General features: G+C 71.4%; 49 protein-coding genes (2 of these 49 cut by a window edge). 29 read left to right on the forward strand and 20 right to left on the reverse strand.

Annotated features, from left to right (window positions below; translation table 11 throughout):
- The 8 genes from AB0959_RS16950 to AB0959_RS16985 all read left to right on the forward strand — a co-directional run.
- Window positions 1-1,746: the 3' portion of a molybdopterin oxidoreductase family protein gene (locus AB0959_RS16950; RefSeq protein WP_366827174.1), read on the forward strand. 522 nt of this gene lie to the left of the window's left edge; only the last 1,746 of its 2,268 coding nucleotides appear in the window; its start codon lies beyond the left edge, outside the window; its stop codon occupies window positions 1,744-1,746.
- Between the two features lie 122 nt (window positions 1,747-1,868).
- Window positions 1,869-3,362 carry a CitMHS family transporter gene (locus AB0959_RS16955; protein WP_366827175.1) on the forward strand — a complete coding sequence of 498 codons (1,494 nt, stop codon included), beginning with the start codon at window positions 1,869-1,871 and terminating at the stop codon, window positions 3,360-3,362.
- A gap of 51 nt (window positions 3,363-3,413) precedes the next feature.
- Window positions 3,414-4,658: an MFS transporter gene (locus AB0959_RS16960; RefSeq protein WP_366827247.1), complete on the forward strand. Its 1,245-nt coding sequence runs from the start codon at window positions 3,414-3,416 to the stop codon at window positions 4,656-4,658.
- 102 nt (window positions 4,659-4,760) lie between these two features.
- Window positions 4,761-5,726 (forward strand): hypothetical protein, encoded by a 966-nt coding sequence (locus AB0959_RS16965; RefSeq protein WP_366827250.1) that lies wholly within the window; start codon window positions 4,761-4,763, stop codon window positions 5,724-5,726.
- The gene (locus tag AB0959_RS16970) at window positions 5,713-6,408 is read left to right on the forward strand and encodes a class F sortase (RefSeq protein WP_366827176.1); all 696 of its coding nucleotides are present in this window, start codon (window positions 5,713-5,715) and stop codon (window positions 6,406-6,408) included. Before AB0959_RS16965 ends, AB0959_RS16970 begins: the two co-directional genes overlap by 14 nt.
- 191 nt (window positions 6,409-6,599) lie before the next feature.
- Window positions 6,600-7,988, forward strand: a complete 1,389-nt coding sequence (locus AB0959_RS16975) for an aldehyde dehydrogenase family protein (protein ID WP_366827177.1) — start codon at window positions 6,600-6,602, stop codon at window positions 7,986-7,988.
- A gap of 29 nt (window positions 7,989-8,017) precedes the next feature.
- Window positions 8,018-9,136 (forward strand): Zn-dependent alcohol dehydrogenase, encoded by a 1,119-nt coding sequence (locus AB0959_RS16980; RefSeq protein WP_366827248.1) that lies wholly within the window; start codon window positions 8,018-8,020, stop codon window positions 9,134-9,136.
- Between the two features lie 251 nt (window positions 9,137-9,387).
- Window positions 9,388-10,710, forward strand: coding sequence for an MFS transporter (locus AB0959_RS16985; RefSeq protein ID WP_366827178.1), 1,323 nt, complete (start codon window positions 9,388-9,390; stop codon window positions 10,708-10,710).
- A gap of 43 nt (window positions 10,711-10,753) precedes the next feature.
- Here AB0959_RS16985 and AB0959_RS16990 read toward each other — a convergent pair whose 3' ends face one another.
- The 3 genes from AB0959_RS16990 to AB0959_RS17000 all read right to left on the reverse strand — a co-directional run bounded on the left by AB0959_RS16990 (window position 10,754) and on the right by AB0959_RS17000 (window position 13,623).
- Window positions 10,754-11,734: a DMT family transporter gene (locus AB0959_RS16990; protein WP_366827180.1), complete on the reverse strand. Its 981-nt coding sequence runs from the start codon at window positions 11,732-11,734 to the stop codon at window positions 10,754-10,756.
- 72 nt (window positions 11,735-11,806) lie between these two features.
- The gene (locus AB0959_RS16995; RefSeq protein WP_366827181.1) at window positions 11,807-12,541 is read right to left on the reverse strand and encodes a winged helix-turn-helix domain-containing protein; all 735 of its coding nucleotides are present in this window, start codon (window positions 12,539-12,541) and stop codon (window positions 11,807-11,809) included.
- 440 nt (window positions 12,542-12,981) lie between these two features.
- A complete protein-coding gene (locus AB0959_RS17000; RefSeq protein ID WP_366827182.1) occupies window positions 12,982-13,623 on the reverse strand; it encodes a TetR/AcrR family transcriptional regulator in 642 nt (213 codons plus the stop codon).
- A gap of 84 nt (window positions 13,624-13,707) precedes the next feature.
- Here AB0959_RS17000 and AB0959_RS17005 point away from each other — a divergent pair, with 84 nt between their 5' ends.
- From AB0959_RS17005 to AB0959_RS17015, 3 genes are all read left to right on the forward strand, one after another.
- On the forward strand, window positions 13,708-14,859 hold the full coding sequence (locus AB0959_RS17005) for an acyl-CoA dehydrogenase family protein (protein ID WP_366827249.1): 1,152 nt from the start codon (window positions 13,708-13,710) through the stop codon (window positions 14,857-14,859).
- A gap of 88 nt (window positions 14,860-14,947) precedes the next feature.
- The gene (locus AB0959_RS17010) at window positions 14,948-15,235 is read left to right on the forward strand and encodes a YiaA/YiaB family inner membrane protein (RefSeq protein ID WP_366827183.1); all 288 of its coding nucleotides are present in this window, start codon (window positions 14,948-14,950) and stop codon (window positions 15,233-15,235) included.
- A 94-nt stretch (window positions 15,236-15,329) separates the two neighbouring features.
- Window positions 15,330-15,956, forward strand: coding sequence for a TetR/AcrR family transcriptional regulator (locus AB0959_RS17015; RefSeq protein WP_366827184.1), 627 nt, complete (start codon window positions 15,330-15,332; stop codon window positions 15,954-15,956).
- 80 nt (window positions 15,957-16,036) lie between these two features.
- On the opposite strand, the gene AB0959_RS17020 is transcribed toward AB0959_RS17015, so the two are convergent.
- Window positions 16,037-16,498, reverse strand: coding sequence for a MaoC family dehydratase (locus tag AB0959_RS17020; RefSeq protein ID WP_366827185.1), 462 nt, complete (start codon window positions 16,496-16,498; stop codon window positions 16,037-16,039).
- A gap of 147 nt (window positions 16,499-16,645) precedes the next feature.
- Here AB0959_RS17020 and soxR point away from each other — a divergent pair, with 147 nt between their 5' ends.
- Window positions 16,646-17,170 (forward strand): redox-sensitive transcriptional activator SoxR, encoded by a 525-nt coding sequence (gene soxR / locus AB0959_RS17025; protein WP_366827186.1) that lies wholly within the window; start codon window positions 16,646-16,648, stop codon window positions 17,168-17,170.
- Window positions 17,171-17,218: 48 nt separating this feature from the next.
- Here soxR and AB0959_RS17030 read toward each other — a convergent pair whose 3' ends face one another.
- Window positions 17,219-18,286 carry an RNA ligase (ATP) gene (locus AB0959_RS17030; RefSeq protein ID WP_366827187.1) on the reverse strand — a complete coding sequence of 356 codons (1,068 nt, stop codon included), beginning with the start codon at window positions 18,284-18,286 and terminating at the stop codon, window positions 17,219-17,221.
- Between the two features lie 158 nt (window positions 18,287-18,444).
- Between AB0959_RS17030 and AB0959_RS17035 the strand changes: the two genes are divergently transcribed.
- Window positions 18,445-19,149, forward strand: a complete 705-nt coding sequence (locus AB0959_RS17035; RefSeq protein WP_366827188.1) for a hypothetical protein — start codon at window positions 18,445-18,447, stop codon at window positions 19,147-19,149.
- Here AB0959_RS17035 and AB0959_RS17040 read toward each other — a convergent pair.
- The gene (locus tag AB0959_RS17040; protein ID WP_366827189.1) at window positions 19,119-19,847 is read right to left on the reverse strand and encodes a 3-keto-5-aminohexanoate cleavage protein; all 729 of its coding nucleotides are present in this window, start codon (window positions 19,845-19,847) and stop codon (window positions 19,119-19,121) included. The two genes, AB0959_RS17035 and AB0959_RS17040, sit on opposite strands and share 31 nt — an antisense overlap.
- Before the next feature lie 73 nt (window positions 19,848-19,920).
- Here AB0959_RS17040 and AB0959_RS17045 point away from each other — a divergent pair, with 73 nt between their 5' ends.
- A complete protein-coding gene (locus AB0959_RS17045; protein WP_366827190.1) occupies window positions 19,921-20,442 on the forward strand; it encodes a hypothetical protein in 522 nt (173 codons plus the stop codon).
- Between the two features lie 111 nt (window positions 20,443-20,553).
- Here the strand turns inward: AB0959_RS17045 and AB0959_RS17050 are convergent, their stop codons facing one another.
- Window positions 20,554-21,162, reverse strand: coding sequence for a hypothetical protein (locus AB0959_RS17050; RefSeq protein ID WP_366827191.1), 609 nt, complete (start codon window positions 21,160-21,162; stop codon window positions 20,554-20,556).
- A gap of 287 nt (window positions 21,163-21,449) precedes the next feature.
- Here AB0959_RS17050 and AB0959_RS17055 point away from each other — a divergent pair, with 287 nt between their 5' ends.
- Window positions 21,450-24,248: a penicillin acylase family protein gene (locus AB0959_RS17055; protein ID WP_366827192.1), complete on the forward strand. Its 2,799-nt coding sequence runs from the start codon at window positions 21,450-21,452 to the stop codon at window positions 24,246-24,248.
- 33 nt (window positions 24,249-24,281) lie between these two features.
- Here AB0959_RS17055 and AB0959_RS17060 read toward each other — a convergent pair whose 3' ends face one another.
- Both AB0959_RS17060 and AB0959_RS17065 read right to left on the reverse strand, forming a co-directional pair.
- The gene (locus AB0959_RS17060; RefSeq protein ID WP_366827193.1) at window positions 24,282-25,631 is read right to left on the reverse strand and encodes a serine-threonine protein kinase; all 1,350 of its coding nucleotides are present in this window, start codon (window positions 25,629-25,631) and stop codon (window positions 24,282-24,284) included.
- A gap of 153 nt (window positions 25,632-25,784) precedes the next feature.
- A complete protein-coding gene (locus AB0959_RS17065; protein ID WP_366827194.1) occupies window positions 25,785-27,044 on the reverse strand; it encodes a DUF1343 domain-containing protein in 1,260 nt (419 codons plus the stop codon).
- Window positions 27,045-27,304: 260 nt separating this feature from the next.
- On the opposite strand from AB0959_RS17065, the gene AB0959_RS17070 reads away from it, so the two are divergent.
- A complete protein-coding gene (locus AB0959_RS17070; RefSeq protein WP_366827195.1) occupies window positions 27,305-28,069 on the forward strand; it encodes an SDR family oxidoreductase in 765 nt (254 codons plus the stop codon).
- A gap of 146 nt (window positions 28,070-28,215) precedes the next feature.
- Window positions 28,216-28,809 (forward strand): TetR/AcrR family transcriptional regulator, encoded by a 594-nt coding sequence (locus AB0959_RS17075; protein ID WP_366827196.1) that lies wholly within the window; start codon window positions 28,216-28,218, stop codon window positions 28,807-28,809.
- 215 nt (window positions 28,810-29,024) lie between these two features.
- On the opposite strand, the gene AB0959_RS17080 is transcribed toward AB0959_RS17075, so the two are convergent.
- The 7 genes from AB0959_RS17080 to AB0959_RS17110 all read right to left on the reverse strand — a co-directional run bounded on the left by AB0959_RS17080 (window position 29,025) and on the right by AB0959_RS17110 (window position 35,431).
- A complete protein-coding gene (locus AB0959_RS17080) occupies window positions 29,025-30,239 on the reverse strand; it encodes an acyl-CoA dehydrogenase family protein (RefSeq protein WP_366827197.1) in 1,215 nt (404 codons plus the stop codon).
- Window positions 30,240-30,245: 6 nt separating this feature from the next.
- Window positions 30,246-31,280 carry a phosphotransferase family protein gene (locus AB0959_RS17085; RefSeq protein WP_366827198.1) on the reverse strand — a complete coding sequence of 345 codons (1,035 nt, stop codon included), beginning with the start codon at window positions 31,278-31,280 and terminating at the stop codon, window positions 30,246-30,248.
- Window positions 31,281-31,468: 188 nt separating this feature from the next.
- Window positions 31,469-32,380: an MBL fold metallo-hydrolase gene (locus AB0959_RS17090; RefSeq protein ID WP_366827199.1), complete on the reverse strand. Its 912-nt coding sequence runs from the start codon at window positions 32,378-32,380 to the stop codon at window positions 31,469-31,471.
- A gap of 408 nt (window positions 32,381-32,788) precedes the next feature.
- On the reverse strand, window positions 32,789-33,106 hold the full coding sequence (locus AB0959_RS17095; protein ID WP_366827200.1) for a DUF202 domain-containing protein: 318 nt from the start codon (window positions 33,104-33,106) through the stop codon (window positions 32,789-32,791).
- Window positions 33,103-33,495, reverse strand: coding sequence for a DUF202 domain-containing protein (locus AB0959_RS17100; RefSeq protein ID WP_366827201.1), 393 nt, complete (start codon window positions 33,493-33,495; stop codon window positions 33,103-33,105). The genes AB0959_RS17095 and AB0959_RS17100 overlap by 4 nt, the downstream gene beginning before the upstream one ends.
- Before the next feature lie 51 nt (window positions 33,496-33,546).
- Window positions 33,547-34,062: an NUDIX domain-containing protein gene (locus AB0959_RS17105; protein ID WP_366827202.1), complete on the reverse strand. Its 516-nt coding sequence runs from the start codon at window positions 34,060-34,062 to the stop codon at window positions 33,547-33,549.
- A gap of 463 nt (window positions 34,063-34,525) precedes the next feature.
- A complete protein-coding gene (locus AB0959_RS17110; RefSeq protein WP_366827203.1) occupies window positions 34,526-35,431 on the reverse strand; it encodes a DMT family transporter in 906 nt (301 codons plus the stop codon).
- 353 nt (window positions 35,432-35,784) lie between these two features.
- On the opposite strand from AB0959_RS17110, the gene AB0959_RS17115 reads away from it, so the two are divergent.
- The 3 genes from AB0959_RS17115 (at window position 35,785) to AB0959_RS17125 (ending at window position 38,928) form a co-directional block, all read left to right on the forward strand.
- Entirely contained in the window at window positions 35,785-37,440 is a 1,656-nt protein-coding gene (locus tag AB0959_RS17115; RefSeq protein WP_366827204.1) for an FAD-binding dehydrogenase, read from the forward strand.
- Between the two features lie 134 nt (window positions 37,441-37,574).
- Window positions 37,575-38,315, forward strand: a complete 741-nt coding sequence (locus AB0959_RS17120) for a molybdopterin-dependent oxidoreductase (RefSeq protein WP_366827205.1) — start codon at window positions 37,575-37,577, stop codon at window positions 38,313-38,315.
- Window positions 38,299-38,928, forward strand: coding sequence for a cytochrome b/b6 domain-containing protein (locus tag AB0959_RS17125; protein ID WP_366827206.1), 630 nt, complete (start codon window positions 38,299-38,301; stop codon window positions 38,926-38,928). The genes AB0959_RS17120 and AB0959_RS17125 overlap by 17 nt, the downstream gene beginning before the upstream one ends.
- Before the next feature lie 164 nt (window positions 38,929-39,092).
- Here AB0959_RS17125 and AB0959_RS17130 read toward each other — a convergent pair whose 3' ends face one another.
- From AB0959_RS17130 to AB0959_RS17140, 3 genes are all read right to left on the reverse strand, one after another.
- A complete protein-coding gene (locus AB0959_RS17130; protein WP_366827207.1) occupies window positions 39,093-40,004 on the reverse strand; it encodes a hypothetical protein in 912 nt (303 codons plus the stop codon).
- 170 nt (window positions 40,005-40,174) lie between these two features.
- A complete protein-coding gene (locus AB0959_RS17135) occupies window positions 40,175-41,572 on the reverse strand; it encodes a gluconate:H+ symporter (protein ID WP_366827208.1) in 1,398 nt (465 codons plus the stop codon).
- A 94-nt stretch (window positions 41,573-41,666) separates the two neighbouring features.
- Complete coding sequence (locus tag AB0959_RS17140) at window positions 41,667-42,185, reverse strand: gluconokinase (RefSeq protein WP_366827209.1); 519 nt, start codon at window positions 42,183-42,185, stop codon at window positions 41,667-41,669.
- 182 nt (window positions 42,186-42,367) lie between these two features.
- On the opposite strand from AB0959_RS17140, the gene AB0959_RS17145 reads away from it, so the two are divergent.
- Complete coding sequence (locus tag AB0959_RS17145) at window positions 42,368-43,087, forward strand: FadR/GntR family transcriptional regulator (RefSeq protein WP_366827210.1); 720 nt, start codon at window positions 42,368-42,370, stop codon at window positions 43,085-43,087.
- A 21-nt stretch (window positions 43,088-43,108) separates the two neighbouring features.
- On the opposite strand, the gene AB0959_RS17150 is transcribed toward AB0959_RS17145, so the two are convergent.
- A complete protein-coding gene (locus tag AB0959_RS17150; protein ID WP_366827211.1) occupies window positions 43,109-43,531 on the reverse strand; it encodes a YchJ family metal-binding protein in 423 nt (140 codons plus the stop codon).
- A 369-nt stretch (window positions 43,532-43,900) separates the two neighbouring features.
- Between AB0959_RS17150 and AB0959_RS17155 the strand changes: the two genes are divergently transcribed.
- The 8 genes from AB0959_RS17155 to AB0959_RS17190 form a co-directional block, all read left to right on the forward strand.
- Window positions 43,901-45,763: a phage tail sheath subtilisin-like domain-containing protein gene (locus tag AB0959_RS17155; protein ID WP_366827212.1), complete on the forward strand. Its 1,863-nt coding sequence runs from the start codon at window positions 43,901-43,903 to the stop codon at window positions 45,761-45,763.
- A 118-nt stretch (window positions 45,764-45,881) separates the two neighbouring features.
- Window positions 45,882-46,406: a phage tail protein gene (locus AB0959_RS17160; RefSeq protein WP_004003113.1), complete on the forward strand. Its 525-nt coding sequence runs from the start codon at window positions 45,882-45,884 to the stop codon at window positions 46,404-46,406.
- A gap of 30 nt (window positions 46,407-46,436) precedes the next feature.
- Window positions 46,437-47,165 (forward strand): hypothetical protein, encoded by a 729-nt coding sequence (locus AB0959_RS17165; RefSeq protein WP_366827213.1) that lies wholly within the window; start codon window positions 46,437-46,439, stop codon window positions 47,163-47,165.
- Window positions 47,158-47,919: a hypothetical protein gene (locus AB0959_RS17170; RefSeq protein WP_366827214.1), complete on the forward strand. Its 762-nt coding sequence runs from the start codon at window positions 47,158-47,160 to the stop codon at window positions 47,917-47,919. Before AB0959_RS17165 ends, AB0959_RS17170 begins: the two co-directional genes overlap by 8 nt.
- Before the next feature lie 73 nt (window positions 47,920-47,992).
- On the forward strand, window positions 47,993-48,961 hold the full coding sequence (locus AB0959_RS17175) for a Pvc16 family protein (RefSeq protein ID WP_366827215.1): 969 nt from the start codon (window positions 47,993-47,995) through the stop codon (window positions 48,959-48,961).
- Window positions 48,962-48,994: 33 nt separating this feature from the next.
- Window positions 48,995-51,007 carry an ATP-binding protein gene (locus AB0959_RS17180; RefSeq protein WP_366827216.1) on the forward strand — a complete coding sequence of 671 codons (2,013 nt, stop codon included), beginning with the start codon at window positions 48,995-48,997 and terminating at the stop codon, window positions 51,005-51,007.
- On the forward strand, window positions 51,004-51,303 hold the full coding sequence (locus tag AB0959_RS17185) for a hypothetical protein (protein ID WP_366827217.1): 300 nt from the start codon (window positions 51,004-51,006) through the stop codon (window positions 51,301-51,303). The genes AB0959_RS17180 and AB0959_RS17185 overlap by 4 nt, the downstream gene beginning before the upstream one ends.
- Window positions 51,300-57,335, forward strand: the 5' portion of a protein-coding gene (locus AB0959_RS17190; RefSeq protein ID WP_366827218.1) for a DUF4157 domain-containing protein. Its footprint extends 705 nt past the window's final position; only the first 6,036 of its 6,741 coding nucleotides appear in the window; the start codon lies at window positions 51,300-51,302; its stop codon lies beyond the right edge, outside the window. The genes AB0959_RS17185 and AB0959_RS17190 overlap by 4 nt, the downstream gene beginning before the upstream one ends.

The raw sequence follows: 57,335 nt of genomic DNA on the forward strand, positions 1-57,335 counted from the left end.
CTGCTCCTCGGCGCCAACCCCCTGGAGTCCAACGGCAGTCTGTGCACCGCCGCCGACTTCCCCGGCAAGCTGAAGGCGCTCAAGGCACGCGGGGGCACCCTCACCGTCGTCGACCCCCGCCGCACCCGTACCGCGCAGCTCGCCGACCGGCACGTCGCCGTCCGGCCGGGCACGGACGCGCTGCTGCTCGCGGCCATGGCGCACGTCCTCTTCGAGGAGAAGCTCGCCGACCTCGGGGAGCTCGCCCCGCATGTGCTGGGTGCCGATGAACTCGCCGCAGCGGTACAGGACTTCACGCCCGAGGCAGTCGCCGACGCGTGCGACGTGGACGCGGACACCATCCGCGCCCTCGCCCGCGAGCTGGCCGCCGCGCCAACTGCCGCCGTCTACGGGCGCATCGGCAGCTGCACCGTCCCCCACGGCACCCTCGCCAGCTGGCTCGTCGACGTGCTGAACATCCTCACCGGCAACCTCGACCGGCCCGGCGGAGCCCTCTTCCCGCTGTCCGCCACCGACAGGACGCCCCGGCCCGCCGGACCCGGCCACGGGTTCCAACTCGGGCGCTGGCGCAGCCGGGTGAGCGGACACCCGGAGGCGAAGGGCGAGGTGCCGCTGTCCGCCCTCGCCGAGGAGATCGACACCGCGACCGACGAGGGCACGCCCGTGCGCGCCGTCATCGCCGTCGCCGCCAACCCGGTCCTGTCCGCCCCCGACGGCGACCGCCTCGACAAGGCCCTCGGCTCGCTCGACTTCATGGTCAGCGTCGACCCGTACCTGAACGAGACCTCGCGGCACGCGGACGTGATCCTGCCCCCGCCGCCGCCCTCGCAGGCCCCGCACTTCGACTTCGCGTTCAACACCTTCGCCGTGCGCAACCAGGTCCGCTACAGCCCCGCCGCCGTTCCCCTGGAGGACGGCCGGATGCCCGAGACCGAGATCCTGGCACGGCTGGTCCTCGCCGCGACCGGCATGCACGGCGCCGATCCGTCGGCGGTGGACGCCATGGTCGTCGACCAGACGCTGGGCAAGGCCGTCAAGGAGGCCCACTCGCCCGTGCACGGACGGGACCCGCGCGAGCTCGCCGCCGCGCTCACCGGGGACACCGGACCCGAACGCCGGCTCGACATGATGCTGCGCCTCGGCCCGTACGGCGACGGCTTCGGCGTACGACCCGACGGGCTGAACCTGGCCAGGCTGCTCGCCCACCCGCACGGCATCGACCTCGGACCCCTTCAGCCGCGGTTGCCACAGCCGCTGAAGACCCGCAGCGGCAAGGTCGAGTTGCTGCCACAGCCCATCGCCGACGACCTGCCCCGGCTGCGGCAGGCGCTGCGGGAGCGCCAGGACGGGCTCGTGCTCGTCGGGCGCCGGCATCTGCGCTCCAACAACAGCTGGCTGCACAACGTGCCCGCCCTCACCGGCGGCACGAACCGCTGCACGCTGCACCTCCACCCCGACGACGCCGAACGCCTCGGGATCGCCGACGGGGACGCCGTGCGCGTCAAGGGCGCCGGGGGAGAGGTCACCGCTCCGGTCGAGGTCACCGACGGTATACGGCGCGGTGTCGTCAGCCTCCCGCACGGCTGGGGACACGACCGTCCCGGCACCCGCATGAGCCATGCCGCGCTCGACCCCGGCGTCAACGTGAACCAGCTCCTCGACGGCTCCCAACTCGACCCGTTGTCGGGCAACGCGGTGCTCAATGGCGTGCCCGTGGATATCGCGCCAGCAGGCACAACGCTGTGACCTGGAGTTTTGCGCTTATTGCTCTCATGTCAACGTCTTGTTAAGACTTGTTGACGCGCCCTAACGTCGCTCCAACCGCCGGCCCTGGTGGCTGTTCAAGGGCGAACGTTAGGTACCCACTTATGCTCACGATTCTCGGCTTCGCCATGATCGCGACCTTCCTGGTCCTGATCATGATGAAGAAGATGTCGCCGATCGCGTCACTCGTACTGATCCCCGCGCTCTTCTGCGTCTTCGTCGGAAAGGGGGCGAAGCTCGGCGACTACGTCATCGAGGGGGTGGGCAACCTCGCGCCCACCGCCGCGATGCTGATGTTCGCCATCGTCTACTTCGGCCTCATGATCGACGTCGGCCTCTTCGACCCGATCGTCCGGGGGATCCTGAAGTTCTGCAAGGCCGACCCGCTGCGCATCGTCATCGGTACGGCCGTGCTCGCCGCGATCGTGTCGCTCGACGGTGACGGTTCGACCACCTTCATGATCACGGTCTCGGCGATGTACCCGCTGTACAAGCGCCTGAAGATGAGCCTGGTCGTGATGACCGGTGTCGCCGCCACCGCCAACGGCGTGATGAACACCCTGCCCTGGGGCGGTCCGACGGCCCGTGCGGCCACCGCGCTCAAGCTCGACGCGGGCGACATCTTCGTCCCGATGATCCCCGCCCTCGCCGTCGGCCTGGTCTTCGTGATCGTCCTCTCGTACTTCCTCGGTCTGCGCGAGCGCAAGCGCCTCGGTGTGCTGAGCCTGGACGACGTCCTGGAGCAGGGGAAGATCGTCAAGGACGGCGAGGACGGCAAGGGCGCCGAGGGCGAGAAGCAGGAGACGTCCGAGACGGTGCTCGTCGGCGCGGGTGCCTCCGGCGGCAAGGGCGGCGACAAGGCCCGTACGGCGAAGACGACCGGCGGCGCGGGCTCCGGCACCGACGCGGACGCCGACTCCGACAGTGACTCCGACGACGACCACGAGGACGTCCGGCTCCAGGGCCTGGACCCCAACCGTCCCACCCTGCGCCCGAAGCTGTACTGGTTCAACGCGCTGCTCACGGTGGCCCTGCTCACCGCGATGATCATGGAGTGGCTGCCGATCCCGGTGCTGTTCATCCTCGGTGCCGCGCTCGCGCTGACCGTCAACTTCCCGCGCATTCCGGACCAGAGGGCCCGGCTCGCGGCCCACGCCGACAACGTCCTCAACGTCTCCGGCATGGTCTTCGCCGCCGCCGTCTTCACCGGCGTCCTGCAGGGCACCGGCATGGTCGACTCCATGGCCAAGTGGATCGTCGACAGCATCCCGGCCGGCATGGGTCCGCACATGGCCCTCGTCACCGGCTTCCTCAGCCTGCCGCTCACGTACTTCATGTCCAACGACGGTTTCTACTTCGGTGTCCTGCCGGTGCTCGCCGAGGCCGGTGCCGCGCACGGGGTGTCGCCGCTGGAGATCGCCCGCGCCTCGCTCGTCGGCCAGCCGCTGCACATGTCGAGCCCGCTGGTCCCGGCCGTGTACGTGCTCGTCGGTATGGCCAAGGTCGAGTTCGGCGACCACACGAAGTTCGTGGTCAAGTGGGCCGCGATCACCTCGCTGATCATCCTCGGCGCGGGCATCGTGTTCGGCATCATCTGAGCCCCGCGGGGCAGTTGAGTGAAGTAAGAACCTTCGAGGAGGACCGTGTTCGTGAGGCCCGGTGGGAACCGCGGCTGGCTGCTCCGCCTCGTCATCGCCTTCAGCTTCGCGCAGGGGGCGGTGTCGATGGCCCGGCCCGCCGTGTCCTACCGGGCCCTCGCGCTGGGCGCCGACGAGCGCGCGGTCGGTGTGATCGCGGGGGTCTACGCCCTGCTCCCGCTGTTCGCCGCCGTACCGCTGGGCCGCCGCACCGACCACGGGCGGTGTGCGCCGCTGCTGCCCGTCGGCGTCGTCCTCATCTCCGGGGGCTGTGTGTTCAGCGGTCTCGCCGACTCGCTGCTCGCGATGGCCGCCTGGAGCGGGGTGATGGGGCTCGGGCACCTGTCGTTCGTCATCGGCGCCCAGTCGATCGTCGCCCGCCAGTCCGCGCCGCACGAACAGGACCGCAACTTCGGCCACTTCACGATCGGCGCCTCCCTCGGCCAGCTGGTCGGGCCGATCGCCGCGGGCGCCCTGATCGGCGGCCCGGACAGGGCGGGCACGAGCGCGCTCGCCCTGCTCGTGGCGGGGGCGGGCGCCGCGGTGGCGTTCACCTCGCTGTGGCGCATCGAGCACCGTACGGCCCCCAAGTCCCGTACGGCACAAGGTGACCGGGTTCCCGTCCACCGCATACTGCGCACCCGGGGCGTACCCGCGGGCATCTTCATCAGCCTCTCCGTGCTGTCCGCGACCGACGTCCTCACCGCCTACCTGCCGGTGGTCGGCGAGGAACGCGGTATCGCGCCGTCCGTGATCGGCCTGCTGCTCAGCCTGCGCGCGGCGGCCACCATCGCCTGCCGGCTCGTCATGACGCCGATGCTGCGGCTGCTCGGCAGGACCGCGCTGCTCACCGTGACCTGCCTCGTGGGGGCCGTGCTGTGCGCGGGGATCGCGCTGCCGGTGCCGGTGTGGGTGCTCGCCGCGGTGCTCGCCGCCCTCGGGTTCTGTCTCGGGGTCGGCCAGCCGCTGTCCATGACGACGGTCGTGCAGGCCGCGCCGGACGGCGCGCGCTCCACCGCCCTCGCACTGCGGCTGACGGGCAACCGGCTCGGTCAGGTCGCCGCGCCCGGCGCCGCGGGTCTGGTCGCCGGTGTCGCCGGGGTCGCCGCGCCGTTCGTCATGCTGGGTGCGCTGTTGCTGCTGTCCTCGGGGATAGCCTTGCGCTCGCCCGCCAGGCCCGAGCGAGGGCGGGACGGGGACGGGTCCGGCGGGGCCAGGGGAACCGGGGCGTCCTTGGGCCGGAAGAGCGAAATCTGACGGGCAGTGAAGCGCGGCGCCGACATCGGCCGTCGTGGATGTGACAAAGAGTCAGTCGAAAGCCGATTTGTGTGACTATCACCTGACTCTCGGAGGTCTCGCATGCCCACCTCGTCGTCCCTCACACGCCGCGCGGGCGCGCGCCCGGGTGTCGCGGCCCTCGCGGCGCTGACCGTGGCGGGAACCGCGTTCTTCGTCGCACCGACCGCCGTCGCGGCTCCCGGCGACCGCGGCGACATCAAGATCCGCATGACGGACACGGACGCCGTCCCCCAGGCCGGCCGGCCGAAGGTCTGCGAGTTCTACCTGGAGGCCGTCAACTTCGAGTCGGCCCAGGGCATCTCGTGGGCCATCGAACGGCAGCCGGCGAAGCCCGGTTCCGCCCAGCTCTCGGGGCGCGTCCTGCTCACCGACGGAGCGGGGCGCACGGACGACAACCTGGCGCTTCCCGAGGCGCAGTACAAGATCACCTGGCGGGTGGACGGCGGCACGGGCGCCGGGAAGCAGAAGCCCTTCAAGATCGACTGCACCCGCGAGGCGCCGGCCAGCGCACACGCGCCGGGCGGTGCGCCGGAAACAGTTCCCAACGACGGACCCAACGGCGATCGGAACGCCGCGCCGGGCGGTGTACCGAACGCCGTGACCGACGACGGGGCGGCCGCCGAGCCCCACAGCGGCCCGAACGCCGCGCCCCGCGGCGATGCGAACGCCGAGCCGCGCAGCGGAGCGAACGCGGAGCCCGGGACGGGCGCCGAGCCGGGGAAGGACGCCCAGCCGGGGAAGGGCGCCGAGCTCAACAGTGGCGTGAATGCCGAGTCCAACGCCGAGGTCAACGCCGAGCCCGAGCGCAACAGCGAGCCCAACGCCGAAGCCGCCGACGAGTCGAACGGCGAACGCAAGAGCGAGGCGAACACCGAGCCGAACGGTGGGCCCCCGGCCGGCGGCGGCGGTCTCGCGCAGGAGCAGGACTTCGCACCGGTCGCGGGCGCGGCGGCAGTGGGCCTCGCCGCGGTCGCCGGAGCCGCGTACTTCGGGCTGCGCCGCCGTCGCTCCGATGGCGCCGCGTAGGGGCACTCCGAGGCCCTGGTACCGGACGCGCGCCTACCGCCTGACGCGGACGATCGTGGTGACCGTCTCTCTGGTGGTGGGCGGCGTCTGGTGGGCTCAGGACGAGCCCGCAGACCCCGCCGGGGCCCGGACCGACGCGCGCGGTGTCGGGGCATCGCGCGCGCCGGCGCCCCGGCGGTCGCCCTCCGGCGCGTCGCCCCAACTGCTGCCGCGGGCCCGCGCGACGCTCCTCACCGTCCCCTACCTCGGCATCCAGGCCCCCCTCGTCGGGCTCCGCCTCGACGGCCGGGGCCGGTTGACGGCACCACCGGTGAACGATCCCAAGGCGGCCGGCTGGTACGAGGACGGCCCCGCGCCCGGTGGGTCCGGCACGGTGGTCGTCGTCGGCCACCGCGACACCAAGACGGGTCCCGCCGTCTTCGCCGCACTGCACGAGCTCCAGACCGGCCGCATCGTGGGTGTCCGGCGCGTGGACGGCCTCACCGCCGTCTACACCGTGTACGCCGTGCGGACGTACGAGAAGGCGCACTTCCCCAACCAGGAGGTCTACGGCCCCCGGAACCGCCCGGAGCTGCGTCTGATCACCTGTGGCGGCCGCTACGACCGGAAGACCGGCTACGCGAGCAACATCGTGGTCTTCGCCAACCTGACCGCCACGAAGGGGCCGTCGGACTCCGCGTGAGCGACAGGGCGGGGCGACCGAAGCGGACCCTGCCTGTGTCTCCTCGTTCCCCGCCGGGATCACCGTCGACGACAGGAAGCGGGTCGACTTCTGATCCTTGCGGGTGTGGGATCGTCCGGGGCCCCTGGTGGCAGAAAACTAACGCCGCTAGTTTAGGGTCCGGACGAGGAGCACCGCCCGGGAGGAACGCGATGAAGGCACACGACGGCATGTACATCGACGGCGCCTGGCGGCCCGCCGTCGGTACGGACACGATCGCGGTCGTGAACCCGGCCGACGAGCGGGAGATCGGCCGGGTCCCCGCGGGCACCGCCGAGGACGTCGACGCCGCCGTACGGGCCGCGCGCGCCGCTCTCCCGAGCTGGGCCGCCACCCCGCCCGCCGAGCGGGGCGCCCTCATCGGCGCCCTCCGGGACGTCCTCGCCGCCCGCCAGGACGAGATCGCCGAGACCGTCACGGCCGAGCTGGGCTCCCCGCCGCCGTTCGCGCAGAAGGTGCAGGCGGGACTGCCGGTGCTGGTGGCCGGGTCGTACGCCGAACTCGCCGCCACGTACGCCTTCGAGGAGAAGGTCGGGAACTCGGTCGTCCACCACGAGCCCGTCGGCGTCGTCGGCGCCATCACCCCCTGGAACTACCCGCTCCACCAGATCGTCGCCAAGGTCGCCCCGGCCCTGGCGGCGGGCTGCACGATCGTGCTGAAACCGGCCGAGGACACCCCGCTGACCGCCCAGCTCTTCGCCGAGGCGGTGGACGAGGCGGGCATCCCGGCCGGCGTCTTCAACCTCGTCACCGGCCTCGGCCCGGTCGCCGGCCAGGCGCTCGCCGAGCACGAGGGCGTCGACCTGGTCTCCTTCACCGGCTCCACGGCGGTCGGCCGCCGGATCGCCGCGACGGCCGGAGCGGCCATCAAGAAGGTGGCCCTGGAACTCGGCGGCAAGTCCGCCAACGTCATCCTGCCGAGCGCCGACCTCGACCGCGCCGTGGCCGTCGGCGTCGCCAACGTCATGTCCAACTCCGGCCAGACGTGCAGCGCCTGGACCCGCATGCTCGTCCACACCTCGCAGTACGAGCGGGCGGTCGAACTGGCCGCCGAGGCCGCCGGGAAGTACGGCGACCGCATCGGCCCCGTGGTCAGCGCCAAGCAGCGGGAACGCGTACGCGGGTACATCGAGAAGGGGGTCGCGGAAGGCGCGCGACTGGTCGCGGGCGGCGCCGAACCCCCGAGCGAGCAGGGCTACTTCGTCAGCCCGACCGTCTTCGCGGACGTGACGCCGGAGATGACCATCGCCCAGGAGGAGATCTTCGGGCCGGTGCTCTCGATCCTGCGCTACGAGGACGAGGACGACGCCGTGACGATCGCCAACGGCACGGTGTACGGGCTCGCGGGCGCCGTATGGGCGGGCGAGGAGGCGGAGGCGGCGGCCTTCGCACGCCGGCTCGACACGGGCCAGGTGGACATCAACGGCGGACGTTTCAACCCCCGCGCGCCCTTCGGCGGATACAAGCAGTCGGGCGTGGGCCGAGAGCTCGGCACGCACGGGCTGGCCGAGTACCTCCAGACCAAGTCCCTGCAGTTCTGAGCGGCGGGGGAGTGGTCCACGTGAACACCATGAACGCGATGAGCGCCACGAACGACGAGGGCGCCGTGGTCCGTGCCGCCGTGCTGCCCGCCGTCGGGGCCCCGCTGGAGATCACCGAGATCGAACTGCCGCCGCCCGGACCCGGACAGGTACGGGTCCGGCTGGCCGCCGCCGGGGTCTGCCACTCGGACCTGTCCCTCGCCGACGGCACCATGCGGGTGCCGGTGCCCGCCGTGCTCGGCCACGAGGGCGCGGGCACGGTCGTGGCCGTCGGGCCCGAGGTCACCCATGTCGCGGTCGGCGACGGCGTCGTCCTCAACTGGGCGCCCTCCTGCGGTCGTTGCCACGCCTGCGGACTGGGGGAGGTGTGGCTGTGCGCCAACGCCCTGACCGGTGCCGGGGACGTGTACGCGAAACGGGTTTCCGACGGGGCCGACCTCCACCCCGGCCTGAACGTGGCCGCGTTCGCGGAGGAGACCGTGGTCTCCGCCGACTGCGTGCTCCCCGTACCGGACGGAGTCCCGCTCACCGACGCGGCGTTGCTCGGCTGCGCCGTCCTCACCGGGTACGGGGCCGTCCACCACTCGGCGAAGGTGAGGCCGGGTGAGACCGTCGCCGTGTTCGGCGTCGGGGGCGTCGGGCTGGCCACGCTCCAGTCGGCGCGGATCGCGGGCGCCGAGCGGCTGATCGCCGTGGACGTCTCTCCGGCCAAGGAGGAACTGGCCCGGTCGGCGGGCGCGACGGACTTCGTCGTCGCGTCGGAGAACACGGCTCGCGAGATCCGTGGGCTCACCGGCAAACAGGGTGTGGACGTGGCCGTGGAGTGTGTCGGCCGTGCCGTCACCATCCGTGCGGCCTGGGACTCCACGCGGCGCGGTGGCCGCACCACGGTCGTCGGTATCGGCGGCAAGGACCAGCAGGTCACCTTCAACGCCCTGGAGATCTTCCACTGGGGCCGCACCCTCTCCGGCTGTGTGTACGGCAACTCCAACCCCGCGCGGGACCTGCCGGTCCTGGCCGGTCTCGTGCGCGCGGGTGAGCTGGACCTGGGCGCCCTGGTCACGGAACGGATCGCGTTGGAGGGGGTCGCGGGGGCGTTCGAGAACATGGTGGCGGGGAAGGGCGGGCGGGCGTTGGTGGTGTTCTAGCGCGCGCCGATCGACCGGGGTTTTCCTCGCCCCCGCCGCCCCTACCCGTCCCATCACCAGGGGCTCCGCCCCTTCGACCCCTGCAAGGGGGCTGCGCCCCCTTGCCCCCCGAGTCCGAGTCCGAGTCCGGACCCCGCTCCTCAATCGCCGGAGGGGCTGAATCTTCCCCGTGTGTGCGCGACCGTTGACCTCCATACCGTCCGGTCAGTACGTTCCCTGGAACGTCCCCGCACCCACCGGAGTGTGCACGTATGGACACCGCTCATTCCCCACGTCCCCAACAGTCCACCACCCCCGCCACCCGCCACCGCCGCAAGGTCGCCACAGCCGCAGCCCTCGCCTCGGCCGTCGAGTGGTACGACTACTTCGTCTTCGGCATAGCCGCGGCCCTCGTCCTCGGCGACCTCTACTTCCCCGCGGGCAGCCCCTCCGCGGGAGTCCTCGCCGCGTTCGCCACCTTCGCCGTCGGCTTCCTCGCCCGCCCCGTCGGCGGCGTCATCGCGGGCCACCTCGGCGACAAACGCGGCCGCAAGCCCATGCTGGTCGTCGCCCTCACCCTGATGGGCCTCGCCACGACCGGCATCGGCCTCCTCCCCACCTACGAGACGATCGGGATCGCCGCTCCGGTCCTGCTCGTCCTCCTCCGCGTCGCCCAGGGAGTCGCCGTCGGCGCCCAGTGGGGCGGTGCGATGCTGCTCGCCACCGAGTACGCCCCGGAGGGCAAGCGCGGGGTGTACGGCAGTGTCGTCCAACTCGGCGTGCCCATCGGCGTGGTGAGCGCCAACACGGTCTTCCTCGTCGCGGGCGCGGCCACCAGCGAGACCGCGTTCACCGCCTGGGGCTGGCGCGTGCCGTTCCTGATCGGCCTGTTCGTGCTCGGCCTCGCCTGGTACATCCACCGCCGTGTCGAGGAGACCCCCGAATTCCGGGCGGCGGAGCAGGCGCTGGTGGAGAAGGAGAGAGAGGAGAAGAGCTCACCGCTGCGCACGATCCTCCGCGACCACCTCGGCACGGTCCTCCTCGCGGGCGGCTCCTTCGCCGTGAACACCGCGACGTTCTACATCCTCATCACCGGCGTCCTCGACTACACGACCCGCGAACTCGGCATGAGGCGCGGGCCGGTTCTCGCGGTGTCGCTCTGTGTGAGCCTCACCCAGCTCGTGCTCATCCCGGCCGCCGCGGCCCTCTCCGACCGCGTCGGGCGCATCCGCGTCTACGCGCTCGGCGCCGCCGGGATCGCCCTGTGGGCCGTACCGCTGTTCCTCCTCATCGACACCGGTTCGTTGCTGTGGCTGGCGGTCGGCACGTTCGTCGCCAGTTGCTTCCTCAGCATCATGTACGGCCCTCAAGCCGCCCTGTTCGCCGAGCTGTTCACTCCCGAGATGCGGTACACGGGCGCCTCCCTCGGCTACCAGATCGCGGCGGTGTTCGGAGGCGGGCTCGCCCCCTTCGTCATGGTGCTGCTGCTGGAGGCGACAGGGACGTCCATGGCGGTGTCGGCGTACATCGTCGGGCTGGCCGTGGTCGCGCTGGTGTCGATCAAGGTGTTGGCGGGGCGGTCGCCGGTGCGATGACACGAGTCAGCGCGGGATGGGCATGGGGCAACTCTGGCAGAACTCACGCCTGTTCCCGCTCGGGCTGTGGCTCCGGAACGGTTTCCGGAGCCACAGCCGCGCGCGTCGTACGCGCCCGGGACCGCGACACGGCCACCCCGGCCAGACACAGCACACCACCCGCCAGCGTGAACAACCCCGGCACCTCGTCCAGCGCCAGCCACGACATCAGCACCACCAGCGCGGGCACCGCGTACGTGGTCGCGCCCATGCGGCTCGCGGTCGTACGGGCCAGCGCGTACGCCCACGTCGTGAAGGCCAGCGCGGTCGGGAACACACCCAGGTAGATCATGTTGAGGGTCGCGGAGAGCGGTGCTTCGCCCGCCTCCGTCACCAACTGCCCCGCGAACGGCAGGCACACCACCGCACCGACGAGACACCCGAACGTCGTCACCTGCAGCGCGCTCGCCCGCCCGAGCGCCGGCTTCTGCGCGACGGCGCCACCCGCGTACCCCACGGCTGCGAGCAGGCACAGGACGACGCCCAGGACCGACGACCCGCCCCCGCCGGACATGGACAGCCCCACGGTGACCGCGCCCGCGAACGACACCGCCATGCCCGCGAGCAGCCGGGGCGGCATCGGGTCGCCCAGCAGACGTGAGCCGAGCAGGGCGATGAGGATCGGGCCGATGTTGACGATCAGGGCCGCCGTGCCGGCGTCGACCTGCTGCTCGCCCCAGTTGAGGGCGACCATGTAGAAGCCGAACCACAGCAGCCCGGATATCAGGATGCCCGGCCACGCGGCCCGCGGCGGCCACCCCTCCCTGCGCACCACGCAGATGACGCCGAGCGCCACCGCCCCCGCCAGCAGCCGCCCGAGTGCCAGTGCGCCCGGCGAGTACGCGGCGCCCGCACTCCGGATCGACACGAACGCGGACGCCCACAGCACGACGGTGACCGTGGCGGCGGCCGCGGCGAGCAGTTCGGGACGGCGGGTGGACAAGGTGGACGGGGCGGCCCGATCGGCGGACGCGGTGGTCATCATGCTCCTGAGGCTAGGTGGGGCGAGGGGGTTGGGGCTCGCGGATTTCGGACCGGGAAGCGTTGCTGGGCCTGTTCAGCGCAACGACTGGGGCTCGATGCCCAGCAGCTCCGCGAAGGCCCGCTCGCCCGCCTGTGTGACCTTCACCGCCCGTTCGGAGCCGATGCGTACGCACCAGCCGGTGGTCAGCGAGTGCCGGCACAGGGCCGCGCCCGCGACGCCCGCGAGGTGGGGGCGGCGTTCGGTCCAGTCGAGGCAGGCGCGGGCGAGAGGGCGGCGTCCGGTGCGTTCCAGGTCGATGCCGGCGTCGGCGAACCATGCCAGGCCGGTGTCCGTGAGGGCGAAGCCGGTGTCCTGGCGGAGGAGACCGTGGTGGGTCAGGGCGTCGGTGACGGTGATGCCGAGGCGGCCGGCGAGGTGGTCGTAACAGGTGCGGCCGCGGGCCATCGCGGAGCGGGTGGTGGCGGCGCGCAGGGTGTGGGGGCGCTCGGCGGAGGAGTCGGTTCGGGTGTGGGCGGCGAGATCCTCCACGAGTTGGGCGATGCGGGGGTCGGCCAGCCGGACGTAGCGGTGGCGGCCCTGGCGCTCTTCGGTGAGCAGCCCGCCGGCCACGAGTTTGCCGAGGTGTTCGCTGGTGGTGGAGGGGGCGACGCCGGCGTGCCGGGCGAGTTCGCCGGCGGTCCAGGCGCGGCCGTCCAGCAGGGCGAGGAGGCACGCGGCGCGCGTCTCGTCGGCGATCAGCGCTGCGAACGCGGCGAGTTCGGCGGCGCCGGCGTGGGGGTGTGGCCGGTCCGGGTTCCTGCGGGTCATGCCCACCAGGATGCGGCACGGACGTTTCGGCGCCGGCCGAAGCGTTGGGGGGATGCCGGTCTCGTCTGCCGGGTTCCTGGTGGTGGGCGGCTGCAGGGTCCGTTGTGGCTGGTCGCGCAGTTCCCCGCGCCCCTGGTGGGGCGCGTCCCCTGGTGGGGCGCGTCCCCTGGTGGTTGTTGGGTGGGTGCGGCGCCGTGGTGGTGGGGGCGCCTGCGGTTTGTCGTGGGGCGGGGGTGCGCGTCTGCGGGCCGGTGGGGGCGGGTGTCGCCCGCTTGGTCTTCGGTGCGCGGAGTGGGCGGCGCGTCGTGACGCCGGGCGCGGGGCCGTGCTTTTAAGGGGCGCGGGGCTGTATCAATATGCGGCTCCGCCGCGCGGGCGCGACAAGCCACGACGAACCCGCAGCCGCCAACGAACAGAACCCGGCGGACGAGAGGAACCCGCTAAACCCCCGGAGGGAGCCGCTCGAACTGGACCGTGAGGCCGTCCAGCAGTGCCGTCAGGCCCGTCTCGAAGGCTCGGTCGTCGATCTTGTCCTGCTGGTCGGCGAGCAGGTGCGCCTGGCCGAGGTGGGGATAGGCGGCGGGGTCGTACGCCGCCTCGTCGTCGACGAAACCGCCGGCGAAGGACCCGAGGGCGGAGCCCATGATGAAGTAGCGCATGAGGGCGCCGATGGACGTGGCCTGGGCCGGAGGCCAGCCCGCTCTCACCATCGCGCCGAAGACCGCGTCGGCCAGCCGGAGGCCCGCCGGGCGCCGGCCGGGGCCACGGGCGAGGACGGGGACGATGTTCGGGTGGTCCCGCAGAGCGGCCCGGTAGGAGACGGCCCAGTCGTGCAGGGCCGTGCGCCAGTCACGTCCGTCCTCGAACATCGACAGGTCGACCTGCGCGCTCACCGAGTCCGCCACGGCCTCCAGGATCTGGTCCTTGGTGCGGAAGTGGTTGTAGAGCGACGGGCCGCTCACGCCCAGCTCGGCGGCGAGCCGTCGGGTGGACACCGCCGAGAGGCCCTCCGTGTCCACGAGTGCCCGTGCCGTGGTGACGATCCGGTCGGTGCTCAGGAGGGGCTTGCGCGGTCGGGCCATGGCGCACATAGTAGGGCTGGACCATTAAACTAGCAGTGGTAATTTAACGGCTGACCAGTCGGTCTTCCTGAGGGGTGACGTGTGGTGAACCTGGAGCTCGGTGAGGAGCACGTCGCCGTCCGGCAGCTCGCCAGGGACTTCGTGGCGGGGGAGATCGCCCCGTACGTCACCGAGTGGGACCGGGCCGAGGCCGTCGACCGCGGGATCGTGAAGCGGCTCGGCGACGTCGGCTTCCTCGGGCTCACCGTCGAGGAGGAGTACGGCGGCTCCGGCGGTGACCACCTCGCGTACTGCCTGGTCACCGAGGAGCTGGGCCGCGGGGACTCCTCCGTGCGTGGGATCGTCTCCGTCTCGCTGGGGCTCGTCGCCAAGTCCGTGGCGCACTGGGGGAGCGAGGAGCAGAAGCGGCGGTGGCTCCCGGGCCTCACGTCGGGGGAGTACCTGGGGTGCTTCGGACTCACGGAGCCCGGTACGGGGTCGGACGCGGGGGACCTGGCGACCCGGGCCGTGCGGGACGGCGACGACTACGTCATCAGCGGGTCCAAGATGTTCATCACCAACGGGACCTGGGCCGACGTGGTGCTGCTCTTCGCGCGCTCCACCGACGCCCCGGGGCACCGGGGCGTCTCCGCCTTCCTCGTGCCCACGGACTCGCCCGGACTGACCCGCCGCACCGTTCACGGCAAGCTCGGTCTGCGCGGACAGGCCACCGCCGAGCTGGTGCTCGACGGGGTGCGCGTGCCCGCGAGCGCCATGCTGGGACCCGAGGGCAAGGGGTTCGCCGTGGCGATGTCCGCGCTGGCCAAGGGGCGGATGTCGGTGGCCGCCGGGTGCGTCGGGATCGCCCAGGCCGCGCTGGACGCCGCCGTGGCGTACGCGACCGAGCGCGAGCAGTTCGGGAAGACCATCGCCCACCACCAACTGGTGCAGGAGCTGATCAGCGACATCGCCGTGGACGTCGACGCGGCACGGCTGCTCACCTGGCGCGTCGCCGACCTCATCGACCGCGACCTGCCCTTCGCCACCGAGTCCAGCAAGGCCAAACTCTTCGCCTCCGAGGCCGCCGTACGCGCCGCCAACAACGCCCTGCAGGTCTTCGGCGGGTACGGCTACATCGACGAGTACCCGGTCGGCAAGCTGCTGCGGGACGCCCGGGTGATGACCCTGTACGAGGGCACCAGCCAGATACAGAAGCTGGTCATCGGGCGTGCGCTGACCGGGGTTTCGGCCTTCTGAGCGCAGCCTCCGGGCGGGTGTCCTCTGAGTACGCGGGTGAGTATTCCGACGGATGTGGTGCCGGTCACGGCCGCCGATCCTTGTCCGCATGAGTGAGACACCCGTCAAGCAGCAGTCCACGGCCGCCTACTTCGGTCAGGCCGTCGCCTCGTTCGCCATCGCCATGGTGGCCACCGCGATCGGTATCTTCCAGCTGGAGGCCGACGCCTGGGTGCGCGCCTTCCTGGGCATCGCCGTCCTGTACCTGGTGACCTCGGCCTTCACCCTGGCCAAGGTGGTCCGGGACAAGCAGGAGGCCGGACAGATCGTCAGCCGCGTCGACCAGGCCAGACTGGAGAAGCTGCTCGCCGAGCACGACCCCCTCGCCAAGCTCTGACCGCGTTTCGTACCGCCCTGAACGGGCACTCTAAGCGAGCGCTCACCTTCGGAGGTATGGTGTTGACCCTGCCACGGGAAGGGGCGAACGAGCGATGAGTACGGCGGAGGAGACGGCCGGCGGCGAGACGCAGCCGTGGGGCGAGGTCACCCCGGACGCGGCCCGGCGGCTGCTCGTCGCCGCGGTGGAGGCCTTCGCCGAGCGCGGGTACCACGCGACGACGACCCGTGACATCGCGGGCCGCGCGGGTATGAGCCCGGCCGCGCTCTACATCCACTACAAGACCAAGGAAGAGCTGCTCCACCGGATCAGCCGCATCGGCCACGAGAAGGCGCTCGACGTGTTGCGGACGGCCGCCGAGAGCGAGGGCGGCCCCTCCGAGCGGCTCGCCGAGGCCGTACGGTCCTTCGTGCGGTGGCACGCCGCGCAGCACACCGTCGCCAGGGTCGTGCAGTACGAGCTGGACGCCCTCGGCCCCGACGCGCGCGCCGAGATCGTGGCCCTGCGGCGGCAGAACGACGCGGCCGTGCGCGGCATCATCGAGGACGGCGTCGCGGCGGGCGACTTCGACGTCCCCGACGTCAAGGGCACCACCCTCGCGGTGCTCTCCCTGTGCATCGACGTCGCCCGCTGGTTCAACGTGAACGGCCCCAGGACCCCCGACGAGGTCGGCGCACTGTACGCCGACCTCGTGCTGAGGATGGTGGGGGCGAAGGGCTAGGTGTGCTGTCCCTCCCGCAGTCCCGGTCATCGCGGAAAGAGTGCCGGGACTGCCGATCGGAAGTAGTACCGCGACACCGATCAGAAGTAGTACCGCGACACCGACTCCGCCACGCACACCGGCTTGTCGCCGCCCTCGCGCTCCACGGACACCGCGGCCGTGACCTGGATGCCGCCCCCCGCCTCGGTGACCTCCTTCAGGGCCGCCGTGGCGCGCAGCCGCGAACCCACCGGCACGGGGGCCGGGAACCGCACCTTGTTCGTGCCGTAGTTGACGCCCATCTTGACGTTGTCGACCTTCAGTACCTGCGGCACCAGCAGCGGCAGCAGTGAGAGGGTCAGGTACCCGTGCGCGATGGTGGTCCCGAAGGGGCCCGCCGCGGCCTTCTCCGGGTCCACATGGATCCACTGGTGGTCGCCCGTGGCGTCCGCGAACAGGTCGATCCGCTTCTGGTCGATCTCCAGCCAGTCGCTGTACCCCAACTGCTCGCCCACCGCCGCCTTGAGTTCGTCGGCGGACGTGAACGTCCTCGGCTCTGCCATGCTCCGGCCTCCCGCATCCCGCGTGTCTGCGCCGCTCGCTGCGCCACTCGTGTCGAACACCAACTCTAAGCAACTGCTTAGCATGGTCGGATGCCGGGGCACCTGTCAACGGCCCGGTCGGGTGACGGGGTCGGTAGGCTCTGAGGGGTGCCTCAGATCCCGGAGAAGATCCACGAGTTGACCGTCGGCCAGCTGTCCGCCCGCAGCGGTGCCGCCGTATCCGCCCTGCACTTCTACGAGTCAAAGGGGCTGATCGCCAGCCGCCGCACCTCCGGCAACCAACGCCGCTACAGCCGTGACGCCCTGCGCCGGGTGGCCTTCGTCCGGGCCGCGCAGCGCGTCGGCATCCCGCTCGCCACCATCCGCGAGGCCCTCGCCGAACTGCCCGAGGAGCGCACACCCAACCGCGAGGACTGGGCGCGTCTGTCCGAGGCGTGGCGGTCCGAGCTGGACGAACGCATCAAGCAGCTCAACCGGCTCCGCGACCACCTCACCGACTGCATCGGCTGCGGCTGTCTGTCCCTGGAGGGCTGTGTGCTGTCCAACCCGGACGACGTCTTCGGCGAGCGGCAGAGCGGTTCCCGGCTCATGGTCGAGGGCCGTGCCGCCGGCGGGCGGCAGCGGTTGGGGCGGGTTCCGGAGCCGGAGGGGGAGCCCGGGAACCGCTGCTGAGCGGTCCCGGGCTCCCCCGGCCCCACGAGTCCCCCGATCCCGTGGGAGTCACTCGTACTCCGTGCCGCCCTTCCTCGTCAGATACGCCGGGCTGACCGCCTTCGCGATGGCCCGCCCGCCGGTCACCGGGCTGTACCGCTCGGTGGCCGGCCGGATCACCACGCCCTCGCGCAGGTGCAGTTCGCGCCCCGAGACGGTCTCGCGGCCGGTGGCGGCCTCCAGGGCGCGGTCGATGTCGTACGGGCCCTCGTACAGCCTGGGTACGAGCGGCAGTTCGCCGTCGAGCAGGTCGGTCGCGTCCAGCCAGCGGATCTGGCCGCCGATCTCCGCGGACACGTCGAAGACGGCGTACCCGAGCGTGTCGCGGCGGCCGTCGGCGCCGTACGTCAGGTCCTGCACCCCGGCCCCGTACACCTCGCCGAAGATGCCGACCCGGCGCGCGCCGAGCCGATCGGCGAGCCGCGCCGCGGCTCCGGCGACGCCGTGGCCGTGGACCGCGCGCCAGTACAGGTTGCGCGGATCCTCCTTCAGGGCGAGGGATTTCGCGCCGAAGCCCTTCGAGGAGACCTGGACGCGGCCGTCCTCGGCGAAGTAGGTCAGCAGGCATGCCGAGCCGTGCAGCTTCTCGGTCAGGACGACCGGTTCGCCGGGCGTGAAGATGTCCGGGTAGCGCTGGATGTTCTCGATGTCGACCCAGGGGAGGAGGTCCGGCGCGGACTCGGCGTCACCGTTCATCGTGGGTGGGATGGGCGGCACCCACTTGGTGATGCCCAGCTGTTCGGCGAAGTCCGTGCCGTCGGCGGCCGCCCGCGTCAGGTCCACGTCCGCGAGCGCCTTCGGGCGGCACACGATGCCCTGGGAGAGCTCGCCGCGCAGCCGGACCGCCTTGACCCGGTCCGCGTTGCCGCCCGCCAGGCGTCCGGTCAGGCCCAGCTCCTCGATCAGCCCGGCCGGGAGCACGGACTGCTCGGGGATGTAGACGGCCGTCTCGCCGGTGCGGTAGGCGCCCTTGGCGACGACGGCCCGGTACAGGCCCACCTGGGCCAGTTCGAGCGCGTCGGCGTTCGGATGCTCGTGGACGGTCAGCACTTCGGCGGTGACGCGCAGCGTCGACATCGGGGGCTCCTCGGTACGGCGGGGGCTCAGATCGGTTTCATCGACCCCAACTGTCGTCACGGGAAAGGGGTGGAGCGAGCGGATTTGCGGCTGGTAGGGTCGCGATCTTCGGCCGGCCGTGACCCGCCCGGCACGGAGTCCTGACGGGACCGACTCCCATGCGCTCTCCCGCCCTCGAAGCCGCCCTCGCGACGGTCGACACCGTCTTCAACGGCTTCGCCAGTCCGCACGAGACGGGATGCGGGCGCTGCCATCTGCCCGAGGAGACGGCGTACCTGCGCACGCCCTTCACGCGGGTGCCGCCCGACGTGCTGGAGATGTACGTCTTCGAGGTCTCCGACCACTTCGACGACCACGCCGCGGCGATGCGCCGTCTGCTGCCGCAGGGAGCGCGGGCGATGGCCGACGGCACGCTGGAAGGGGTCGGTTGGCGGGAGCACGGGCTGGGCGTGGTGGACTGGAGGTCGTGGCCCGCCGAACAGGCCGCGGCCATCGAGGCGTTCTTTCATGCCTGGTGGGAGGACGTCCTGGCGACGCCCGAGCCGCCGAATGCGGTCGAGGACGTCTTCGAGACCTGCGCCGCCGTTCTCGGCTCCTTCACCCCGCTGCTCGACCGCTGGAAGACCGCTCCCGTGGCCGACGCGCATCTCCTGCGCTGCGTGGACCAGTGGCTGGACGACCTGCTCGCCGAAAGCTCGCCGTTCGCCTGGTGCAGCCGTGCCACGGACTCCGACATACGGGAGCTCCAGTCCTGGCTCGCCCAGGAGGCCCCCGCACGCCTCGAATCCCGGGACTACGGCCTCGCCACCCGCGCGGGCGCGCTCGCGCTGCCCTACCCGGAGCGCTGGGACCGCCTGTACTGAGCCAGCCCTTCCGCCACCAGCTGAGCATTCGACTCCGCCCGTGCCCCGTCCGGCAGGACGAGCGTGTCCTCCAGACCAATGCGCGTCGCGAGACCGAGCCGCCCGGCCAGCCGCAGCACCGGCCAGGCGCCGCCCTCCTCGCCGTGCAGCAGGACGGGCCGGCCGTGGGCGGGGCCCAGTTCCGCGAGCAGTGCGTGGGCCGACTGCTCCGCCGTGTCCGCCGAGGGGTCCGTCACCTCGGCGAGCACGCGCAGGACGCGCGGACCCAGGGCTGACGCGGCGAACCGCGCGGCGCCGTCCGTGCCGGACCAGATGCCGGCCTCCACGCCTATGCCGCGCTCCATGAGCGCCGCCGCGACCTCCTCCGCGCCCGGTTCGTGCCAGTTGACGGAGGCGTGGTCCGGCAGGACGGTCCAGGAGAGGACGCGCTCCACGCGGGCGGCCGGGTCGGGCTCCGCCCACGCGCCGGTGGTCACCCCGACGGGCACACGCACTCTCGACCGAATCTCCATGACGGTCGCCGCAACCACTTTGGCTGACAATCTGTCCTGTCCACAGGGGGACTTGGGATGAACATGCACGTCAGACGCCCCGGCCGCCACGGCCTGGGCAGCAGATTCGGCCAACGCTCCCGGAGACAGAGGCACCACCGCACCATCGCCCGCACCGCGGGCGCCATTGAGGCAGACCTGCACCATCCGTCGATGGTGCCATGCGCCACTGACAACGAGCCGGGGTCCGAGGAGACCCCGGACGAGAAGAGGAGTTCCGATGAGCGTTGTCGTCAGCTCGTTGAAGTGGGACGCCGATCAGGCGGGGGCGCAGAAGGTCGTGTACGACAAGGACGGCTACCACCTCGTGCGCTTCCCCTACGAGAAGAACGGCGAGTCGTACGACCCCTGGAAGATGCACGACTCGGCGAACGGCGGCACGAAGGCGTCCGCGTACCCGGATGAGCGCTCCGGGCTGATCTGGCCCAGCCACGACGGCTGGGGCGTGGTGTCCGCGATGGTCTTCTGGGAGGCGGACCCCAGAGCCCTGGAGTACCGGGCGCGGTTCGTCCGCGACCCGCTGAACTCGACAAAGGACGGGTACGACTCGACGGCCACCAGCGACAGCACGATCACCCGGGGCGGGCAGTTCCGCACCTACCTGTGGCAGATGTTCGTGCACAAGGGGACGCCCCTCGGCCTGAAGGTGTCGGCGCGCGGCCTGAGCGACGCGAGGATAAAGACGGCGATCACGCTCGCCGAGTTCAAGCTCGCGATCCACACGGACGTCGCGACGCCGTGACCGCCCGGGTGGTCCGGGCCGTGCGCTCATCGCACGGGGGTGCGGCATCCCCATCGCACCCCCGCCGCGCACGGTTTCATCGGATCGCCCGGGGGCGACCGAGTCCTCCGGCTAGGCCGATACGAGCAGCCGTGCCCGTGCGCGCCTGGCGTCCGCCAGGGCCTCACGTGTCAGCACGGGCCGCGGCACCACGATGCCGCATTCCGCGCAGACCGGGCCCGACGAGGGTTCATGGGCCAGGTCGTACTTCCAGGTGAGGTGCCGGCCCTCGCACACCGGACAGACCGAGTCCGGTTCGCGCTCGAGTCCGGCGATCAGCCGGCGCAGCACCTCTGCCAGTGGTTCATGGGGGTGGACGCGTGGGTCGTCGCACCATGCCACGCCGAATCCACCCCAGGTCAGCCGGTGCCAGTCGTCCACACTGCCCGGCCTGCGCAGCCCGTCGTGCTTCTCCTTCTTGCGGCGCTGCGCGAACTCCCCCTCATAGGCGAGCCAGACGGAGCGGGCCTCCTCCAGCTCGTCCAGTGCGGCCACGAGCCGCGCTGGATCCGGGGAACGGTCCTCGGGACCGAACCCGGCCCGGGAGCACAAATGGTCCCAGGTCGCCCGATGTCCGTACGGGGCGAACCTCTCAAGGCACTTGCGCAGCGAATAACGCCGCAGTGCCAGGTCGCACCTCGGATCGCGCACCTGTCTCGCCAGACTCCTGAAGCCGGCCATCGCCCTGCACCTCCGTCACACCTGCACCTGTACTTCGGTCAACTTCGGCGTCGTCCGTTCGGACGTCGCCGAATAGACGTATCGACACGCGATTCGGCTCCATCCAATTTCGGATGGCCCCCCATAAGCCATCCGTCGAGCGGTTCAGGTCCGCTTCTCCCGTGCCGTCGGCCCGTGTCGGGCGGCCGGCGGCCGTGGTGATGAGAAAAAGTTGACGCTTGCTCATCTTCAAACTCGGGGATACCGGCGGTAACCTCTGGCCCCACCCCCCGTCAGGAGGAGTTGCCATGCCCTGGCGCATCCCACGCACCACACTCGACGAAGTGAGAACTCCCCGCCGATTCACGGAGTTCCTCAAGGGCGCATCCATATGCATCCTCATTGCCGGTCTTTTGTCGCCGCTTTCCCAGGCGGCGGCCGCGGAAACAGCGTCCGTCGACGCGGCGGCAACGGCCAACGACTACTGCGGCGGCCAGTGCTCCGACATCCTTCCGCCCGGTCAGAACGGCAATGCCACCCTTGCCCAGGTCCTCCTCAACCAGGCCTTCGGCACCCAGCCCGACAACGCCGACAACCAGCTCGGGCCGTACGCCAACCTGGCCACCGGCTACTCCTCGCTAACAAACGACAAGATCAACACCTTCTTCAACGACGCGTCCTTCGGCGTCCCCTCCGACCAGGTCGCCTCCACCCTCAAGCCCGCCGGCCGCACGGACGTCACGATCGTCCGCGACAAGAAGACGGGTGTGCCGCACATCACCGGTACCACTCGATACGGCACCGAGTTCGGAGCGGGCTACGCGGCCGCCCAGGACCGGCTGTGGCTGATGGACGTCTTCCGTCACGTGGGCCGCGGCCAGCTCACCCCGTTCGCCGGCGGCGACCCCTCCAACCAGGGTCTGGAGCAGGAGTTCTGGCGCCACGCGCCGTACACCGAGGCCGATCTGCAGGCCCAGATCGACAACGCGGTCGCCACGAACGGCGAGCGCGGCAAGTTGGCCCTCGCGGACGCCAACGCCTACCTCGCCGGAGTCAACTCCTACATAGACGCCTCCGACAGTGGCCGTTACTTCCCAGGGGAGTACGTCCTGACCGGCCACAAGGACTCAATCACCAACGCCGGAACCATCGAGCACTTCAAGATCACCGACCTGGTCGCGCTGGGCTCCGTCATCGGCGCCCTCTTCGGCTCCGGAGGCGGCGGCGAGGTCAACAACGCGCTCTCCCTCCTCGCCGCGCAGGAGAAGTACGGCGTCACCGAGGGCACCAAGGTCTGGGAGTCCTTCCGCGAACGCAACGACCCCGAGGCCGCCCTCACCGTCCAGAACGGCAGCTTCCCCTACGCGACCAAGCCCGACGACCCGCAGGGCACCGCCCTGCCCGACGCCGGCTCGGTCACCGAGGAGCCGCTGGTCTACGACCGCACCGGCAGCGCGTCCGGCTCCACCGCCACCAGCACCTCGGCCAAGGCCGCCGCGAACGCCCTCACCTCCGCCAGACGCGGCATGTCCAACGCCCTCGTGGTGAGCGGCAAGCACACCGCCAGCGGCCACCCCGTCGCCGTCTTCGGCCCCCAGACCGGCTACTTCGCCCCCCAGCTCCTCTTGCTGCAGGAGATCCAGGGCCCGGGCATCAGCGCACGCGGCGCCTCCTTCGCCGGCCTGAGCATGTACGTCGAACTCGGCCGTGGCCAGGACTACTCCTGGAGCGCCACGACCTCCGGCCAGGACATCATCGACACCTACGCCGTCGAGCTGTGCCAGGACGACCACCACTACCTCTACCGCGGCACCTGCACTGCCATGGACAAGGTCGAGCAGACCAACTCCTGGAAGCCCACCACGGCTGACGACACCCCGGCGGGCTCCTACCGCATGCAGGTCTGGCGCACCAAGTACGGCCCGGTCACGCACCGTGCGACGGTCGGCGGCAAGAAGGTCGCCTACACCACCCTGCGCTCCTCCTACATGCACGAGGCCGACTCGATCATCGGCTTCCAGATGCTGAACGACCCCGACTACGTCAAGGGCCCGCAGGACTTCCAGAAGGCGGCGCAGCACATCAACTACACCTTCAACTGGTTCTACGCCGACTCCCAGCACACCGCGTACTACAACAGCGGTGACAACCCGGTGCGCGCGAACGGGGTCGACGCGGAGTTCCCGGTGTGGGCGCGGCAGGCGTACGAGTGGCAGGGCTGGAACCCGTCGACCAACACCGCCGACTACACGCCGCCCTCGGCCCACCCGAACTCCATCGACCAGGACTACTACATCTCCTGGAACAACAAGCAGGCCAAGGACTACACCACCGCCGCCTGGGGCAACGGCTCCGTCCACCGCGGCAACCTGCTCGACGACCGCGTGAAGAAGCTCGTGGCGGCGGGCGGCGTCACCAGGGCCCAGCTCGTGAAGGCGATGGCGGACGCGGCTCTCGCCGACCTGCGCGCCGAGGACGTGCTGCCGAAGCTGCTGAAGGTGATCAACAGCTCGACGGTCACGGACTCCACGGCCAAGGCCGCGGTCGACAAGCTGCAGGCGTGGGTGTCCGCGGGCGCCAAGCGCACCGAGACCTCGGCGGGTTCCAAGACGTACGCCAACGCCGAGGCGATCCGCATCCTGGACGCCTGGTGGCCCCTGCTGGTGAAGGCCGAGTTCGAACCGGGCCTCGGCAGCGGCCTGTACACCGCCATGAACGCCAACCTGCCCATCGACGAGTCCCCGTCGGCCGCCCACGGGCCCACCGGATCGCACGCGGGCAGCTCCTTCCAGTACGGCTGGTGGTCCTACGTCGACAAGGACGTCCGGGCCGTGCTCGGTGAGTCGGTACAGGGCGGCCTCCCCCAGAAGTACTGCGGCGGCGGCACCCTCAGCGGCTGCCGGAACGTCCTGATCAGCAGCCTGAAGGAGGCGGCGGGCAAGACCGCGGCCCAGGTCTACCCGGGCGACGACAACTGCTCGGCCGGCGACCAGTGGTGCGCCGACTCGGTCATCCAGCGACCGCTCGGCGGCATCAAGCACAACAAGATCAGCTGGCAGAACCGGCCGACCTTCCAGCAGGTGGTCGAGTTCACCTCGCACAGGTAGTCCCGGTTCGCACCGGCGGTGCGCGGCGGCGGGTCAGGCGATACGGCCCGCCGCCAGCACCACCCGCGCCAGCTCCTTGTGGCAGATGTCGCTGTGGGCGCCCGACGGCGGGCCGCCGCGCCTGACCACGGCCCCCGCGTCGATGTTCACGCACCCGGACGTGGGCAGCTGCGCCGTGAGCGCGTCGGCCAGCTTGAACGAGCGCGTGCCCTTCACGGCCCGCACTCCGTCGTAGCCCAGCGCGCCCCACTTGGTGCCGAGGACGCTGCCGATGCCGAAGCCCGCGACCGAGCGCGAGTCGCCCGCCATGCGGGAGGCCAGCGGGTAGATCGTGCCCAGCGCCGAGTCGTGACGGGAGTGGCAGCACACCAGGGGGCCGTCGACGCGTTTCTGCTGGCCGTGCAGAACCCCGCTCGCCCGCGTGTCGTGCGGCAGCCGGGCCGCGAAGGCGTAGTGCGAGAAGGCCCCCTGGAGCAGCGTCACCGACTTCACCGTGCGCACGCCCTCGGGCAGCCCGCGCAGCGCGAACGACACCAGCCGCGCCCCGAAGCTGTGCCCCACGAGGTGCACCCGCACCTCCGGCGCCGCCTCCGCGAGCTGCCCGACGACCCGCCCGAGCCCGCGCTCACCGACCGTGCCCGCACGCCGCTTCATCGCGAAGTAAGTGGCCTGGCGCAGCAGTTCCTTGCCGCCGTCCCACAACCGCGGCGCCACGGCGACGGCTTCGGCTCCGACGGCCCCGTTGCCCTCCACCTGCGCCAGCGCCGCCGCGAACTCCCCGCACACCGCCACCGTGTCCCCGAACAGCATCTCGGGGTCGCTCTCCGGCACCCCCTCGGCCAGGGTGTCCGCCGCGAACGAGGCCTGCGGACCCTGCGGCCGCACCTCCACCAGCAGCCGTACGAGCCGCCCGAACTCCTCCAGCGAGGCGCTCTCGTCCGGCTGCTGGTCCAGCAGCCGCGCCAACTGCTCCACGACCGTCGCCCGCCCCGGGAACATCTCCAGAAGCGCGTGCCGGGTGCCCTTGTCGAGTACGGGACGCGCGGTCGCCGGGACCTCGGCGGCCACCTCGGCGTCGGCGGCCACCGATCGCGGCAGGTCGGGGATGGGTTCGTCCGAGAACCGCATCGAGGGCCACAGCACGCCCACGTAGCCGAGGCGCGCCTTGGGCGCCAGCGCGGGGAACGGCTCGAAGAAGCGGCTGTAGAGCCGTGTCGCGCCCGAGCGGTCGTTGTTCCAGCCGTGCGCGAAGACGACCAGGTCGCGCACCCCGCGCTGCCCGGCCTCCGCCAGGAGCCGGTCCCGCTGCCGTCCGTCGACGTCACCGTCCGCGTCGAAGGTCAGCTCCCAGTAGGGAGTCACGCCGATGTCCGGATCCGCCATGCCGAGCCCCCTTCGGCCCCCGTCGGTCATGCGCTGTGCGCGCATCGTCCCGCTGGTGGCGGCGGTTGGCCATACGTCACGCAGGGCTCGGACGTACCCGAATCCATGTGCGGGTGACGGGCCGCCGCGTCGGCGGCCGGATCAGCCGCCGGATCAGCGGTACAGGAGGTACTCCCGGCGCACCCTCCGGAACGCCTCCAGCTCGTCCCGCCAGCCCGCCACGACCTCGTCCGTGTCCGCCCCCGCGTCGATCATCGTGCGCACCCGCGCGGAGCCGGTCAGCTTGTCGATCCAGTTGTCGGCCCGCCAGGCGAAGCCGCTCCAGACCCTCTTGGCGGTCACGAGGAGGGCGATGCCGGTGCGCACCGGGTCGTACGCGGCCCGGTCGTGGACGTGGATCTGCACGCCCCCGACGGTCTTACCCTGGAACTTGGAGAACGTGGGCGCGAAGTACGCCTCCCTGAAGTGGACGCCGGGCAGGCCGAGTTCCTCCGCTGCCTCGGCCCAGCGGCGGTCGATCCCCTCCGCGCCGAGCAGTTCGAACGGCCGGGTGGTCCCGCGTCCCTCCGACAGGTTCGTCCCCTCGAAGAGACACGTCCCCGAGTACACGAGAGCGGTGTCGGGCGTCGGCATGTTCGGGCTCGGCGGCACCCAGGGGAGCGCGGAGGCGTCGTAGAACTCCGACCGCCTCCACCCGGACATCAGGACGGTGTCCAGCGGCACCGGCGAGGTCAGGAACTCCTTGTTGAACAGCCGCGCCAGCTCCGCCACCGTCATCCCGTGCGCCTGAGAGATCGGCTGCCGGCCCACGAACGTCGCGAACTCCTTGTGCAGCACGGGCCCTTGGGCCGAGCGCCCGGTCACCGGGTTCGGCCGGTCGAGGACCACGAACCGCTTGCCCGCGAGCTGGGCCGCCTCCATGCAGTCGTACAGCGTCCAGATGTACGTGTAGAAGCGCGCCCCGATGTCCTGGATGTCGAACACGACGGTGTCGACGCCGGACGCGGTGAAGACGTCGGCGAGCGGCCGGCCGCTCTTCTGGTACGTGTCGTAGACGGGCAGCCCGGTCGCCGGGTCGTCGTAACGGCCCTCCGAGCCACCCGCCTGGGCCGTGCCGCGGAAGCCGTGCTCGGGGCCGAAGACGGCGACGAGGTCCACGCGGTCGTCGGCGTGCATCACGTCGACGATGTGCCGGACGTCGCGGGTGACGCCCGTCGGGTTGGTGACGACCCCGACGCGTTCGCCGTCGAGCAGCGTGTAGCCGTCGGCGGCCAGCCGCTCGAATCCGGTGCGGAGCCTGTGGCCGCCGGTGGCTCCGGTGGCTCCGGTGGCTCCGGTGGCTCCGGCAGGGCTCACTGTCAGTGCGGCGGTGGCCGTGGTGGCGGCGAGCAGTCGTCGTCTGGACACCCGCATGGTTGTGACCTCCGTGATCGACGGAACTGTCGGAGGCCACGGTATTGCTCCGCCGGGTGAGCCGGAATGGATGCGGTGGTGTGTTGGCTGCGGGCCGGCTGTGGCCGGTCGCGCCCACGCGGCGGAGCCGCATATCGACACAGCCCCGCGCCCCTTGAGGGGCGCGCAGTCACCCTTCCGTTGCAACATACCGACCAGTTAGTCTGACCGCTCGGAAATGAACTCGGAGACGGAGCCGTTCCGTCGCGTCGAAGGAGCCGATGGTGGGAGCCGTGCAGGGTGCTGGAGTGGTGGTCACCGGAGCCGGGGGCGGTATCGGGGCGGCGCTGGCCCGCCGTTTCGCGGCCGAGGGGGCGCGGGTGGTGGTGAACGACCTCGACGCCGGCAAGGCGCAGGCCGTGGCCGACGAGATCGGCGGCATCGCGGTGCCGGGAGACGCGTCCGCGATCGTCACCGAGGCCCGGGACGCGCTCGGCGGCACGGTCGACGTCTACTGCGCCAACGCGGGCCTCGGCTCCGGCGGCACGGAGGCGGCCGACGAGAAGGTCTGGGAGCTCGCCTGGGACGTCAACGTGATGGCGCACGTCCGCGCGGCGCACGAGCTCCTGCCCGCGTGGCTGGAGCGCGGCAGCGGCCGGTTCGTCTCCACGGTCTCGGCCGCCGGGCTGCTCACCATGATCGGCGCCGCGCCCTACAGCGTGACCAAGCACGGCGCGTACGCCTTCGCCGAGTGGCTGTCGCTGACCTACCGGCACCGTGGGCTGAAGGTCCACGCGATCTGCCCGCAGGGCGTGCGCACCGACATGCTGACCGCGGCCGGCAGTGCGGGCGAGCTCGTGCTCGCGCCGACCGCGATCGACCCCGAGGACGTGGCGGACGCGCTGCTCAAGGGCATCGAGGAGGATCGGTTCCTGATCCTGCCGCACCCCGAGGTCGCCGAGTACTACCAGGCCCGGGCCGCCGACCCGGACCGCTGGCTGGCGGGCATGAACCGCGTCCAGCAGAAGTGGGAGACCCGTCCCTGACGGCCCTGCCCGACGTGCCGGGCCCGGAGGGTGGAAAGATCCTCCGTCGAAGACGGCGTGTCCCGGCGGATCGGCGACGATAGGACGAGTGGGCGTCCGGCGGACGACGACGAACAGGCAGAACCTCGAAAGGCAGGTGGCGGCAAGTGCCCAGGACGACGGACGGAGACGGCACGCCCGTCCCGCAGCGGCTGCTGGCCGCCGCCACCCGGCTCTTCGCCGAGCAGGGCTACGACCGTACGTCGGTGCAGGAGATCGTGGAGGCGGCGGGCGTCACCAAGGGCGCGCTGTACCACTACTTCGGCTCCAAGGACGATCTGCTGCACGAGGTGTACGCGCGTGTGCTGCGCGTTCAGCAGGAGCGTCTCGACGCCTTCGCGGGCGCGGACGAGCCGATCGAGAGACGTCTGCGGGCGGCGGCGGCCGATGTCGTCGTCACGACGATCGAGAACCTCGACGACGCGATGATCTTCTTCCGGTCGATGCATCATCTCAGTCCCGAGAAGAACAAGCAGGTGCGGGCGGAGCGGCGTCGTTACCACGAGCGCTTCCGTGCGCTGGTGGAGGAGGGGCAGGAGTCGGGCGTCTTCTCCACGGCTACTCCCGCGGACCTGGTGGTGGACTACCACTTCGGCTCCGTGCACCACCTGTCGACGTGGTACAGCCCGGACGGCCCGATGAGCCCCCAGGAGGTGGCGGACCACTTGGCGGACCTGCTGCTGAGGGCGCTGCGGCCGTAGGTCGAACGGGGATTGTCTCCGGGGCTGAACAGCGCGGGGAACTGCACGGCTTTCAGGGGCGCGGGGAGCTGAGCGACCAGCCCCCGCCCACCCGCACCCAACCGACCCACCCACCCGCCCCCCGGGGGGGGCATGGGGGCGGAGCCCCCGAGGATGGGACGGGTAGACGGGTAGGGGCGGCGGGGGCGAAGGAAACCCCCGGCCGCCCCGGCGGGTCACGCGTACCGCTTCAGCTCCCGCCGCGCCAGCGACCGCTGATGCACCTCATCGGGCCCGTCGGCGATCATCAGGGTCCGCGCGCCCGCGTACAGCTCGGCGAGCGGGAAGTCCTGGCTGACACCTCCCGCACCGTGCAACTGGATCGCCCGGTCGATGATGTCGACGACCGCCCGGGGCGTCGCGATCTTGATGGACTGGATCTCCGTGTGCGCGCCCCTGTTGCCGACCGTGTCCATCAGCCAGGCCGTCTTCAGCACCAGCAGCCGCAACGACTCGACCGTCACCCGCGCGTCCGCGATCCAGTTGTGCACCACACCCTGCTGGGCCAGTGCCTTGCCGAAGGCGGTGCGGGACACCGCCCGCCGGCACATCAGCTCGATCGCCCGCTCGGCCATGCCGATCAGCCGCATGCAGTGGTGGATACGGCCGGGACCGAGCCGCGCCTGGGCGATGGCGAAGCCGCCGCCCTCCTCGCCGATCAGGTTCGACACCGGAACGCGCGCGCCGTCGAAGACCACCTCCGCGTGCCCGCCGTGGTAGTGGTCCTCGTAGCCGAACACCTGCATGGCGCGCTTCACGGTGACGCCCGGGGTGTCGCGCGGGACCAGGACCATGGACTGCTGGCGGCGGATGTCGGCCCCGTCCGGGTCCGTCTTGCCCATCACGATGAAGATCCGGCAGTCCGGGTTCATCGCCCCGGAGATGTACCACTTGCGCCCGGTGATGACGTACTCGTCGCCATCCCGCTCGATGAGCGTGGTGATGTTCGTGGCGTCCGACGAGGCCACGTCCGGTTCCGTCATCGCGAACGCCGAGCGGATCTCGCCCGCGAGCAGCGGCTCCAGCCACTGCTTGCGCTGCTGCTCGTCGCCGAACTGGGCGAGCACCTCCATGTTGCCGGTGTCGGGCGCCGCGCAGTTCAGCGCCGTCGGAGCCAGCTGCGGGGAGCGGCCCGTGATCTCGGCGAGCGGGGCGTACTGCAGGTTCGTCAGGCCCGCTCCGTACTCCGAATCCGGCAGGAAGAGGTTCCACAGGCCCTGCCTGCGGGCCTCGGCCTTCAGCTCCTCGACCACGGCCGGGGTGTCCCACGGCGAGGCGAGCCCCGCGCGCTGCTCGTGCGCGATCGTCTCGGCCGGGTAGACGTACTCGTCCATGAAGGCGAGGAGCTTGCCCCGCAGCTCCTCCGTACGGGCGTCGTATGCGAAGTCCATGGTGGATCAGCCCTTCCCGGAGCCTTGTCGGAGAGTCGTCAGGCCGTGCTCGATGAAGACGGGGACCAGTTCGCCGATGCGGTCGAAGCCGCGGCCCACCGTCTGGCCCAGCGTGTACCGGTAGTGGATGCCCTCAAGGATCACGGCGAGCTTGAACCACGCGAACGCCGTGTACCAGGAGACCTCGGAGACGTCGCGCCCCGAGCGCGCGGCGTACCGCTCGACGATCTCCGCCGGATCCGGGTGGCCGGGAGCCGCGGCCGTCGTGGAGACCGGGGAGTCCGGCAGCCCGAGCGGCACGCTGTACATGACCAGCAGGCCCAGGTCCGTCAGCGGGTCGCCGAGCGTGGACATCTCCCAGTCGAGGATCGCCCTGATCCGGTCGTCCTCGCCCAGCAGGACGTTGTCGAGCCGGTAGTCGCCGTGCACGACCGCGGGCGCGGGGGAGTGCGGGAGCGCGCGGCCCAGGGTGGCGTGCAGCTCGTCGATCCCGGCCAGGTCGCGGTTGCGGGAGGCGTCGAGCTGCTTGCCCCAACGCCGCAGCTGGCGGTCCAGGAAGCCCTCCGGGCGCCCGAAGTCCTCGAGCCCCACCTCGGCGGGGTCCACCGCGTGCAGCTCGACGAGCGTGTCGACCAGGCTCAGCACGGCCTCCCGGGTGCGCTCCGGGCCGAGCGGGGCGAGCTGCTCGGCGGTGCGGTACGGGGTGCCCTCCACGAAGTCCATGACGTAGAACGGGGAGCCGAGCACCTCCTCGTCCTCGCACAGCAGCACGGGACGCGGCACGGGTACGTTCGTCGGGTACAGCGCGCTGATGACCCGGTGCTCGCGCTTCATGTCGTGCGCGGTCGCCAGCACATGGCCCAGCGGAGGGCGCCGCACGACCCACTTCGACGTGCCGTCCGTGACCTCGTACGTGAGGTTCGACCGCCCGCCCTCGATGAGCCGGCCGGTCAGGGGGCCGCTCACCAGGCCGGGCCGCTCGGCATCGAGCAGGCCGCGCAGCCGGTCCGGATCGAGACCGGGTGGGTGGTCAGGACTCATCGTCGCTCCTACGTGCGGGTGAACGGGGACGGGGATTCCACTCGGATCCACATGCGCTGGAATTTCACTGGGACTCATGATGCCGACCGGTCGGTATGCCGTCCAGTGGGCGGGGCGAAAGTGATCGGTCTCTCCACTCGTTCCGGCGCCGGCGCCCGTGTGCGAGACCCGGGCGCCGGTACCCGGGCTCACGCGTGGCAGGTCATCATCTCGCCGCCGTTGATCGCCGCCATGTCCGTGAAACCGGCGAACGGGTCGACTCCCTCGCCCTCGGGATGTCCGTCCAGCTCGGCGTAGGCGCGGCGCAGGTTCGCCACGAGCCGCTCGCTCTCCGGCAGCTCGGCGTACTCCCCGAGGTCGGTCTGCCGGGCCGCCTCCAGCGGGGTGAGCCCCGCCGCGTGCGACTTCTCGGCCACGTCGGCCACGAAGCGGATGTACCGCTCGGCCCGGTCGAACGCCGACGGGTCGGTGACCGGCCCGTGCCCCGGTACGACGGTCTCGGCGCCCAGTGCGCGCAGCATCTCCAGCGCACGCAGCGAACCGCTCAGCGACCCCATCAGGAAGAAGGGCGTCCCGCCCTCGAAGACCAGGTCCCCGGTGAACACGACGCGGCGGTGCGGCAGCCAGACGAAGGAGTCGCCCACGGTGTGCGAGACGCCCGGGTGGATCACCTCGGCCTCGATGTCGCCCACGTGGAGTGTCGTGCGGTCCGTGAACGTCAGGTCCGCGCCCTTGATCGGGACGTGCCCGAAGTCGGTCTGCGGCCAGAGCAGGTGCAGGTGCTGTCCGCTGGCCAGGGCCTCGCGGCGGCAGGCGGCGTGCGAGACGAGTGTGGCCGTGGGCATGAAGTGGCCGTTGCCGTAGGTGTGGTCGCCGTGGTGGTGGGTGTTGACCAGGAGCCGGGGGGCCGGGACGCCCTTGTCCTCGATCGCGGCGGACAGGGCCAGGGTGCGGCGTTCGGTGGCCGCGGTGTCCACGAGCAGGGTGGTCGTGCCGTCGCTCACGAAACCGGAGTTGTTCAGGCACCATCCGCCGTCCGGTTGCACGTACGCGTGCACGTCCTCGGCCAACTCGACCGTGTACGGCTCGCCTGCGGTCATGGGGACCCCCTGGGATCGTCACCAACTGGTGCACAGAGCCTGCCAGTCGGTTCCGAGCTGCCGGAATCCGGGGTGCCCGGTGGTTTCGCCCCCGCCGCGTGGGTGGGCGTCTGGGGTGGGTTTGTCGGGTGCGGGTGAGTGGGGGCTGGTCGCGCAGTTCCCCGCGCCCCTAAAGACCGTGCGGTTCCCCGCGGCGTTGAAACCAGCCCTGGCCGGGAAGATTCAGCGCAGCCCCGCACCCTCCAGCGCCGCCCGCACCCTCCAGCCCCTCCGGCGTTTGAGGAGCGGGGGTCCGGGGGCTGGCCCCCGAACGGGGTCGAAGGGGCGGAGCCCCTGGGGGATGGGACGAGGATGGGACGGGTAGGGGCGGCGGGGGCGAGGAAACCCACCAGCAGCAGACCCGCCGCGTCACACCACCAACGCCGCCGCACACACCGCGAGGGCCACCGTGCACAGGGCCGCCGCCGTGGCGTGCCGGCCGGCGATCACCGGGGGACGCGGCGAGGCCAGGACCCGGATGCGGAGGTGGGCGAGCCACAGGAAGCCCAGCCACAGGACCCCGCACACCGCACCGACCAGCGCCCCCACCACGGACGGCCCCTCGTGCAGCGCCGTCTTCGCGGCAAGCACGGCCGCCACGGTGCTCGCCAGCGTCGTACGCCGCCACGCCAGCCGCGTACGCTCCGGCTGGAGCCCGGGATCCCGCTCGTCACCGGCGCCGCTCATCCCTCCCACCCCAGGAGCACCACGGCGACCATGGCGATCGCGACGACGGCCACCGCGACGCTGAGCAGCGCCGGGAAACGCGACACGGGCAGGTCCTCGCCGCGCCGCATCGCCCGCTCGCACCGCACCCAGTGGTTCACCGCCCGCAGCGAACACAGCACACCGGCCGCGAGCAGCGCGAGCGCGAGGCCCACCCGCCAGCCCCACCGCAGGTCCGGCAGGAACTGGTCCACCGCGAAGCCCCCGCCGATCAGCGCGAGCGCGGTGCGCAGCCAGGCCAGGAAGGTCCGCTCGTTCGCCAGCGAGAACCGGTAGTCGGGAGTGCCGCCCTCCTCCCGGACCTCCTGTGGCGCGAACCACAACCGGACGTTCCGCAAGAATTCGATCACATTCACGACCCTATCGGGCGCTGTTCCGACTCCCTGGAGCGAGGGGAGGGGTCAGCCCATGGAGCGGTACGCCTTGAAGCGTTCGTACGCGGCCAGGCCGTCGGGAACCCACTCCCACTCGGTCAGCCGCCGCTCCAGCTCGTCCTCCGGCAGGAACCCGTGCCAGGCCACCTCCTCGACCTGCGGGTTCACCGGGAGGTCGCAGCGGACCTCGTACACGGCGGACCACCAGGTCTGGCCGGCGCCGTCGTCGTACAGGAACTTGAAGAGGTGGGCGGGCCGGGGGAGGCCGGAGACCCCGAGTTCCTCCTCGGCCTCGCGCAGTGCCGCGTCGTCGTAGGACTCGCCCGCGCCCACGACCCCGCCGACCCACATGTCGTACAGGGAGGGGAAGACCAGCTTCGTCGGGGTGCGGCGGTGGACGAAGATCCGGCCCTCGGCGTCGCGTACGTGGATGAAGGCGCAGCGGTGGCGCAGTCCTCGCGCGTACGCCTCGCCCCGGGGTGATTGCCCGATGACCCGGTCGTTCTCGTCCACGATGTCGAGGATCTCGTCGGCGGCGCTCATGGCCCCATCCAAGCAGGCCGGTACGGATCCCAGTAGGCCGCCCGACCCGGGGCCTCGCCCCAGGGTCTCGACCACAGGTCCCGACCCGGGGCCTCGACTCCGGCCTCGACTCCGGGTCCGGCCCCGGGCCCCAACCCCGGGCTTCGACCACAGGTCCCGACCCCAGGTCCCGACCCCAGGCCTCGACCACAGGTCCTGACCCCGGGCTTCGACCACAGGTCCCGACCACAGGCCTCGACCACAGGTCCTGACCCCGGGCCTCGACCACAGGTCCTGACCCCGGGCTTCGACCGCAGGTCCCGACCCCAGGTCCCGCCCCCAGGCCTCGACCACAGGTCCTGACCCCGGGCTTCGACCACAGGTCCCGACCCCAGGCCTCGGTCCTGGGCCTCGACCCCGGGCCTCGACCTCAGGTCCCGACCCCAGGCCTCGACCCCGTGCCCCGACCCCGGGCAAAGGACCCTCAGCCCGACCGCAGGGCGGCCCGTTCCCGTGGATTCCGCGGCGCCGGGACGCAGCCGCGCGGCATCGCCGGGTGCATCCCCAGCAGCACGATGCCGCCGACGATCGCCGCGAGGCCGGCGGCCTCCCAGGCCAGCGCGCCGGTGTCGGTGCGCAGGCGGTCGCCGAGGAAGCCCACCCCGCACGCGATCCCGGCGAGCGGCTGGGCGGCCGTCAGCGCGGGCAGCGACATCCGCAGCGGCGCCGTCTCGAAGGCGCTCTGCACCAGGATCAGGCCCGTGACGCCGAGCAGGACCACGCCGTACAGCTGCCAGCCGGTCACCAGCTCCGTCCAGCCGCCCTCGGAGAACCGCTGCCCGCTGACCCGGGTGAGCGCGTCCTGGACGCCGTAGAGCAGTCCCGCGGCGAGGGCCAGCAGGACCGGCCCTGCGCTGAGCCGGGACCGCTTCGCGTACGTCGTCAGCAGCAGGGCCAGGCCCACCATGGCCCCGATGATCAGCCAGTGCCGGAACGGGTCGGAGACCGCCTCGCCGCCCTCCGGCCGACCGGCCACGATGAACGCGGTCACCCCACCCGCGAGCAGCACCAGCCCCGCCCAGCCCTGGCGGCCCAGCGGCTGCTTCGTCTGCCTGCGGGAGAGAGCCAGCGCGAACAGGAGGTTCGTCGCGAGGAGCGGTTCCACCAGGGACACCTCGCCCTGCCCCAGTGCGACCGCGCCGAGTGCCATGCCGCACACCATGAGTCCGATCCCGCCCAGCCACCGCGGCACCCGCACCAGGTCGAGGAGCAGCCGGGGCGAGAGGAAGTCACTGAGCGGGGCGTGCGCGGCGGCCTGCTGCTGGAGCACGAAACCGAACCCCAGACAGCACGCGGCACTCACGGACAGGAACAGAAGCAGGAACGACACGCTGGGTAACCTCGGGTCGTCGGACACGGCACCGCCGCGGCCGCCGGGGCGCCGCAGACACTGGTCGGAAGCCGGTGTCACGCGGAGGGCCGGACGGGGCGCGACGCGTATCCCGACGACTGTAGCGAGCCGGGCGGGAGCTGTCCGCAGGAGCGGACACATCCCGGCAGTTGACTCGCTCACTCTTGTGCCGAAGGATCTGATGCCAAGCTGCCGACCGGTCGGTAACAACGGCCCGGCCCGGCTCCTGACCTGCCTTGACATGCTTTGACAGTTCTTTGGCGCGTGGTTTTACGCGTTCTTTGACATGCACTTCGACACGTACTTTGACACGTTCTTGAGAGGACGGCTCCATGGCGTACGACGCAGATGTGATCGTGATCGGGGCGGGCCTCGCCGGCCTCGCGGCGACCGCGGAGCTCGTCGACGCCGGCCGCACGGTGATCCTCCTCGACCAGGAGCCCGAGCAGTCGATGGGCGGACAGGCCTTCTGGTCCTTCGGCGGTCTCTTCTTCGTGAACTCGCCCGAGCAGCGCCGGCTGCGCATCAAGGACAGCCACGCCCTCGCCCTCCAGGACTGGATGGGCACGGCCGCCTTCGACCGACCCGAGGACAACTGGCCGCGCAAGTGGGCGGAGGCGTACGTCGACTTCGCCTCCGGAGAGAAGCGCGCCTGGCTGTACCAGCAGGGCGTGCGGTTCTTCCCGGTGGTCGGCTGGGCCGAGCGCGGCGGCTACGACGCCAACGGGCACGGCAACTCCGTACCCCGTTTCCACATCACGTGGGGGACCGGGCCGGGGCTCGTCGAACCGTTCGAGCGGCGGGTGCGGGCCGGGGCGGCCCGCGGGCTGGTCCAGCTGAAGTTCCGGCACCGCGTCACCGGGCTGTCCCGCAGCGGGGGCGCCCTCGATACCGTCACGGGCGAGATCCTGGAGCCGTCCGGCATCCAGCGCGGCCAGGCCAGCAGCCGTACCGTCACCGGCGCCTTCGAGTTCCGGGCGCAGGCGGTGATCGTCACCTCCGGCGGCATCGGCGGCAACCACGACCTCGTCCGCGCCAACTGGCCCGAGCGCCTCGGCACCCCGCCCGAGCGGATGGTCTCCGGGGTGCCCGCGCACGTCGACGGCAAGATGCTCACCATCGCCGAGGAGGCGGGCGCGCACCTGATCAACCGCGACCGCATGTGGCACTACACCGAGGGCATCCAGAACTGGAACCCCATCTGGGACAACCACGGCATCCGCGTCCTGCCGGGCCCGTCCTCCCTCTGGCTGGACGCCCGCGGCAAGCGGCTCCCGGTCCCGCTCTTCCCGGGCTTCGACACGCTCGGCACGCTGGAACACATCATGAAGACCGGGTACGACTACACGTGGTTCGTGCTCGACCAGAAGATCATCGGCAAGGAGTTCGCGCTCTCCGGCTCGGAGCAGAACCCCGACCTGACCGGCAAGTCCATCAAGGACGTCATCAACCGGGCCCGCGCGGCCGTGCCCGGCCCCGTGAAGGCCTTCATGGACAACGGCGCCGACTTCGTCGTCGAGAAGGACCTGGGCTCCCTCGTCCGCGGCATGAACGCGCTCACCAAGGAGCCGCTCATCGACGAGGCCGCGCTGCGCCGCGAGATCGTCGCCCGCGACCGCGAGATCGTGAACCCGTTCACCAAGGACCTCCAGGTCATGTCGATCCGCGGCGCCCGCAACTACCTCGGCGACAAGCTGATCCGCACCGCCGCCCCGCACCGCATCCTCGACCCCAAGGCGGGCCCGCTCATCGCCGTCCGCCTCAACATCCTCACCCGCAAGACCCTCGGCGGCCTGGAGACCGACCTGTCCTCCCGCGTCCTGACCGAGGGCGGGGACCCACTGGAGGGCGTGTACGCGGCGGGCGAGGCCGCGGGCTTCGGCGGGGGCGGCGTCCACGGCTACCGGTCGCTGGAGGGGACGTTCCTGGGCGGGTGCCTGTTCTCGGGGCGCACGGCGGGGCGGGCGGCGGCGAAGGCTTTGGGCTAGGACCGGGGGGCGACCCCGCGTGAGCACCGCCGAGCGATGTCGCGTGTCGGCGAGTGATTACGGAACCCTGACGGATTGATACGGACACCTGCCGCCGCTGGCCTCATCGGGGTGGCAGGTGTTCGAATCAGTACGTGAGCACTGAACAGCCCCCAGAGGAACAGCCCCAGGAGCGGGGCGCGCCGGTGGGCCGCCGTGTCGTGCTGGGCACGATCGGGCTCGGAGCGTTCGGACTGGTCGCCGCACCCGTGCTCCAGCGGGGTCTGGAGTCCTTCCTGGGCGAGGCCGCCGACAAGGACCCCACGGGCCTCACCGGTCTGCTCCCCAACGGTGGCGGTTTCCGCTACTACTCGGTGACGTCGTCCGTCCCGAACAAGAACGAGTCGACCTACCGCCTCACGATCGACGGACTGGTCGACCGCCCGACGTCGTACACCCTCGACGAACTCCGTGCCCTGCCCCAGACGCGGATGGTGCGCGACGTCCAGTGCGTCACCGGCTGGCGGGTGCCCCACACCCCCTTCGAAGGCGTACGCCTGTCCCGGTTGCTGGACCTGGCGGGAGTGCGATCGTCGGCCGGGGCGATCCGCTTCACCTGCTTCGACGGGTCCTACACGGAGAGCCTGACCCTCGACCAGGCCCGCCGCGCGGACGTCCTGGTCGCCCTGCGCATGCAGGACAAGGACCTGAGCCACAACCACGGCGGCCCGGTCCGGCTCTACGTCGCCCCCATGTACTTCTACAAGTCGGCGAAGTGGCTCTCCGGTATCACGGTCACCGAGAAGGTGAAGCCGGGATACTGGGAGGAGCGGGGCTACGACGTCGACGCGTGGGTCGGCAAGTCGAACGGGCGGGACGATGAACCCACGAGTTGACACCCCGGCGGTCGAGTCGGCCCCCTCCGCCCGTGTACGCCGCTTCAGTCGCGCCGAGCGCTGGGTGCACCGGACCGCGGCCGCGCTGATGGGCGTGTGCGTGGTGACCGCGGCCTGCCTGTACGTCCCGCTGCTCGCCGAACTCGTGGGCCGCCGCGCCCTCGTGGTCACCGTCCACGAGTGGTCGGGCCTGCTGCTCCCGCTCCCCGTGCTGGCGGGACTCGCCTCCCGCGCCTTCCGGGCGGACCTGACCCACCTCAACCGCTGGGGCCCGCACGACCGCGTCTGGCTCCGCAAGGCCCTGCGCCGCCTTCCCGGTCCCCGCCCCGCGGCCAAGTTCAACGGGGGCCAGAAGCTCTACGCGGCCTGGATCACCGGAGCCACCCTCGTCATGCTCGGCACGGGCCTGATGATGTGGTTCACCCATCTGACCCCGCTGATGTGGCGCACCAGCGCGACCTTCGTCCACGACTGGCTGGCCCTGACGATCGGTATCGTCCTGGCCGGCCACGTCGGCATGGCCCTGGGAGACCCGGAGGCGCGGGCGGGGCTGAGGACAGGGGCGGTGAGCCGGGAGTGGGCCGAGCGGGAGCATTCGCTGTGGCGGCCGTGAGGCGGGCCGCCGCGGAAAACCACCCACGCAGGCCACCCACGCAGGCCACCCACGCAGGCCACCCACGCATGCCGCCACCCACGAAGGCCACTCATGCCCGGACCCCGCTCCTCGGAAGGAACGGGGCCCGGGCCGGCCGACGTGGCGCGCCTCGCCGATGAGGGTCAGCCGCGGCGCAGGCGGACCGCCACCGTCTCGTTGACGGTCACCGGCTGGGCGTAGTCGGGGTCCGTCGCCGTGGCGTGGCCCTCGACCTCGACGAGACCACGCTGGAACGGGACGGTGCCCGTGGGTACGGCGGTCCCGGTCCATGCCACCGGTGCGCCCGGGACGCAGGCAACCGACGTGGTGAAGGAGCCCCGGATGATGGTCTGGTTCTTCACCTGGGTGACGTCACCCGACACGGTGGTCTGCACCGGCTTGTTGCAGCTCACCGTCCCGTTGAAGGTGGCCTTGCCGTTCAGGGTGCTCGCGGTGCCCTCCACCGCGACGGCGAGGCCGAGGTCGAGCTCGGCCGGCGGGGCCGGGTTGTCGATGTGGACCTCGCCGCGGGCGGCGGGGGTGCTTCCCTCGCAGTGCTGCTCGAAGGAGGCGTCGAGCTTCTTCACGTATCCCTGCGGGCCGAACTCCACCGCGTCAATGGTGAAGGTGCCGGTGAGCGTGTTGCATCCGCGCCCGTTGCCGCTGAGGTCGAGACCGGGCTCGTTGTGCCCGTTGAACGGGTAGCGGGTGGCTCCGGTGTAGGTCCCCGGCGCCAGGGTCTTGCCGGACGGCGCCGCGAGGTCCAGGGACCACCAGTCGCCGTTCCCTCCGTCGACCGAGAGGGAGACCGCGCTGTTGGCGCTGTTCGTGGAGATGTTCAGGCGGTCGCTGGACGCGGTCGAGTAGGCGTAGGACTGTCCGCCGCTGATGTAGTCGCCCTCGTCGCCGCTGAAGGCGAAGGACCCCTCGGTGACCGGCAGCGCGTGTGCCGCGGGGCCCGACAGCAAGCCGGTCGAGCCGGTGGCCATGCCCAGGGCCAGGACGAGGACGGCCGTGGCACGGGCTAAGACGCGTCTGGGCGTGCTGAGTTTCATGGTTGTTCCCCCTTGAGAGACGGTGTGCCCCGCCGACGTGGTGTGATCGTCGGCGGGGCGAGTCTGCCAACCAGGGGGATGTGCGACAACTACGTTTCAGGAGGCATGAGTTGTGGTTTTGGCCAACATCTCTCCCGGAGGTCGTACCTCCTGGATGACGGTCGTACCTCCTAGATGACGAGGGACAACAGCAGCACCACACCTCCGGCGACCACCGAGATGATCGTCTCCATGACGGACCACGTCTTGACGGTCTGGCCGACGTCCAGGCCGAAGTACTCCTTGACCAGCCAGAAACCGGCGTCGTTGACGTGGCTGAAGAACAGCGAGCCCGCGCCGATGGCGAGGACGAGGAGAGCCGCGTGCGTGGTCGACATGTCGGCCGCGAGGGGCGCGACGAGACCGGCCGCCGAGACCGTGGCCACGGTCGCCGAGCCGGTCGCCAGCCGGATCGCCACCGCGATCAGCCAGGCCAGCAGGAGCGCGGGGATCGACCAGTCCTCGGAGATCTCCAGGATCATCTGGCCGACACCGCAGTCGATCAGCGTCTGCTTGAAGCCGCCGCCCGCGCCGACGATGAGGAGGATGCCCGCGATCGGGGCCAGCGACTTCTCGACGACCTCCGTGAGGCGGCCCTTGGTGAACCCGGCCGGTCGGCCCAGCGTGAAGATGCCCACGAGCACGGCCGCGAGCATCGCGATCAGCGGAGAGCCGATCACGTCGAAGACACGCTGGACGCTGTTCTCGGGGTCGTCGATGACGATGTCCACGAGGGCCTTGGCCAGCATCAGCACGACGGGCAGCAGCAGGGTGATGACGGTCGCACCGAAGCCCGGACGCCGCTCCAGGTCCTCCGAGGCACGGGGCGGCAGCATCCGCTCGGGGACCGGCACGTCCGCCCAGCGGGCCGCGTACCGCGAGAACAGCGGACCGGCTATGACCACCGTGGGTATCGCCACCAGCACACCGAGGGCGAGGGTCACGCCGAGGTCGGCCTTGACCGCGTCGATCGCGACCAACGGGCCCGGGTGGGGCGGCACCAGACCGTGCATCACGGACAGGCCCGCGAGCGCGGGGATGCCGATCCGCATCAGTGAGTAGTTGCCGCGCTTGGCGACCATCAGCACGACGGGGATCAGCAGCACGATGCCGACCTCGAAGAACAGCGGCAGACCGATCACCGAGGCGATCAGCACCATCGCCCAGGGCATCGAGCGGCCGCCGGCCTTCGCCAGGATCGTGTCCACGACCTGGTCGGCGCCGCCCGAGTCGGCGAGCAGTTTGCCGAGGATCGCGCCGAGGGCGATGAGGACGCCCACGCCCGCGACCGTGGAGCCGAGGCCGGCGCTGAAGCTGGTGATGACCTTGTCCAGCGGTGCCCCGGCGAAGGCGCCGAGCGCCAGCGAGCCGATGGTCAGCGACAGGAAGGCGTGCAGCTTGAACTTGGTGATGAGCAAGACGATGACGGCTATGCCCGCCAGTACGGCTATGCCCAGTTGCGCGTGGCCCGCCGAGGTGATCGGTTCGGGGGCGTCCGCCGCCAGCATCTCGACGCTGAGTCTGGTCACGGTGAATCCTTGTGTGGACGGGGAGTTGGGGGAGAAACGAGCGTAGGGGCCCACTAGGGAGAACAGGTGGGCCCGCTACGGAGAACAGGTGGGCTTACGCGGAGGGCCCGTCGAGCTCCCCGAGCGCGGCCACGGCCCGCCCGGTGATCTCCTCAGGGGTGCCCGAGACGTCGACCGCGACACCCGGCTCGTCCGCCCCGAGAGGCTGGAGCGTGGCGAACTGCGAGTCCAGCAACGCCGTGGGCATGAAGTGCCCCTGACGGTGCGTCATCCGGTCCCCGATGAGGTCGCGGTCACCGGTGAGGTGCACGAAGACCAGCCCGGGCGCGGCCGCCCGCAACCGGTCACGGTAACTCCGCTTCAGCGCCGAGCAGCTGACCACCCCACCGAGCCCGGCCCGTCCGTGCGCCCACGCGCCGATGGCGTCCAGCCACGGCCGGCGGTCGGCGTCGTCGAGCGGGACCCCGGCCGACATCTTGGCGATGTTGGCCTCGGGGTGGAAGTCGTCGCCCTCGGCGTACGGAACGCCGAGCCGGGCCGCGAGCAGGGGACCGATCGTGGTCTTGCCGGTCCCTGCCACACCCATGACCACGACGACGTGGGGGGAACGCATCTCTACCTCGCTGTCCTCATCGACATCCGACGGCGCGCGAGGCCCTGGGACGGTCGCGCCACGTCGTCCGACGCCACCTGACGTCGACCACACTGAAACCTATTAGGTACGACGAATTCAAGAGTCTGTGACATATAAGTCTGACTTTTTCTCGTGGCGGATCTCCTCGTACCCTGATGCCCATGAGCACACCGGGCCGGGGGCTGCACGGCCGAGTACTGGAGAGCCTCGGCCCGGCGATCACCGCGGGCGAGTACCCGCCCGGCAGCGTGCTGCGTACGGACGAGCTGGCGCAGCGCTTCGAGGTGTCACGCTCGGTGATGCGCGAGGCGGTCCGCGTCCTGGAGTCCATGCATCTGGTCGAGTCGCGCCGCCGGGTCGGCGTGACGGTCCGTTCGCCCGCCGAGTGGAACGTCTACGACCCCCAGGTCATCCGCTGGCGGCTGGCCGGCGCCGACCGTCCGCGCCAGTTGCGCTCACTCACCGTGCTGCGCTCCGCGATCGAACCGGTCGCCGCGGGGCTCGCCGCGAAGAACGCAACCGCCGAACAGTGCGCCGAACTCACCGAGTGCGCCCTGGGGATGGTGGCCAACTCGCGCGGTCACCGGCTGGAGGGGTACCTCGTCCACGACATGGCCTTCCACCGGGTGATCCTCAACGCCTCCGGCAACGAGATGTTCGCCCGCCTCGGCGACGTGGTCGCGGAGGTCCTGGCGGGCCGCACCCACCACGAAGTCATGTTCGAGGACCCCGACCCCGAGGCCGTCACCCTGCACGTCCAGCTCGCCGAGGCCGTCCGCGAGGGCGACGCGGGCCGCGCCGAGCAGCTCACCCGCGAGATCACGGTCGGCGCCCTGGAGGAGCTGGACATCCTGGCGCCGGGCGGCCCGTCCGCGCCCTGACCGACGCTCATGGAGCAAGGGTTACCCGGGGAACTCCCCGTCGACGTACACCCACGCCCCGTCGACCCGCTCGAACCGGCTCCGCTCGTGCAGAGCGCCGCCCCGGTAGGAGGCGCGGAAGGTCACGGTTCCCGTCGAGTGGAACGCCGAGCCGTCGGTCGTCTCCAGTACCTCCAGGCCGGTCCACCTGAGCCCCGGCTCGAAGTCGACCCGCGCGGGCCGCGTTCGCGGATGCCACGTGCGCAGCAGGTACCCCTCGTCCCGCTTCACGAACGCGCTGTAGCGGGACCGCATCAGCGCCTCGGCGGTCGGCGCCGCCACCCCACCCTCATGAAATCGGCCACAGCACTTCTCGTACGTCTCCGCAAGACCGCAAGGACAGGAGGGATTGTGCGCGGCGTCCGAGGGGCGCTTGCGCCGGGACTGCGGGGTGCGTCGGGGCATGGGGCCTATTCTGCTGCAACACCGCCTGTGCGAGATCCGTGAAGCATCCGTCGCGACACGCGCACATCGTGTGCGAGTCATGTTCGGCGCCCTCCATCGAACCTCCCCCACGACTGGCGTGAACCAACCTTGCTGCTGCAACTCCCCATTCACCAAGGTGGATCGAGCACTTGAGCATCAGGAGTCACAAGCGCGCTGCTTGCCCCGGACGGCCGTCCGCCCGGGGAACTACGGGGGAAAACTGATGCGGAGCCCGCGGACCGGACGCGTTGTCGCGCCCCGGGACCACCCGCGCGCGCCGGACGACACGACTCCCTCTGCCGCCTCTTGGTGCCTTTCACCGGTGCCCGAGAAGGGATAGGAGGGGGAATGCCGACGAACGCAGCGACCGCCAGGCCGACGTATCCCGGCGTCTACGTCGAAGAGCTTCCCAGCAGCACCCGCACGATTTCCGCCGTGACCACATCGGTGACCGCCTTCGTCGGTCACACCCGGCGGGGCCCGCTCAACGAGCCGGTGCGCGTCACCGGGTTCACCGAGTTCGAGCGCCGCTTCGGCGGTCTCGGCTCGCAGAGCGCCGTCGCCTACGCGGTGCAGCAGTTCTTCGCGAACGGCGGCTCCGTCGCCGTGATCGTCCGCGTCGCCAAGGCGGGCAGCGGCAAGGCCGCGTGCGTCGTCCTGGAGTCCACCGAGGGCCACAGCGAGAGCAGGGTCCTCGAAGTGCACGCCAAGGAACCCGGTGTGTGGGGCAACGGCCTGCGCGTCGCCGTCGACTACGACACACCGCACCCCGACGAGACCTTCAACCTGCGGGTGTACGACGCCAAGGGCGACGCCCGCGAGAGCTTCACCGGGCTGTCCATGGACGCCGGGAACGGCCGCTACGCACCGACCGTGATCAACGCCGGCTCCCGGCTGATCCGCGTCGAGGCCGTCGGCGAGGGCCGCCCCGACCCGTCGGGCACCGTCTCCAAGCCGTTCGGGCACGAGCTGCCCGACCTGGCCGTCGACCTCACCGTCAAGATCGGCGAGGTGGAGCGCGAGTTCACGCTCTACGACCCCGACTGCGACGGCGAGGCCCCGACCACCGTCGCCGAGCTGGCGCTGCTCCTGGAGCGCAAGCTGCGGGCGCTGCCCGACGCGCCCGGCAAGCACGCCTTCGCCGGCGCCGAGGTCACCGCCTTCGGGCGCCGCCTCCAGGTCGTCGCGGGCTCCACCGACCCCGAGGACGTCGTCCGCTTCGTCGGCGAGTGCGCCAACGACCTGGGCCTGGAGGCCTCCGTCAACCCGCCGGTCTTCCCACTGGAGGGCGGCGAGGACGGCGAGGCGCCCGGCCCGCGTGACCTCATCGGCAGCGAGAGCGACAAGACCGGCATCCAGGCCCTGCGCGGCGTCGCCGACGTCAACCTGCTGGCCCTGCCCGAGCTCGCGGCGTACGAGAACACCGAGGACATGCTCACGGTCGTCTCGGCGGCCCAGCGGCTGTGCCAGGAGCGGCGGATCTTCCTGCTGGTGGACGCGCCGAGCACCTGGGTCAGCGTCGACACGGCCCGGGCGGGCCTGTCCGCCTTCGACGCCGTGCGCGGCAACCACGCCGGTCTGTACTTCCCGCACATCCAGCTCACCGACCCGCTCACCGGGCGGCTGCGCTCCTTCCCGCCGTCCGGCGCGGTCGCGGGCGTCATCGCGCGCACCGACTCCGAGCGCGGCGTGTGGAAGGCCCCCGCGGGCACCGAGGCACAGCTGGCAGGCGTGCACTCGCTGACCGTGGACCTCACCGACCGCGAGACCGGGCTGCTCAACCCGCTCGGCGTCAACTGCCTGCGCACCTTCCCGCTGACCGGCCCCCTCGTGTGGGGCGCCCGAACGCTGGAGGGCTCCGACGCGCTCGACAGCGAGTGGAAGTACGTGCCCGTACGGCGGCTCGCCCTGCACGTGGAGGAGAGCCTGCAACGCGGCCTGCAATGGGTCGTGTTCGAGCCCAACGACGAGAGCCTGTGGCAGCAGATCCGCCTCAGCGCCTCCTCGTACCTGCACACCCTTTTCCGCCAGGGTGCCTTCAAGGGCAGCACGCCGCGCGAGGCCTACTTCGTCAAGTGCGACCACGAGACGACCACCGCCGAGGACATCGAGAACGGCATCGTCAACGTCCTGGTCGGCATCGCCCCGGTCCGCCCTGCCGAATTCGTGATCGTCAGGATCCAGCAGACGTCGGGACAGTTCACGCTCTGAGCGGTCCCGCTGATCGCGGTGGGCAACTGCGCGACAAGCCACAGTCGGCCCGAAGTAGCCCACCGCGATCAGCGGAGCGCTCACGCAATCTTGGAGAGCTTGGAGAGCAAGGAACCCAATGGCTGAGTTCACGGTCAACGCGCATCGCTTCGACCCGTACAAGAACTTCAAGTTCCTGGTGCTGTGGGACGGTCGTACGGTCGCCGGCATCAGCAAGATCAGTCCGCTGAAGCGGACCACGGAGGTCGTCAAGCACCGCCACGGCGGCGACCCCTCCTCCCCGCGCAAGTCGCCGGGCCGCTCGGAGTTCGAGGGCATCACCCTGGAGCGCGGGGTCACCCACGACCCCGAGTTCGACCGCTGGGCCAACAAGGTCTGGCAGGTCGGGGCGGGGCTCGGCTCCGAGGTGTCCCTCGCCGACTTCCGCAAGGACATCGTCATCCAGGTCCTCAACGAGGCGGGCCAGGTCGCCGTCTCGCACAAGCTCTACCGGACCTGGCCGAGCGAGTACCAGGTCCTCGGCGAGCTGGACGCCAACGCCAACGCGGTGGCCATCCAGTCGCTGAAGCTCGAGTGCGAGGGCTGGGAGCGGGACTACGAGGTGCCCGAGCCCGAGGAGCCGTCGTTCCTCAACCCCGCCTGACGGACCGGTTGAGGGAAGCGGGGGGACGACATGGCGATCACCGGGGCGGCCGAACTGCTGGCCACCTGGGAGGCGGGACTCGCCGAGGCGCCGACCGGGCGCGCGCTGCTGCTGCACCGCACCGCGCGCCCGGACCTCGACGCCCGGGCGCTGCCGGTGCTGCCCGTCGGCGAGCGCGAGGCCGACCTGTTCACGCTGCGCCGGGCGCTGTTCGGCGAGCGGATGCAGGTGCGCCTGGCGTGCGGGGCGTGCGGGGAGGACATGGAGTTCGACCTGGACGCGGGGGAGTTCGCGCGCTCGCTGGACCGGCGGGGCGAGTCCGTCGTCCAGGTACGCCAGGACGGCTGGGAGGTCGAGTTCAGGGTCCCCGGCGTCGCCGACCTGGCGGCGGCCGCCCGGGCCGCCGACCCGCGTGCGGCCCTCCTCGCCCGGTGCCTCGTCTCGGCGGTGCGCGCCGGTGCAGCCGTGGCCGCGGGCGAACTGCCCGTGCCCGTGCAGCGCCGGATCGCCGAGGCCGTCGAGGCCGCCGACCCGGGCGGCGACGTGACGCTCAACATCGCCTGCCCAGAGTGCGGGCAGGCCACCCGGGCCGAACTCGACATCGCCTCCTACCTCTGGACCGAGCTGGACGCCTGGGCACGGGACGTGCTGCTCGACGTCCACCTGCTCGCCACCGCCTACGGCTGGAGCGAGCCGGAGATCCTGGCGCTCAGCCCGCTGCGGCGCCGCTACTACCTGGAGCTGTGCGCTGATGTCTGACTCCCTTTCGGGAAGCGGGCCGGCGGGCTCGGCCGAGCCCGACTTCCTCGACCGGCTGATCGCCCGGCACACCGCTCCGTCCGCCACCCCGCGGCCGGGCGTGGTGCGGGTACGGCCCCGGCTGCCCGGACCGTTCGAGCGGGTCGAGGCCGTACGGGCCGGCATACAGGACCCTGACGGGCCCGAACTGTTGTGGCCCTCGGCCACGCCGTCGACCGTTGCGCAGCCGGAGGCACCACGCCCGGCGGCCACCGACGCCCTGCTGCGCACGGAACGGGAGCGGACCGTCGTACGGACGGAACGGGCGCCCGCCGGCCCGGAGACGCCACCGGCCCGGCCGACCGTGCCCGAGACCCCACTGCTGCGTCCGGCCACGCCGGTCGCCCCGGGGCCCCGGCCGGTCACCGACCCCACGCGCCGCACTGCGGGACGGGGCCACTCCGCCCCGGCCCCCGCCCAGGGCGCGGCGACCGTGCCCAACCCCCCGGGCGCGGACGTCGCTTCCCCAGCCGCCGTGTCCGCCGCACCGCGTCCCAGCGCGGCGGACGCGGCGGCAGCACGCGACGCCGTACGACAGGCCGCGGCCCGGCGGCCCGGACGGGCACCCGAGCAGGTGGTGCAGGTGCAGATCGGGCGGCTGGAGGTGACGGCGGCGTCGCCCACGGGCGGCGGCGGGGCGCGGCGTACGGACCCGGCACGGCGCCCGGAGGCGACCGTGAGCCTCGCCGAGTACCTGGCACGGGGGCGCACATGAGCACCGGGACGACCGGCAGGACCGGGACGACCGGCAGGACCAACTGGAGCAGAGGGACTGAGGAACCGACGTCATGAGCAACGCACTCGCCATCGCCCATGTCACCCAGGCCCTCGCCGTGCTGATCGAGTCCAACCTCGCGGGCCCGGAACTCGACCTGGCCGTCAAGATGGAGCTGGGCAAGCCACCGGCCGAGCCGCCGTCCGAGCCCACCATCTCGGTGTTCTGCTACCAGGTCACGCCCAACGTCTCGCAGCGGGGCAACGACCTGCCCACCCGAGCCGCCGACGGCACCCTGCGCAAGCGGCCCGCCGCGGCGCTCGACCTGCACTACCTGATCAGTGCGTACGGCGAGGAGTCGGAACTGGTCGGCGAGAGGCTGATCGGCTCCGTGGTGCGCACCCTGCACGAGATACCGATCCTGCCGAAGGACGTCATCGAACGGGCCGGTGAGAAGCCCTACTTGGCGGGCAGTGACCTCGTGGAGGCGGCGCAGCGCGTGCGGTTCACACCGACGGTGATGGACATCGACGAGACGTCGAAGCTGTGGGGGATGCTCTACCAGACGCCGTACGCCCTCTCGGTGGTCTACCAGGCCGCCCTCGTCTTCATCGAGGGCCGTGAGACGCCTGTGGCCGCCAGGCCGGTGGAGCGGACCGGCGTGACGGTGCTGCCGTTCGGGGCGCCGGGAGCGCCGGTGCCGCCGGGTTCGGCCGGGGCGGGTGCGGCCGGGGCGGGTGCGGCCGCGGACGAGGCCTCGGGCTCCGCCGATCCCGCAGAGGCAGTCACCACGGTCGAGGCCGCCAAGACGCCCTCCAAGGCCGTGGCGAAACCGGCGGTGAGGACCCCGGCCAAGAGTGCCGCCAGGACCGCGACGAAGCCACCCGCCGCCACCCGGAAGGCGGCCCAGCCCACCAGGTCGGCGAAGACGGCCAAGTCCGCGAAGAAGACGGTGAAGCCCGCCGAACCGACGGCGGAACCCATGGCCGAGCCGATGGCGGACGGCAAGAGCGACAACGCCGGCGGCGGCGCGGAGAACTGAGGCCACGTGGGACCGACGGGGGCAGGTGAGGACATGGGAGAGCAGCGAGACCAGGGAGAGCAGGGAACGCAGGCGCCGGGCACCGCCAGTGGGCGGGACGGCGGGTCGACGCTGACCGCCGAGATCCAGCGCGTCCTGGCCCGGGTCGACGCCCACGCGGCGCGCGTCAACCACGCCGGGGACGACGGTGCCGGGGACAGCACGGGCGTACCCGGGGCCGCCGTGGTGCCCGCGGCCGGCCCCGACACCGCTCCGCTCGACGCCCTCGCCGCCTGCTTCGGTCTCACCCCCTTCGAGCGCGACCTCGTCCTCCTCTCCGCCGCCCAGGAGCTGGAGCCCACGACCGCCGCCCGCTGCGCCGCCGCCTGCGGTGACCCCGAGCGGGCGTACCCCACGTTCTCGCTCGCCCTGGCCGCGCTGGCCGAGCCGCACTGGAGCGCGCTCACCCCCGTGGCGCCGCTGCGGCGCTGGCGGATCGTCGAGCTGGACGACGCCTCTCGCCTGACGACGTCCCGGCTCCGCCTCGACGAACGCGTCCTGCACTTCCTGCTGGACTCGCCCTACCTGGACGCCCGGCTGCACGGCCAGTTGCGCCGCACGCCCGTCCCGGACGCGCTGCCACCGTCGTACGACCTGGCCGCGAACCGGGTGGCCGTCGGCTGGACGACGGGCACGAGCCCCGACGCGCCGCTGCTGGTGCAGGTGACCGGCGGCGACCTGCGCAGCCGGGCCGACATCGCGGCCGCCGCTGCCGTCCGCTCCGGGCTCGGGCTGTACTCGATGGCCGCCGAGGACGTCCCGACGGACCCCGCCGAGCGTGACCGGCTCGCCCGGTTGTGGCAGCGCGAGGCGATCCTGCTGCCGGCGGCGCTCCTCGTCGAGGTGGGCGAACTGGACCGCGATCAGCGGGCGGCGACCGAGTCCTTCCTGGCCGGGGCCGCCGTACCCGTCGTGGTGTCGAGTGAGGACCCGTTGCGCTCGGAACGGCCGCGCGGGGCCCGTGTGATCGTGCCGCGCCTGGACGAGGAGGAACAACTGGGCCTCTGGGCCGCGGCGTTCGAGGACGTTGCCGACTTGCGTGACTCCGAACTCCGCTCCCTGGTCGCCCAGTTCCAGCTGCCGCCGCATGTCGTACGGTCCGCGGCCGCAACCGTGCGCCGCGATCTCCCGGATGAGGACGAACTCGACGCCGCTGGGCTTGCCTGGCGCGCCGGCCTCGACGAGGCACGGATCGGCATGGACGAGCTGGGCCGCCGCGTCGAACCCCAGGCGGGCTGGCACGACCTGGTTCTGCACGACCGGCAGACGAGCGTGCTGCGCGAGATCGTCGCCCATGTGCGTCAGCGGCCGACGGTCCACCAGGAGTGGGGCTTCGCGGGCACTTTGAGGCGCGGTCTCGGCGTCACGGCACTCTTCGCGGGCGGCTCGGGTACGGGCAAGACGCTCGCAGCCGAGGTCATGGCCAAGGAACTCGGGCTCGACCTGTTCGTCGTCGACCTGTCCCAGGTGGTCAGCAAGTACATCGGCGAGACGGAGAAGAACCTCCGCAGGGTCTTCGACGCCGCCGAACGCGGCGGCGCACTGCTCCTCTTCGACGAGGCCGACGCCCTGTTCGGCAAGCGCAGCGAGGTCAAGGACAGCCACGACCGGTACGCCAATCTCGAAGTCAGCTACCTGCTGATGCGGATGGAGGCCTACCGGGGTCTCGCGATCCTCACCACCAACATGAAGAAGGCCCTCGACAACGCTTTCCTGCGCCGTATCCGCTTCGTCGTCGACTTCCCGTTCCCGGCGGAGCACGAGCGCGCGGAGATCTGGCGGCGCGTCCTCCCGCCGCAGGCCCCGGTGAAGGACATCGACCCGGACCTCCTCGCCCAGCTCACCGTGGCGGGCGGCTCGATCCGCAACATCGCTCTGTCGGGCGCCTTCCTGGCCGCCGAGGAGGGCGACCGGCTCCAGATGCGGCACATGCTGGCGGCGGCTCGCACGGAGTACCTGAAGCTGGAGCGTTCGCTGACGCCTGCGGAGGTGCGGGGGTGGGTGTGAACAGAGAGCCTTCGGCGACACGGGCGGAGCCCTCGGCGATACGGGTGGAGATCGGCGAACTCGTGTTGGACGGGTTCCGGGCGGACCCCGAGCGCGTCTCGGAGGCGTTCGAGCGCGAACTGACCCGGCTGGTGGAGAAGCACGGCGTACCGATGGCGGCGGACGGCCCCGTGGCCCTGGACGCGCTGTCCGGTCTGCCACCCCTGCGGGCCGGACTGTCCGCCCGCCGCCTCGGCCAGGAACTGGCACGCGCCGTGCACGAGGGGCTGAGCGGCCACGGGGAGGTGACGCGATGAGCTCCCCGACACAGGCGGACCGTTCCGGGCAGTCCGCGGAGCAGCGCCGCCGCAAGCGCAAGGAGCAGGCGGCCAAGGCCCGTACTCCCGAACCGAAGGACATCGTCAGCGGCGCCGGCCAGCCCCTCGACCCCGGCGTACGGCGGGATCTGGAGGAACAGCTCGGCCACGACCTGAGCCGCGTACGCCTGCACACGGGCCGCGATGCCGGGCAGTTGACGGATCTGCTCGGCGCGGACGCGGTCGCGGTCGGGCAGGACGTCTTCTTCCGCGAGGGCGCGTATCGGCCGGGCACGGACGAGGGACGCCGCCTGCTCGCCCACGAGCTGCTGCACACCGTCCAGAACCCGCATGGCCTGGGCGCCCTGCGCGTCGGCCGCGAACCGGGTGCGGTGAGTCTGCCGCAGCAGGCGATCGAGCGGGAGGCGGAGTCGGCGGCCCAGGACCTCGTACGTCCGGAGGCGGCACGTGACTCCGCGCCGGAGGTCGAGGAGGGGCAGGCGACTCCGGGCTGGCTGAGGTACGCCACCGTGGACGCGGACCGCCGTCGCGCGGAGGCGATCGACCCCGCCACCCTCGTCGACCGGCTGACGAACTCGGTCGTCCGCTCCCTGCGCGGCGACCCTGAGGACCTCTCCAAGCGCACTCGCAAGCAACTCGCCCGGCTGCCGGTCGAGTTGCTCGACACTGTCCTCCTGCGGCTCGAGGGCAGGCTGCTCGGCTCGGAGCACGACCGCGTGCTCGACTTCGTGGACGAGATCGAGGCGTACGACGACTACGCCGAGGACGGCCTGGAGCGCGACTCGCACGACGCTCCGCAGATCGAGCCGGACACGGCGGGGGAGGTCCGCGCCGAGCGCGAGAACGAGCTGCGGGACGCGGAGGAGCGGAAGGCGGAGGAGGACCGGCCTCGGCTCGCGCCCGGGCCGGAGAAGGAGCGGACCGACGCGGGGGAGGAGGGCGCGGCCGGGAGCACTCCGCAGAACGGTGGTACGGCGGAGCACGGGACGACTCCGCAGGGTGGGGGTGCGCCGCGGGTGTCGGAGGCGTCCGGTGCGGGATCTTCGGCCGCGCCCGCCTCCCAGAAGGAGCAGGCCGCGTCGTCCCCCGCTTCGGCCTCCGGGCAAAAGTCGGAGAGCGGGCAGGGCGGACAGGGCCGACAGCAGGGCGGAGAGAAGAAAGCCCAGGACCCGGCGGGCGCGGCGGGCGGCAAGGAGAAGGTCGCCGGCAAGGAGAAGGCCGGCAAGGAGGCCACCGAGCAGGAGGAGACGCCCGCCGCGAGCAAGGAGGAGTCCGCGGCGAAGAACCGCCCGGGCGCGGCCGAGGCGATGGTGGCGGGCCAACAGCTGAGGCAGCAGGACAAGCGGGGCGAGGAGAAGCCCAAGGGCTCACCGACCACGTCCGGTAAGGACACCCGGCTCGCGGGCAGGTTCAGCACTCTGGAGGGCAAGCGCAACCAGGACGTCGAGGGCCTGGAGGAGGAGCCCGAGGAGGACCCGTTCGGCTCCGGGAGCGAGTCGGAGGTCGAGGTCGGCGGCGAGGAGCCGAGCGCCTGGGACATCAAGCTCCAGCCGGAGGACTTCCTGCCGCAGCAGGACCTCGACGTGTCCGGCGTACCGACGGCGGAGGATCTGGACCCGTCGTCGCCCACCGCTTCCTCTGTCCCGTCCTTCCCGGCCCCGCCGACCACCAGGGCCGACGAGGTGCAGGCACAGCGGGACGCGGAGGACGCCGAGGACGAGGCGGCGGAGGCCGAGCCCGAGGAGGAGACCCTCGCCGAGGAGACGGAGTCATCGGCACCGGAGACCGAAGGAGGACCGGAGGACGACGGCGGCTTCGGCGGTCTCGCACTGGAGCAGGCAGCGGCGGCCCCGCCCGCGTCGAGCGCCCTCACCCGGGATCCGAAGGCCGGCGATGATCCGAAGCTGGGCGCGGTCGCGGCGCAGACGACGGTGCAGGAGGCGCCGGGCAAGGCGGACGGGAAGTCCGAGGGCGGCAGCGAGGCCAAGGAGCCCGCCGCCAAGGAGGAGAAGGGCACGGCGGCGGCCGGCGACAAGGCCTCGGCCGCGCCGGAGAAGGAGTCGCAGCAGGCCGCGGGTGGCCGCGCCGCGCAGACGGATACCGGAGCGGGCGCGAAGGAGTCCGCGGGCGGTGCCGGTACGGAGGCGTCCGGCTCCCAGGGCCCGGGGGCGGCTGGACCGGGCACGGCCGGTGGTTCCCCCGTCAGTGAGACCTCTGGTGCCACAGGTGCGACAGGTGCCACAGGCCCCTCGGAGGCGGCCGCGCCGGGCAGCGCGGCTCAGGAGAGCGCGCCCGAGTCCAGCGCTCGAACGGAGGCCCCGGCCGCCCGTACGGAGACTCAGGCCGCGGCCCCCAAGTCGGCGCCCGCCGCTCAGGAGTCCGCACCCGCGCCGCAGGCCACCCCGAAGGCCGCTCCCGAGGCGAAGGGCGCCCCGGAGACCGCACCGGCACCCAAGGCGTCGGCACCGTCCGGCGGAGGCTCGCGCGGTGGCGGTGGCGGTGGCGGTGGCGGTGGCGGTGGCGGTGGTGGAGGTGGAGGCGGAGGCGGCGGGGGAGGTGGGGCGGCAGCCCCGGCCCGCGGCAAGGGCAAGAAGGACTCCGGCCCGGCCCCGAACCTCTCGGGCGTCTCCCCGGAGGCGGGCCTGTCCACCGCCTCAAAACTCAAGCCCCACAAGGCGCTTCAGGCCATGGGCGGCGTGGGCGGCGCGGTGGACCGCACGGTCGGCGACGAACACAAGACGCTCGCCTCCGCCCCGCCCTCCATGCAGCGCCCGGCGGGCGCGCCGCAGACCCTCGCGGGCAAGCCGAAGACGGACGCCCCGGCCCAGTACTCACAGGACCCGGCCCAGCAGGCGAAGGATCCTGAGAAGAAGGACGCCGAGGTCACCGGAGCGAAGCCGCCCGAGGGCCAGATCGAGGCGGAGAAGGCCGAGGAGCCGGGCGGCTGGGACACCTTCAAGATGGCCCTGGGCTTCATCGGCGGCAAGATCGTGAACGGGATCGCAAGCGCCTTCGGCGCCGACGAACCCGTGGTGGACGAGCAGGAGTTGGCGGCGAAGTTCGCCGGGCTGCCGACGAAGGACGAGGCGCTGAAGCAGGCGCAGGCGGGCAACGCGCCGGGCGTCGAGATGGAGGGCGGCGCCGAGCAGGCGTCGGGCGAACAGGGCGGCCATGTCGACGCCAAGGGCCAGGAGACCATCGGGACGGCCCAGGACGACGCCGGCCGCGGGATGGGCGAGGACCAGGTCTACCCCAACGCTCCCAAGGAGCAGATGACCGCGAAGGTGCCGGGCCAGCGGGGCGGCGGCCAGGGCGTCGGCGTCGGGGGTGGGGGCGCCACGGGTGCCGTACCGCCCGAGGCCGCCTCGGAGGTGGCTGAGCACGAGCGCGGCCCGCAGTTCCAGGCGGCGTTCAGCGAGGGCCAGAAGGGCGTGTCCCAGAGCCGTCAGGCCAAGGACCGCGACTTCCGCGACTCGCAGGCGAAGCACAAGCAGCAGGTCGACGCCGAGATCAAGGCCAATACCGAGACGCAGGCGGGCGAGCGCGAAAAGGCGATGGCCGATGTCACCGCCCAGCGCGAGGGCTGGCGCGCGGACCAGGACAAGGAGCTCAAGAGCCTCGGCGACAAGAAGACGGACCGGCAGGAGAAGGTCCGCCAGGACGTCAAGGACGAGGAGAAGAAGACAGACGACAAGGTCAACGCCGAGAAGGACGGCAGCGACCAGAAGATCAAGGACAAGGCCGGCGACGCGGAGAAGGAGGCGAACGGAAAGAAGGACACCGCCGCCCAGGAGTCGGGCAATTGGATCACGAAGGCCTTCGAGTGGATCAAAAACAAGGTCATCGAGATCAAGAACCAGATCGTCAAGGTCATCCGGGAAGCGCGTGACGCGGTCGTCACCTTCATCAAGGACTTCAAGAAGAACGTCGAGGGCTGGATCAACGCCGCCCGTCAGGGCATCCTCGACGCGATCAAGAACCTGATCAAGGATCTGGTCGAGTTCGCGAAGTCGATGGTGCGGGCGATCATCGAGCTGGCCCGGCGCATCCGCAACCTGATCACGTCCCTCATCCAGGCGGCGATCGCGCTCGTCAACCGGCTCGCCACGGTGCTGAAGCAGGCCATCAGCGATCTCCTGAACGCGATCGGCAGGCTGCTGAGCAGCATCCTGGACATCCTGAAGAAGGCCCTTCAGGACGTCATCAAGGCAGTCGTGGACGCGGTGAAGACGGTCCTGGACTTCGCGGCCGGACTGCTCAACTCCCTCGGCGAGTTCATGCTCATCGCGGTCGACTTCCTCTCCGACCCGGGCGGCTGGCTGAGCGGTGCGAAGAACTCCGCGGTGGACGGCGCGAAGAACCACCTGTTCCGCGAGGTCAAGGCGGCGGTCAAGGAATGGTTCCAGTCGAAGATCGAAGAGATCATCGGCATCCCGAAGGCGATCATCGACAAACTGATCAAGGGCGGCATCACCCTAGAACAGATAGTCAAGGACACCTGGGACGCGATCGTCCCCCAACTCCCCTTCATCATCGGCGAGATCGTCATAACAAAGGTCATCGCCAAGCTGATCCCCGGCGCGGGCTGGGTCATGGCCGTCATCGACGCCATCCGCACGGCCATCGGCGCCCTCGGTGAAATCCTCCGCGCGATGGGCGCCGTCCTCGACTGGCTCAAGGCCGTCCGCAGCGGCGGCGCGGGGATCTTGTTCGCGAAGGCGGTGGCGGCGGGAATCGTGGCGCTGCTGGAACTGGCCTACGAGGCGTTGCTGAGCGGCATCGGCAAGTACGTCGCGAAGGTGGGCCGTCGCTTCAAGGGCCTTGCGGCGAAGCTCGGCGGCAAGGGCAGGGGGGGTAAGCCGGGCGAGGGCAAGGGGGCGGGGGCCGACGAGGCGGACGACAAGGGCAGCGACAGGAAGGCGGCCCAGCAGGACCCCGCGAAGAGGCCAGGGACGGCCGGCAAACCCTCGACGGCGGCACCCAAGGCGGGGCAGGGCAAGGACGGCGTACCTGGGAAGTCGAAGACGCCGGGCGCCGATGCGAAGAAGCCCACGCCTGCAACGAGCAAGGACAAGGACGGCAAGCCGAAGGACACGGACGAGAAGCCGGACACGAAGCCCATCTCGACGGTAAAGCCGAAGCCGAAGGCGGAGCCCCCGGCCAAGCCGAAGCCCGAACCGGCCGCGAAGCCGAAGGACACCGGCAAGACCTCGGACAAGCCGAGGGACGACAAGGACACAGACGGGTCCAAGCCGAGGGACGACAAGGACTCCACGGACAAGCCCAAGGACACCGACGGCAAGTCACCGGACAAGCCCAAGGACACCGACGGCAAGTCACCGGACACGCCCAAGGATCAGGTCCCGAGCAAGCCGAAGTCCGGGGGGCCGGACACTCCTGGCAAGCGGAAGCCCGACGCGGATCGGGACCGCAGGCGAGACACGACCAAGGACAAGGACGGCAACAAGCCCACCGACCCGAAGAAGAAGGGCGAGGAGGGCAGGCAGCCGAAACCCAAGCACGAAGCCAAGGGCCCGAAGAAGTCGAAGCGGGACAGGCACGAGGACCGGAGGCCGAAGGACAAGGATCCGGAGAAGTCGAAGCGAGACAAGAAGGAGCGGCGAAAGAAGGAAGAGGAGTCGAAGGAGTCGAAGGAAGAGCGGCTGCAAAGGATTGTGGCAAGGATCCGACTGAGGCTCCGCGGGCCGCTGACGCACGGTGTGCCTCGCCCTGCGTTGCGAATGACCCTGGGCGGAATGCGTCTTTGGTACCGGCTCACCGATCTGTCCTTGCCGGCCGGGAAGTCGGGGGCGATTCATGCACGCCTCAATCCGGATGAGGACGTATTCGGTGTTCAGACCGGGGTGCAACCCGAGCAGACCCCTGAGATGGAGCGGCGCGAACGTGAAGCGGTCGAGCAGCTCCGTGCGGCTGAGGAGGCTCGTCAACGTGACGAAGCGACTGGTCCGGGCGAGCGCGTAGGAGATCGTCCAGAGCAGCGTGAGGACACA

This window comes from Streptomyces sp. NPDC046862 (assembly GCF_040704615.1).
Taxonomy (GTDB): domain Bacteria; phylum Actinomycetota; class Actinomycetes; order Streptomycetales; family Streptomycetaceae; genus Streptomyces.

Coding starts and splice junctions, on each gene's coding strand:
- AB0959_RS16955 (WP_366827175.1), top strand. CDS start 1,869: ATGCTCACGATTCTCGGCTTCGCCATGATCGCGACCTTCCTGGTCCTG.
- AB0959_RS16965 (WP_366827250.1), top strand. CDS start 4,761: ATGCCCACCTCGTCGTCCCTCACACGCCGCGCGGGCGCGCGCCCGGGT.
- AB0959_RS16970 (WP_366827176.1), top strand. CDS start 5,713: ATGGCGCCGCGTAGGGGCACTCCGAGGCCCTGGTACCGGACGCGCGCC.
- AB0959_RS16975 (WP_366827177.1), top strand. CDS start 6,600: ATGAAGGCACACGACGGCATGTACATCGACGGCGCCTGGCGGCCCGCC.
- AB0959_RS16980 (WP_366827248.1), top strand. CDS start 8,018: ATGAACGCGATGAGCGCCACGAACGACGAGGGCGCCGTGGTCCGTGCC.
- AB0959_RS16985 (WP_366827178.1), top strand. CDS start 9,388: ATGGACACCGCTCATTCCCCACGTCCCCAACAGTCCACCACCCCCGCC.
- AB0959_RS16990 (WP_366827180.1), bottom strand. CDS start 11,734: ATGATGACCACCGCGTCCGCCGATCGGGCCGCCCCGTCCACCTTGTCC.
- AB0959_RS16995 (WP_366827181.1), bottom strand. CDS start 12,541: ATGACCCGCAGGAACCCGGACCGGCCACACCCCCACGCCGGCGCCGCC.
- AB0959_RS17000 (WP_366827182.1), bottom strand. CDS start 13,623: ATGGCCCGACCGCGCAAGCCCCTCCTGAGCACCGACCGGATCGTCACC.
- AB0959_RS17010 (WP_366827183.1), top strand. CDS start 14,948: ATGAGTGAGACACCCGTCAAGCAGCAGTCCACGGCCGCCTACTTCGGT.
- AB0959_RS17015 (WP_366827184.1), top strand. CDS start 15,330: ATGAGTACGGCGGAGGAGACGGCCGGCGGCGAGACGCAGCCGTGGGGC.
- AB0959_RS17020 (WP_366827185.1), bottom strand. CDS start 16,498: ATGGCAGAGCCGAGGACGTTCACGTCCGCCGACGAACTCAAGGCGGCG.
- AB0959_RS17030 (WP_366827187.1), bottom strand. CDS start 18,286: ATGTCGACGCTGCGCGTCACCGCCGAAGTGCTGACCGTCCACGAGCAT.
- AB0959_RS17035 (WP_366827188.1), top strand. CDS start 18,445: ATGCGCTCTCCCGCCCTCGAAGCCGCCCTCGCGACGGTCGACACCGTC.
- AB0959_RS17040 (WP_366827189.1), bottom strand. CDS start 19,847: ATGGTGCAGGTCTGCCTCAATGGCGCCCGCGGTGCGGGCGATGGTGCG.
- AB0959_RS17045 (WP_366827190.1), top strand. CDS start 19,921: ATGAGCGTTGTCGTCAGCTCGTTGAAGTGGGACGCCGATCAGGCGGGG.
- AB0959_RS17050 (WP_366827191.1), bottom strand. CDS start 21,162: ATGGCCGGCTTCAGGAGTCTGGCGAGACAGGTGCGCGATCCGAGGTGC.
- AB0959_RS17055 (WP_366827192.1), top strand. CDS start 21,450: ATGCCCTGGCGCATCCCACGCACCACACTCGACGAAGTGAGAACTCCC.
- AB0959_RS17060 (WP_366827193.1), bottom strand. CDS start 25,631: ATGGCGGATCCGGACATCGGCGTGACTCCCTACTGGGAGCTGACCTTC.
- AB0959_RS17065 (WP_366827194.1), bottom strand. CDS start 27,044: ATGCGGGTGTCCAGACGACGACTGCTCGCCGCCACCACGGCCACCGCC.
- AB0959_RS17070 (WP_366827195.1), top strand. CDS start 27,305: ATGGTGGGAGCCGTGCAGGGTGCTGGAGTGGTGGTCACCGGAGCCGGG.
- AB0959_RS17080 (WP_366827197.1), bottom strand. CDS start 30,239: ATGGACTTCGCATACGACGCCCGTACGGAGGAGCTGCGGGGCAAGCTC.
- AB0959_RS17085 (WP_366827198.1), bottom strand. CDS start 31,280: ATGAGTCCTGACCACCCACCCGGTCTCGATCCGGACCGGCTGCGCGGC.
- AB0959_RS17090 (WP_366827199.1), bottom strand. CDS start 32,380: ATGACCGCAGGCGAGCCGTACACGGTCGAGTTGGCCGAGGACGTGCAC.
- AB0959_RS17095 (WP_366827200.1), bottom strand. CDS start 33,106: ATGAGCGGCGCCGGTGACGAGCGGGATCCCGGGCTCCAGCCGGAGCGT.
- AB0959_RS17105 (WP_366827202.1), bottom strand. CDS start 34,062: ATGAGCGCCGCCGACGAGATCCTCGACATCGTGGACGAGAACGACCGG.
- AB0959_RS17115 (WP_366827204.1), top strand. CDS start 35,785: ATGGCGTACGACGCAGATGTGATCGTGATCGGGGCGGGCCTCGCCGGC.
- AB0959_RS17125 (WP_366827206.1), top strand. CDS start 38,299: ATGAACCCACGAGTTGACACCCCGGCGGTCGAGTCGGCCCCCTCCGCC.
- AB0959_RS17130 (WP_366827207.1), bottom strand. CDS start 40,004: ATGAAACTCAGCACGCCCAGACGCGTCTTAGCCCGTGCCACGGCCGTC.
- AB0959_RS17140 (WP_366827209.1), bottom strand. CDS start 42,185: ATGCGTTCCCCCCACGTCGTCGTGGTCATGGGTGTGGCAGGGACCGGC.
- AB0959_RS17145 (WP_366827210.1), top strand. CDS start 42,368: ATGAGCACACCGGGCCGGGGGCTGCACGGCCGAGTACTGGAGAGCCTC.
- AB0959_RS17150 (WP_366827211.1), bottom strand. CDS start 43,531: ATGCCCCGACGCACCCCGCAGTCCCGGCGCAAGCGCCCCTCGGACGCC.
- AB0959_RS17155 (WP_366827212.1), top strand. CDS start 43,901: ATGCCGACGAACGCAGCGACCGCCAGGCCGACGTATCCCGGCGTCTAC.
- AB0959_RS17160 (WP_004003113.1), top strand. CDS start 45,882: ATGGCTGAGTTCACGGTCAACGCGCATCGCTTCGACCCGTACAAGAAC.
- AB0959_RS17165 (WP_366827213.1), top strand. CDS start 46,437: ATGGCGATCACCGGGGCGGCCGAACTGCTGGCCACCTGGGAGGCGGGA.
- AB0959_RS17170 (WP_366827214.1), top strand. CDS start 47,158: ATGTCTGACTCCCTTTCGGGAAGCGGGCCGGCGGGCTCGGCCGAGCCC.
- AB0959_RS17175 (WP_366827215.1), top strand. CDS start 47,993: ATGAGCAACGCACTCGCCATCGCCCATGTCACCCAGGCCCTCGCCGTG.
- AB0959_RS17180 (WP_366827216.1), top strand. CDS start 48,995: ATGGGAGAGCAGCGAGACCAGGGAGAGCAGGGAACGCAGGCGCCGGGC.